The sequence below is a fragment of the Pseudomonas sp. 3B-A001-10F genome (assembly GCF_056313565.1).
This window is the reverse complement of record NZ_JBQYFW010000046.1, coordinates 1-41,266: the sequence shown is the minus strand read 5'-3', so window position 1 is coordinate 41,266 and position 41,266 is coordinate 1. Positions and strand designations below refer to the sequence as shown.

At 59.7% G+C, this 41,266-nt stretch carries 37 protein-coding genes and 1 other RNA gene; 26 read left to right on the top strand and 12 right to left on the bottom strand.

Translation table 11 applies throughout. The features are described from left to right. Positions 1 to 65: 65 nt before the first annotated feature. Positions 66 to 1,106, bottom strand: coding sequence for an NADP(H)-dependent aldo-keto reductase (locus tag AC0ZWN_RS27010; RefSeq protein ID WP_093430694.1), 1,041 nt, complete (start codon positions 1,104 to 1,106; stop codon positions 66 to 68). Between the two features lie 245 nt (positions 1,107 to 1,351). Here AC0ZWN_RS27010 and rplM point away from each other — a divergent pair, with 245 nt between their 5' ends. The 7 genes from rplM to AC0ZWN_RS26975 all read left to right on the top strand — a co-directional run bounded on the left by rplM (position 1,352) and on the right by AC0ZWN_RS26975 (position 6,237). After that, positions 1,352 to 1,780: a 50S ribosomal protein L13 gene (gene rplM / locus AC0ZWN_RS27005; protein WP_007917032.1), complete on the top strand. Its 429-nt coding sequence runs from the start codon at positions 1,352 to 1,354 to the stop codon at positions 1,778 to 1,780. 14 nt (positions 1,781 to 1,794) lie between these two features. Further along, positions 1,795 to 2,187, top strand: a complete 393-nt coding sequence (rpsI, locus tag AC0ZWN_RS27000) for a 30S ribosomal protein S9 (protein WP_008080273.1) — start codon at positions 1,795 to 1,797, stop codon at positions 2,185 to 2,187. A 269-nt stretch (positions 2,188 to 2,456) separates the two neighbouring features. Then, positions 2,457 to 3,050 (top strand): ubiquinol-cytochrome c reductase iron-sulfur subunit, encoded by a 594-nt coding sequence (gene petA / locus AC0ZWN_RS26995; protein WP_003228055.1) that lies wholly within the window; start codon positions 2,457 to 2,459, stop codon positions 3,048 to 3,050. Beyond that, positions 3,050 to 4,261, top strand: coding sequence for a cytochrome b (locus tag AC0ZWN_RS26990; RefSeq protein ID WP_093430693.1), 1,212 nt, complete (start codon positions 3,050 to 3,052; stop codon positions 4,259 to 4,261). Before petA ends, AC0ZWN_RS26990 begins: the two co-directional genes overlap by 1 nt. After that, a complete protein-coding gene (locus tag AC0ZWN_RS26985) occupies positions 4,261 to 5,043 on the top strand; it encodes a cytochrome c1 (protein ID WP_093430692.1) in 783 nt (260 codons plus the stop codon). The genes AC0ZWN_RS26990 and AC0ZWN_RS26985 overlap by 1 nt, the downstream gene beginning before the upstream one ends. Before the next feature lie 146 nt (positions 5,044 to 5,189). Continuing rightward, on the top strand, positions 5,190 to 5,807 hold the full coding sequence (locus AC0ZWN_RS26980; RefSeq protein WP_007917025.1) for a glutathione S-transferase N-terminal domain-containing protein: 618 nt from the start codon (positions 5,190 to 5,192) through the stop codon (positions 5,805 to 5,807). Between the two features lie 16 nt (positions 5,808 to 5,823). Continuing rightward, positions 5,824 to 6,237: a ClpXP protease specificity-enhancing factor gene (locus tag AC0ZWN_RS26975; RefSeq protein WP_007917024.1), complete on the top strand. Its 414-nt coding sequence runs from the start codon at positions 5,824 to 5,826 to the stop codon at positions 6,235 to 6,237. Between the two features lie 51 nt (positions 6,238 to 6,288). On the opposite strand, the gene AC0ZWN_RS26970 is transcribed toward AC0ZWN_RS26975, so the two are convergent. The 4 genes from AC0ZWN_RS26970 to AC0ZWN_RS26955 form a co-directional block, all read right to left on the bottom strand. Continuing rightward, entirely contained in the window at positions 6,289 to 6,867 is a 579-nt protein-coding gene (locus tag AC0ZWN_RS26970) for a BON domain-containing protein (RefSeq protein ID WP_007917023.1), read from the bottom strand. Beyond that, positions 6,864 to 7,457 carry a phosphoheptose isomerase gene (locus AC0ZWN_RS26965; protein ID WP_093430691.1) on the bottom strand — a complete coding sequence of 198 codons (594 nt, stop codon included), beginning with the start codon at positions 7,455 to 7,457 and terminating at the stop codon, positions 6,864 to 6,866. Before AC0ZWN_RS26965 ends, AC0ZWN_RS26970 begins: the two co-directional genes overlap by 4 nt. Positions 7,458 to 7,561: 104 nt before the next feature. Continuing rightward, the gene (locus tag AC0ZWN_RS26960) at positions 7,562 to 7,924 is read right to left on the bottom strand and encodes a YraN family protein (RefSeq protein ID WP_476337406.1); all 363 of its coding nucleotides are present in this window, start codon (positions 7,922 to 7,924) and stop codon (positions 7,562 to 7,564) included. Continuing rightward, complete coding sequence (locus AC0ZWN_RS26955; RefSeq protein ID WP_476337404.1) at positions 7,924 to 9,735, bottom strand: penicillin-binding protein activator; 1,812 nt, start codon at positions 9,733 to 9,735, stop codon at positions 7,924 to 7,926. The genes AC0ZWN_RS26960 and AC0ZWN_RS26955 overlap by 1 nt, the downstream gene beginning before the upstream one ends. Before the next feature lie 177 nt (positions 9,736 to 9,912). Here AC0ZWN_RS26955 and rsmI point away from each other — a divergent pair, with 177 nt between their 5' ends. The 19 genes from rsmI to AC0ZWN_RS26860 all read left to right on the top strand — a co-directional run bounded on the left by rsmI (position 9,913) and on the right by AC0ZWN_RS26860 (position 30,804). After that, positions 9,913 to 10,818, top strand: coding sequence for a 16S rRNA (cytidine(1402)-2'-O)-methyltransferase (gene rsmI, locus AC0ZWN_RS26950; RefSeq protein WP_093430688.1), 906 nt, complete (start codon positions 9,913 to 9,915; stop codon positions 10,816 to 10,818). A 73-nt stretch (positions 10,819 to 10,891) separates the two neighbouring features. After that, positions 10,892 to 11,245: RNase P RNA component class A (rnpB, locus tag AC0ZWN_RS26945), an RNA gene on the top strand. Positions 11,246 to 11,647: 402 nt separating this feature from the next. Then, the gene (gene mraZ, locus AC0ZWN_RS26940; RefSeq protein WP_007917012.1) at positions 11,648 to 12,103 is read left to right on the top strand and encodes a division/cell wall cluster transcriptional repressor MraZ; all 456 of its coding nucleotides are present in this window, start codon (positions 11,648 to 11,650) and stop codon (positions 12,101 to 12,103) included. Further along, a complete protein-coding gene (gene rsmH / locus AC0ZWN_RS26935) occupies positions 12,100 to 13,047 on the top strand; it encodes a 16S rRNA (cytosine(1402)-N(4))-methyltransferase RsmH (protein ID WP_449123688.1) in 948 nt (315 codons plus the stop codon). The genes mraZ and rsmH overlap by 4 nt, the downstream gene beginning before the upstream one ends. Next, positions 13,044 to 13,337: a cell division protein FtsL gene (ftsL, locus tag AC0ZWN_RS26930; protein ID WP_007917008.1), complete on the top strand. Its 294-nt coding sequence runs from the start codon at positions 13,044 to 13,046 to the stop codon at positions 13,335 to 13,337. Before rsmH ends, ftsL begins: the two co-directional genes overlap by 4 nt. Further along, a complete protein-coding gene (locus tag AC0ZWN_RS26925; protein WP_191625156.1) occupies positions 13,337 to 15,076 on the top strand; it encodes a peptidoglycan D,D-transpeptidase FtsI family protein in 1,740 nt (579 codons plus the stop codon). The genes ftsL and AC0ZWN_RS26925 overlap by 1 nt, the downstream gene beginning before the upstream one ends. Then, the gene (locus tag AC0ZWN_RS26920; protein WP_127929712.1) at positions 15,076 to 16,539 is read left to right on the top strand and encodes a UDP-N-acetylmuramoyl-L-alanyl-D-glutamate--2,6-diaminopimelate ligase; all 1,464 of its coding nucleotides are present in this window, start codon (positions 15,076 to 15,078) and stop codon (positions 16,537 to 16,539) included. The genes AC0ZWN_RS26925 and AC0ZWN_RS26920 overlap by 1 nt, the downstream gene beginning before the upstream one ends. Next, entirely contained in the window at positions 16,532 to 17,899 is a 1,368-nt protein-coding gene (locus AC0ZWN_RS26915; RefSeq protein ID WP_476337400.1) for a UDP-N-acetylmuramoyl-tripeptide--D-alanyl-D-alanine ligase, read from the top strand. Before AC0ZWN_RS26920 ends, AC0ZWN_RS26915 begins: the two co-directional genes overlap by 8 nt. Further along, on the top strand, positions 17,899 to 18,981 hold the full coding sequence (gene mraY, locus AC0ZWN_RS26910) for a phospho-N-acetylmuramoyl-pentapeptide-transferase (RefSeq protein WP_007917000.1): 1,083 nt from the start codon (positions 17,899 to 17,901) through the stop codon (positions 18,979 to 18,981). The genes AC0ZWN_RS26915 and mraY overlap by 1 nt, the downstream gene beginning before the upstream one ends. A 5-nt stretch (positions 18,982 to 18,986) precedes the next feature. Next, positions 18,987 to 20,333: a UDP-N-acetylmuramoyl-L-alanine--D-glutamate ligase gene (murD, locus tag AC0ZWN_RS26905; protein ID WP_476337398.1), complete on the top strand. Its 1,347-nt coding sequence runs from the start codon at positions 18,987 to 18,989 to the stop codon at positions 20,331 to 20,333. Then, on the top strand, positions 20,330 to 21,547 hold the full coding sequence (gene ftsW / locus AC0ZWN_RS26900; RefSeq protein ID WP_016987575.1) for a putative lipid II flippase FtsW: 1,218 nt from the start codon (positions 20,330 to 20,332) through the stop codon (positions 21,545 to 21,547). Before murD ends, ftsW begins: the two co-directional genes overlap by 4 nt. After that, positions 21,537 to 22,607, top strand: a complete 1,071-nt coding sequence (murG, locus tag AC0ZWN_RS26895) for an undecaprenyldiphospho-muramoylpentapeptide beta-N-acetylglucosaminyltransferase (protein ID WP_064392864.1) — start codon at positions 21,537 to 21,539, stop codon at positions 22,605 to 22,607. Before ftsW ends, murG begins: the two co-directional genes overlap by 11 nt. Next, a complete protein-coding gene (gene murC / locus AC0ZWN_RS26890) occupies positions 22,600 to 24,060 on the top strand; it encodes a UDP-N-acetylmuramate--L-alanine ligase (RefSeq protein WP_016987574.1) in 1,461 nt (486 codons plus the stop codon). Before murG ends, murC begins: the two co-directional genes overlap by 8 nt. Further along, a complete protein-coding gene (locus AC0ZWN_RS26885; RefSeq protein ID WP_095123205.1) occupies positions 24,057 to 25,016 on the top strand; it encodes a D-alanine--D-alanine ligase in 960 nt (319 codons plus the stop codon). Before murC ends, AC0ZWN_RS26885 begins: the two co-directional genes overlap by 4 nt. Before the next feature lie 4 nt (positions 25,017 to 25,020). After that, positions 25,021 to 25,887, top strand: a complete 867-nt coding sequence (locus AC0ZWN_RS26880; RefSeq protein ID WP_007916989.1) for a cell division protein FtsQ/DivIB — start codon at positions 25,021 to 25,023, stop codon at positions 25,885 to 25,887. Between the two features lie 15 nt (positions 25,888 to 25,902). Next, complete coding sequence (ftsA, locus tag AC0ZWN_RS26875) at positions 25,903 to 27,162, top strand: cell division protein FtsA (protein ID WP_007916987.1); 1,260 nt, start codon at positions 25,903 to 25,905, stop codon at positions 27,160 to 27,162. 67 nt (positions 27,163 to 27,229) lie between these two features. Then, positions 27,230 to 28,426 (top strand): cell division protein FtsZ, encoded by a 1,197-nt coding sequence (gene ftsZ / locus AC0ZWN_RS26870; protein ID WP_007916986.1) that lies wholly within the window; start codon positions 27,230 to 27,232, stop codon positions 28,424 to 28,426. A 112-nt stretch (positions 28,427 to 28,538) separates the two neighbouring features. Continuing rightward, positions 28,539 to 29,450 (top strand): UDP-3-O-acyl-N-acetylglucosamine deacetylase, encoded by a 912-nt coding sequence (lpxC, locus tag AC0ZWN_RS26865; RefSeq protein ID WP_007916984.1) that lies wholly within the window; start codon positions 28,539 to 28,541, stop codon positions 29,448 to 29,450. Positions 29,451 to 29,598: 148 nt separating this feature from the next. Further along, on the top strand, positions 29,599 to 30,804 hold the full coding sequence (locus AC0ZWN_RS26860) for an ISL3 family transposase (protein ID WP_095125809.1): 1,206 nt from the start codon (positions 29,599 to 29,601) through the stop codon (positions 30,802 to 30,804). A gap of 140 nt (positions 30,805 to 30,944) precedes the next feature. On the opposite strand, the gene AC0ZWN_RS26855 is transcribed toward AC0ZWN_RS26860, so the two are convergent. From AC0ZWN_RS26855 to AC0ZWN_RS26825, 7 genes are all read right to left on the bottom strand, one after another. Further along, on the bottom strand, positions 30,945 to 32,453 hold the full coding sequence (locus AC0ZWN_RS26855) for a sensor domain-containing diguanylate cyclase (RefSeq protein WP_476337393.1): 1,509 nt from the start codon (positions 32,451 to 32,453) through the stop codon (positions 30,945 to 30,947). Positions 32,454 to 32,597: 144 nt separating this feature from the next. Beyond that, positions 32,598 to 33,914, bottom strand: coding sequence for an OprD family porin (locus tag AC0ZWN_RS26850; protein WP_476337391.1), 1,317 nt, complete (start codon positions 33,912 to 33,914; stop codon positions 32,598 to 32,600). A 196-nt stretch (positions 33,915 to 34,110) separates the two neighbouring features. Then, positions 34,111 to 34,332, bottom strand: coding sequence for a hypothetical protein (locus AC0ZWN_RS26845; RefSeq protein WP_476337389.1), 222 nt, complete (start codon positions 34,330 to 34,332; stop codon positions 34,111 to 34,113). A 281-nt stretch (positions 34,333 to 34,613) separates the two neighbouring features. Further along, positions 34,614 to 35,978, bottom strand: coding sequence for a heavy metal sensor histidine kinase (locus AC0ZWN_RS26840; RefSeq protein WP_476337387.1), 1,365 nt, complete (start codon positions 35,976 to 35,978; stop codon positions 34,614 to 34,616). Further along, positions 35,968 to 36,645 carry a heavy metal response regulator transcription factor gene (locus tag AC0ZWN_RS26835; RefSeq protein ID WP_007916978.1) on the bottom strand — a complete coding sequence of 226 codons (678 nt, stop codon included), beginning with the start codon at positions 36,643 to 36,645 and terminating at the stop codon, positions 35,968 to 35,970. Before AC0ZWN_RS26835 ends, AC0ZWN_RS26840 begins: the two co-directional genes overlap by 11 nt. Positions 36,646 to 36,653: 8 nt before the next feature. Continuing rightward, complete coding sequence (locus tag AC0ZWN_RS26830; RefSeq protein ID WP_476337385.1) at positions 36,654 to 39,755, bottom strand: multidrug efflux RND transporter permease subunit; 3,102 nt, start codon at positions 39,753 to 39,755, stop codon at positions 36,654 to 36,656. Continuing rightward, a complete protein-coding gene (locus AC0ZWN_RS26825) occupies positions 39,752 to 40,912 on the bottom strand; it encodes an efflux RND transporter periplasmic adaptor subunit (RefSeq protein WP_476337383.1) in 1,161 nt (386 codons plus the stop codon). The genes AC0ZWN_RS26830 and AC0ZWN_RS26825 overlap by 4 nt, the downstream gene beginning before the upstream one ends. Positions 40,913 to 41,266 lie beyond the last annotated feature (354 nt).

Here is a 41,266-nt window from a genome sequence, read left to right as displayed (position 1 = left end):
ACAACTAAGCAGCACATTGATTACCTGTGGGAGCGAGCCTGCTCGCGAAGCTTTTTAGTGGTGGATCAAGGTGCAGGGTTCGGATGATCTTTGTGAATCGCCTCGATCCCTTCCAGCACCTCGTCCGATAGCTTCAGATCGAAGCTGGCAATGTTGCTGTCCAGTTGCTCAAGCGTCGTCGCGCCAATGATGTTACTCGTGACGAATGGTTGCTGAGTGACGAACGCCAAGGCCATCTGCGCCGGGTCCAGACCGTGTTCACGAGCCAGCGCCACGTATCGGCTGCACGCTGCTTCCGACTGTGCATTGAAATAGCGGCTGAAGCGACTGTAGAGGCTCAGGCGACCTTTTGGCGGACGAGCGCCACCTTCGTATTTGCCTGACAGGAAACCAAACGCCAGCGGCGAATAGGCGAGCAGGCCGCACTGTTCGCGGATGGCGATTTCCGCCAGGCCCACTTCAAAACTGCGGTTGAGCAGGTTGTAGGGGTTCTGGATCGACACCGCGCGCGGCCAGCCACGCGCTTCGGCCAAGGCCAGAAAACGCATGGTGCCCCACGGGGTTTCGTTGGACAGGCCGATGTGGCGGATCTTGCCGGCCTTCACTTGCTCGTCGAGTGCTTCGAGAGTGTCTTCGAGCGGGGTCAGGTTGGCTTCGATCTTGTGCTTGTAACCCAGTTGTCCGAAAAAGTTGGTGCTGCGTTCCGGCCAGTGCAATTGATACAGGTCGATGTAATCGGTCTGCAGGCGCTCGAGGCTGGCGTCCACCGCTGCGGTGATGTGCTGGCGGTTATGGCGCAGGTTTTTGTCGCGGATGTAGTCGATGGTGTTGCCGGGGCCGGCGATCTTGCTGGCGAGGATCCAGTCGGCGCGGTCGCCGCGACTTTTGAAGTAATTGCCGATGTAGCGCTCGGTGGTGGCGTAGGTTTCGGCTTTCGGCGGCACCGGGTACATCTCGGCGGTGTCGATGAAATTGATTCCGGCTTCTTTGGCCCGTTCAATCTGCGCGAAGGCTTCAACTTCAGTGTTTTGCTCGCCCCAGGTCATGGTGCCGAGGCAGATTGCACTCACGTTCAGGTCGGTACGGCCTAGCTGGCGATAGTCCATCAGGTGCTCCTTGGGCAAAACAATCATAAAAGCAGGTTGAAATATTTTTCGCAATCTGCATAATTGCCGACCTCTTTCTGCAGTGGAAGTGATGCGCCGCCGCCGAAGAATCTTGCCGTTGAACGGACGCGCCGACCCGAGCCCCCGAAAGCGTCTGTATCCGGCTGCCTTTGACTTGTCAAAGTACGCACTATTCAGTAAGATCCGCCGTCTAATTTACAGGGCGGCCCCTGAGGCTATAAAGAATGAAAACTTTTACTGCTAAACCGGAAACAGTAAAGCGCGACTGGTTTGTCGTCGACGCTGCTGGTCAGACCCTGGGTCGTCTGGCCACCGAAATCGCGAGCCGTCTGCGTGGCAAGCACAAGCCTGAGTACACTCCTCACGTTGACACCGGCGACTACATCGTCGTAATCAACGCCGAGCAGATTCGTGTTACCGGTGCTAAAACCACTGACAAAATGTACTACTCCCACTCCGGTTTCCCGGGCGGCATCAAGTCGATCAACTTTGAAAAGCTGATCGCTAAAGCCCCTGAGCGCGTGATCGAGACCGCGGTTAAAGGCATGCTGCCTAAAAACCCACTGGGTCGCGACATGTACCGTAAGCTGAAAGTCTATGCGGGCGCTGCACACCCACATACTGCTCAGCAGCCCCAAGAACTGAAGTTTTAACGGAATAGTACATTATGTCGGCGACTCAAAATTACGGCACTGGCCGTCGCAAGACCGCAACCGCACGCGTTTTCCTGCGTCCGGGTACTGGTAACATCTCCATCAACAACCGTTCGCTGGAAAACTTCTTCGGCCGTGAAACTGCCCGCATGGTAGTTCGCCAGCCGCTGGAGCTGACTGAGACTGTCGAGAAGTTCGACATCTACGTCACCGTGATCGGCGGTGGTGTAAGTGGTCAAGCTGGCGCAATCCGCCACGGCATCACTCGCGCTCTGATGGACTACGACGAAACCCTGCGTGGCGCTCTGCGCAAAGCTGGCTTCGTTACTCGCGACGCCCGTGAAGTTGAACGTAAGAAAGTTGGTCTGCGTAAAGCGCGTAAGCGTCCGCAGTACTCGAAGCGTTAATTCCGCTTCCGCGTTCAAAAAGAACGCCCGCCTCCTCACGGAAGCGGGCGTTTTTTTATGCCTGTGATTTATCAAAGAATTGCGCTGCGACAACTTGCCACTTCCGTAGACCCCCTATACTGCAAGGCTTGAGGGTAAGAGCTCCGGGTAATTCCCTTGTCAGAATTGGGGCTTTTCATTACCATTCGGCAAAATTTTTATAAGTAACATTGATTTATTTAGTAGATGCCTGATTTAACAGGCCACAAAAGCTGATGGGAGAGGACTGAATGAGCAATGACGGCGTGAATGCAGGCCGGCGTCGCTTCTTGGTAGCAGCCACATCCGTGGTGGGTGCTGCAGGAGCGGTGGGGGCTGCGGTCCCGTTCGTGGGGTCATGGTTTCCCAGTGCCAAGGCGAAAGCCGCCGGTGCACCGGTGAAAGTGAATGTCAGCAAAATCGAGCCAGGACAGCAGATGATTGCTGAATGGCGCGGCCAGCCGGTGTTCATTGTCCGCCGTACTGCGGAAATCCTGGGGAATCTCAAGAAGATCGAGGGCCAGCTCTCCGATCCAACCTCCAAAAACTCCACGCAACCCACCTATGTCGACCCTGAAGTGCGTTCGATCAAGCCGGAAATTCTGCTGCTGATCGGGATCTGCACGCACCTGGGTTGCTCACCAACTTTCCGTCCCGAAGTGGCACCTGCGGATCTCGGCAAAGACTGGGTCGGTGGCTATTTCTGCCCTTGCCACGGCTCCCACTACGATCTGGCTGGCCGCGTCTACAAGTCGCAACCTGCGCCTTTGAACCTGCCAGTTCCCCCGCATTCCTATGAGACCGATGACCTGATTGTCATCGGCGTCGATACGGAGAAAGCGTGATGAGCAAGTTCATGGATTGGGTTGATGCGCGCTTTCCTGCGACCAAAATGTGGGAAGACCATCTCAGCAAGTATTACGCTCCAAAAAACTTCAACTTCTTCTATTTCTTCGGCTCTCTGGCGCTGCTGGTGCTGGTCAACCAGCTCGTCACCGGCGTCTGGCTGACGATGAGCTACACGCCATCGGCAGAAGAGGCTTTTGCGTCTGTCGAAGGCATCATGCGTGACGTCAATCACGGCTCGATTTTGCGTCTGCTGCACGCTGTCGGCGCTTCGATGTTCTTCATCGTGGTGTATCTGCACATGTTCCGCGGCCTGCTTTACGGTTCGTACCAGAAACCGCGCGAGCTGGTCTGGGTCTTCGGCATGCTGATTTATCTGGCGCTGATGGCTGAAGCGTTCATGGGTTACCTGCTGCCATGGGGTCAGATGTCCTACTGGGGTGCCCAGGTGATCATCTCGCTGTTCGGTGCGATTCCGGTGATCGGCAACGACCTGACGCAGTGGATTCGTGGTGACTATCTGATCTCCGGAATCACCCTGAACCGCTTCTTCGCCTTGCATGTCGTGGCTCTGCCGATCGTGATTCTCGGTCTGGTGGTACTGCACATTCTGGCGTTGCACGAAGTCGGTTCGAACAACCCTGACGGCGTCGACATCAAGAAGCACAAAGATGAAAACGGCATCCCGCTGGACGGCATTGCTTTCCACCCGTACTACACCGTGAAAGACATTGTCGGTGTCGTGGTGTTCCTGTTTATCTTCTGCTTTATTGTGTTCTTCTTCCCGGAAATGGGTGGCTATTTCCTCGAAAAACCAAACTTCGAGCCGGCCAACCCGTTCAAGACGCCGGAGCATATCGCGCCGGTCTGGTACTTCACGCCGTTCTACGCGATCCTGCGAGCAATCCCTGACAAGCTCATGGGCGTTATTGCCATGGGCGCTTCAATTGCTTTCCTGTTTGTCCTGCCGTGGCTCGATCGCAGTCCGGTCAAATCCATGCGCTATAAAGGCTGGATGAGCAAAGTCTGGCTCGTCATATTCTGCGTTTGCTTTGTGCTGCTTGGCTGGACTGGCGTGAAAGCTCCGACGCCGTCTCTGACGTTGCTGTCGCAGGTCTGCACCTTCCTGTACTTCGCGTACTTCATCCTGATGCCGTTCTACACCAGGCTCGAGAAGACCAAACCGGTTCCGGAAAGGGTGACTGGCTGATGAAAAAGTTATTTTTTGCTCTGATTTTTGCTGCTCTGCCTGTTCTGTCCTTCGCCGCTGAACACGGTGGTCCGGAGTTGGAAAAGGTCGACATCGACGTTTCCGACAACGCTGCGCTGCAGGATGGCGCACGTACCTTTGCCAACTATTGCATGGGTTGCCACAGTGCCAAGTTCCAGCGTTACGAGCGGGTGGCCGATGATTTGGGCATTCCTCACGAAATGATGCTGGAGAAACTGGTGTTCACTGGCGCCAAGATTGGCGATCACATGAACATCGGCATGCAGCCGGCAGACGCCAAGACCTGGTTTGGTGCTGCACCACCGGATCTGACCCTGGTCGCTCGCGTACGCGGCACCGACTGGCTCTACGGTTACCTGAAGTCGTTCTACGAAGATCCTGCACGTCCATGGGGCGTGAACAACAAGGTTTTCCCGAACGTCGGCATGCCTAACGTGCTGGTCGGCCTGCAAGGTCGTCAGGTCGTGGGTTGCAAACAGGTGCAGATCGTCGAAGACGGCAAGAAGCAATATGATCCGCTGACCGGTACGCCTCTGACTCATGAAGCGTGCGATCAGCTGACCATCGTGCCGAAAACCGGTGCTCTGAACGAAGAGCAGTTCGATGAGAAGGTCAAGAATCTGGTAACCTTCCTGGCTTACTCGGCTAACCCGGTTAAGCTGCAACATCAGCGCATCGGTACTTATGTCTTGCTGTACCTGGCGTTCTTCTTTGTGTTCGCCTACCTGCTCAAGCGTGAATACTGGAAAGACGTGCACTGATACGCTTCAAGCATTGCTGTTAATCGCGCGCGCCCAAGGGCGCCTCCGATAGCGCAACGTCTGGTTTGCCAGGTGTTGCCGGAGGCGCCCTCTGGGCGCGCGCGTTTTTCCGGTTCCGATAATTTCAACAAGCGAGGAGGATCGCCATGGGCGTGACCAATCGGTTGGCCTGTTACTCCGACCCCGCCGACCACTATTCCCACCGAGTGCGCATCGTGCTTGCAGAGAAGGGTGTCAGCGCCGAGATCATTTATGTGGAAGCTGGTCGCCAGCCGCCTAAACTGATCGAGGTAAACCCTTACGGCAGTCTGCCGACGCTGGTCGATCGTGACCTGGCGTTGTGGGAGTCGACCGTGGTGATGGAATATCTGGATGAGCGTTACCCGCACCCGCCATTGATGCCGGTTTATCCGGTGGCGCGTGCCAACAGCCGTTTGCTGATTCATCGAATTCAGCGCGACTGGTGTGGTCTGGTGGATCTGATTCTGGATCCCAAGTCCAAGGAGGCCGCGCGTGTCGTGGCGCGCAAGGAATTGCGTGAAAGCCTGACGGGCGTGTCGCCGCTGTTTGCCGACAAGCCGTTTTTCCTCAGTGAGGAACAAAGTCTGGTGGATTGCTGCCTATTGCCAATACTCTGGCGTTTGCCGATTCTGGGTATTGAACTGCCGCGGCCAGCCAAGCCGCTGCTTGATTATATGGAGCGCTCGTTTGCGCGTGAGGCTTTCCAGGCGAGTCTGTCTGGTGTCGAACGCGATATGCGCTAAGGCTTAAGGAGCCGCTATGAACTCCAGTCGACCTTATCTGGTCCGCGCGCTCTACGAGTGGATTGTTGATAACGATTGCACCCCGCACATGCTGGTCAATTCCGAGTACCCGGCAGTGCAGGTGCCGCAGGGTTTCGCCAGCGACGGGCAGATTGTCCTGAACATCTCGCCGAGTGCTGTGCGTCATCTGCACATGGACAACGACGTGGTGACCTTCGAGGGGCGCTTCGGTGGCGTTCCGCACAGCTTGTACGTGCCGATCAGCGCGATTCTGGGTATCTACGCCCGGGAGAACGGTCAAGGCATGGTGTTTGATCTCGAGTCGCCGATGGATGACGAAGAAGAGATCGAGTCGGATGACGACTTGCCGCCACCGGACAGCGAGCCGCCGCGACCTAGCGGCCGGCCAAGCCTGAAAGTGGTGAAGTAATAAAAAAGGCGATCCGGATGGATCGCCTTTTTTATTACATAGGGTTGTGCGTCAGTCGATGTATTCGAACAGCTTGACGATCTTCTGCACGCCGGAAACGCCCTGAACCAGATTGGTCGCCTGAGTGGCTTCCTGTTTGGTCAGCAGGCCCAGCAGGTAGACGATGCCGTTCTCGGTCACGACCTTGATGCGCGAACCGGGAATGCTGGCGTCGGTGAGCATCTGGGTCTTGATTTTGGACGTCAGCCAAGTGTCATTCTGGCGAGCCAGGAAACCGGACGGCGGTATGACCTGCAGTTCGTTATGAACAGTTTTTACCCTTTGCACGGCGGCTGCCGCTTGCTCGGCTTTGGCTTTCAAGTCTGCGCGAGGCGTTTGACCGGCCAGCAAGACAACGCCGTTGAAACTGGTGACGACGATGTGCGAATCGTTGTCCAGGGCTGGGTCGGCTTTGGCCACGTTTACGCCCACTTTGGTTTCGATCAACGAGTCATCGATCTTGCTGCCGAAGGTGCGGGTACCGCGGTCGTCGTCGATCGGTGCTTCACGGCTGGCGTTCACCACTGAGGTGCAGCCACTGATGCCGAGGCACAGGGTCAAGGCCAGAAGGCCAAGGCGATTAGGGGTCATTCTTCACTCCCGAACAGTTGGCTGTCGATCAGATCGCAGAGGCAATGGATCGCCAGCAAGTGGACTTCTTGAATACGTGCAGTGACATTGGCCGGTACGCGGATCTCGACGTCTTCGGGCAGCAGCAGTGACGCCATGCCGCCACCATCGCGTCCGGTCATAGCTACGACAATCATTTCGCGATCATGTGCGGCCTGGATCGCTTGAATAATGTTCGCCGAGTTACCGCTGGTCGAAATCGCCAGCAGCACATCGCCCGACTGGCCGAGGGCGCGGATCTGCTTGGAGAACACTTCGTTGTAGCTGTAGTCGTTGGCGATCGAGGTGATCGTCGAGGTATCGGTGGTCAGCGCAATCGCTGGCAGGCTCGGACGCTCGCGCTCGAAGCGGTTGAGCAGCTCCGAGGAAAAATGCTGAGCGTCGCCGGCCGACCCACCGTTGCCGCACGAGAGCATTTTGCCTCCGTTGAGCAGGGTGTTGACCATGATCTGGCTGGCTTGCTCGATGTGCGGTGCAAGTACGTCCATCGCCTGTTGCTTGGTGTCGATACTGGCCTGGAAAAGCTGGCGAATTCGGGATTGCATGTCCATCTGTGTGACCTTAAGTAGCGCGGCTGTCCGGCACATGAATGTGCAGCCCGCAAAGCAAAGAGCAAAATTTGTCGGTGGGATTGTCCGGGTCGCAACGCCGACGATCAACTGTCGAAAGCATTCTGCAACCAGTTCAGTTGACTCGGATGGCTGTCGATGGCCACCACGTCGAAGCGGCAAGGGGAATTGGCCCAACGCGATTCGCGCTGAAGAAAATACTGTGCAGCGAAAATCAGTTTCTGCTGCTTGCGCCCATCGATGCTAGCGAGCGCGCCACCCCATTGAGTGTTTTTTCTGTAGCGAACTTCAACGAATACTACTGTATCGCCATCAAGCATGACCAGATCAAGCTCGCCGCGTTTGCATAACCAGTTCTGCGCCAGCAGGCACAGACCTTGTTGTTGCAGATGCTCGAGCGCTTGGCGCTCGGCATCCTTGCCGCTTTGCGAGCGTGACCTGTCGGGCATCAGCGCGGGGTGTCCGGCAGGCGCTGTACCTGCCCGCTGACGAACTGCGCCCAAGGCAACTGGCGCACAACGCGTTGGGTCTGGGTCATGCCGAGGCTGCCCGACTCACCGTCGATGCGGCTGTCCGGCAGGGCCTTGAGTTGACCCAGGCGCGGTGCCAGGCGGTAGGCATCCACACCCATCGCGTACAGGCGGCCGAGGCTGCCGGCGGCTTGCGGCCACTGCGCAACCACTTGCTGACGCAGTGGATCGCTGGAGTCCAGCAGCCATGGGGTTTCGCAGAAGCGAATGCCGTTCATGTCGTTGTACTGATTCACGTCGCCGCTGGCGCTGTAAACGTGCGACGTCGCGTACACCGGAACGTCACCTGCGTACTGGAAGTTCAGGGTTGGCTTGATCTGCTGAGCCTGTTGCGGGGTTGCGGCGAGGAAGATGAATTCGATGTCCTGACGACGCGAAGGCTGCGCGGCGACGTTGGTGCCGGCGGCATTCTGCAGGCTCTTGGCGCGCGCTTCGCTTTGACGCAGCTGGAACATGTCGGCGATCTGCTGGGCCAGTTGCACCGGCTGATCAACGCGCTCGGTCGCTACGATGCTGCCACCATTCGCTTGCCAGTCCTGGCTGAAAGCGCGCAATACGCGATCGCCCCATTCACCTTTCGGCACCATGATCGCGGCGCGGTGCAGGCCATCGGCACGGGCGCGACGCGAGACTTCGCGGGCTTCGTCTTCAGCGGCCAGACCAAACTGGAACAATTGTGCCGGGCCTTGATCACCTTCGCTGTAGTTCAGCGCAAGGGTGGTGATCGGCAGCTGCGGGCGAGTGCTCAACTGTTTGACCAGTGGTTTTTCCAGCGGGCCAACGACCAGTTGCACGCCGTCAGCCTGAGCCTTGCGGTAGAACTCGTCCATCGAAGTCAGTTTCGAGCTGTCGTAGAACTCGATTGCTGGGGGCTTTTGTCCGGCCTGTTGCGCCTGGTAGTGCGCAGCCATGAAGCCTTCACGTAGCGCCTTGCCAACAGCGGCCAGCGGGCCGTCCTGTGGCAGCAGCAGGGCGATCTTGCTCAGTGGCTGGCTGGCCAGTTCCTTGAGTTTGGTCAGCGGCAACGGCAGGTTGATCGCCGCCGGGTGCTTTGGATTCTGCGCGCGCCAGGTGTCGATCGCCGCTTGCTGTTGTTCCAGGGTGCCAGCGGATTTCACTGCCATGGCCAGGCCCATCCAGCCGCCGAGGTCGTCGGTGCTGTTCGGTTGCAGTTGATCAGTTGGCAGCGAGCCGATCAGGGTCCAGATCGCTTCGTGGTTCTTGCTCGCGGCTTCGCCTTGCAGCATCGGCGCGATGAACACGCGCTCGCGGGCAGCGGCCAGGGTCTGGCCATCGGCCTCAAGGGCGCGGGCATGTACGGTGCCGGTGCGCACTTGCTGCTCTTCAGGCATCTCGCCCAAGTGCTGCAGGCTTGGGTGGCTCAGGGCGGTCAGCGCGGCTTTCGGCTGATTGCGCGTCATCGCCAGTTCAGCGTTCAAGGTGCTGGCGAAAATCTGCTGGCCGGGCTTGAGTTGCTCCATCGGCACTTGTTGCAGGATTTGCGCGGACTGTCCGGCATTGCCCTGACGGTAGGCCAGGTCTGCGGCGCTCAGGCGCAACAGGGCGGCTTTTTCCGGGGTTTTCGCCTGGCTAGCCTGTTCGAGCAGTTGCTCGATGCTGGCATCCGGGGTCCGTGGAAGTTCGCCAAGGCTGGAGGAAGGGGAGCTGGCGCAAGCCGCCAACAAGGCAGCGAGGCAGAGGGCAGTGAACAGCCGCAGGCAAGCGATCATGTAAGTGTTCCTGATACTCGATCAAATTAGCGTCGAATTGTACCCAAGCACTGGCCGGGGCGCGATGTTACTGGCGTGAATCGGACGATTTAGCTGAAGTAAATGTTGCAGTGCTGCATAACCACGGACAAAACCGTGATGGCTCGAAGCGCGTCGCAAGCCTCGTGTCGCGCTACAATGGCCGCTTTTACCGATCACGAGGTGTGCGCTTTGACTGCTCCAGGTTCCCTGAATTCCGCTGCTGGCTCGCTTTATGTGGTGGCGACGCCCATCGGCAACCTGGACGACATCAGCGCCCGGGCCCTGAAGATCCTCCGCGAAGTGGCCTTGATCGCTGCCGAAGACACTCGTCACTCGGCGCGCCTGATGCAACACTTCGGGATCGGCACGCCGCTGGCCGCGTGTCATGAACACAATGAACGAGATGAAGGTAGCCGCTTTATTACCCGCTTGCTGGCGGGTGATAACGTCGCGTTGATTTCCGATGCGGGAACGCCGCTGATTTCCGATCCGGGGTATCACCTGGTGCGTCAGGCCCGCGCGGCCGGGATCAATGTCGTGCCAGTGCCGGGCGCCTGTGCGCTTATTGCCGCGCTGTCGGCGGCCGGTCTGCCGTCTGACCGTTTCATCTTCGAAGGGTTTCTGCCGGCCAAGTCGGTCGGACGCAAGGCGCGACTGGAAGCGGTTAAAGAAGAGCCGCGTACGTTGATTTTCTACGAGGCCCCGCACCGCATTCTTGAATGTCTGCAGGATATGGAAGCCGTGTTTGGCGGTGAGCGCCAGGCATTGCTCGCCCGCGAGATCACCAAGACCTTCGAAACGCTCAAAGGTCTGCCATTGGCCGAGTTGCGCGCGTTCGTCGAATCCGACAGCAATCAGCAGCGTGGCGAATGCGTAGTGCTGGTGGCGGGCTGGACGGCACCGGAGTCCGAGGATGCGGTCAGCAGCGAGGCGATGCGTATTCTTGATCTGTTGCTCGAAGAGATGCCGCTCAAGCGTGCCGCCGCGTTGGCAGCACAAATCACTGGCGAGCGCAAAAACGTGCTGTATCAGGTTGCGCTGGAGAAACAGAAAGGCGTGTAGGCCGTCACCCATAGCGGTCTTGAGGCTTTTAGCGCTTGTTCTTCGGGCGCTCTGCCGTTAACCTTCGCGGCGGAGAGTCGATCGGACAGTCGCTGCCCTCTATGAAAATTAGGGGGGGGAGGAAAGTCCGGGCTCCATAGGGCGAAGTGCCAGGTAATGCCTGGGAGGCGTGAGCCTACGGAAAGTGCCACAGAAAATAACCGCCTAAGCGCTCAAGCGCCGGTAAGGGTGAAAAGGTGCGGTAAGAGCGCACCGCACGTCTGGCAACAGTTCGTGGCTAGGTAAACCCCACTTGGAGCAAGACCAAATAGGGTCTCAAGGCGTGGCCCGCGCTGGGACCGGGTAGGTTGCTAAAGATGTCCAGTGATGGCCATCGTAGACGAATGACTGTTCAAGACAGAACCCGGCTTACAGATCGACTCTCCACCTTTTTCTTTCCCTGCTTGAATCATTGGCAACAGGGCTGTGTAATATCAGCAGGCCTGCTCTGAAAGTCCGGCAGCGGCAAACGCAGTAATAGCCATTTCCCACCTTGCTTCAATCAACAGCAGAAGCGCTTTTGTAATACCGAAAAAATCTTACTCTTAACAAATTACTTTAACTTTCGAGCGCAGCTTTCAGTGCTGCATCAAGTTATTGGTCAAAAGTATCCGCCAGATTCTCGTTGCACCTCCTTTTATGCTCCTAAATCTCCGTTCTGTAAGGGTTTTCCTTTAATCCGCGCCTTGACGGTGTGGTGGGCGCATTCCTATAGTGTGCGCAAGTGGCGGAAAGTGGCATGAAGTGGGTTTTTTGAGCTCAAAACGATAAAAATTGGAGAAACGCAGACGTGTTTCGCGGAGCTAACGCTATCAGTCTCGATGCAAAGGGCCGTCTCGCCATGCCGAGCCGGTACCGTGACGAGCTCGATTCGCGTAGTTCTGGCCAATTGATCGTGACCATTGATGCCGTTGATCCGTGTTTGTGTGTCTATCCGCTCGACGAGTGGGAAATTATTGAAACCAAGTTGCGCGCGCTTCCTTCGCTTCGCGAAGAGAACCGTCGCCTGCAACGTTTGCTGATTGGTAATGCCGTCGACCTCGAACTCGATGGCAGCGGTCGTTTTCTGGTTCCACCGCGTCTGCGCGAATACGCCAAGCTCGATAAGCGCGCGATGCTGGTAGGCCAACTGAACAAGTTCCAATTGTGGGACGAGGATGCATGGAATGCGGTATCTGCCGCTGACCTTGCTGCTATTCAACAACCGGGCGCGATGCCTGATGAACTGCGTGATTTGATCCTGTGACTATTGATAGCGGCTTTAACCACATCACCGTACTGCTTGACGAAGCCGTCGAGGCTCTCGCCGTACGTCCTGATGGCTGCTATCTGGACGGCACGTTCGGGCGCGGCGGACACAGCCGGTTGATCCTCAGCCAGCTCGGCACGGACGGCCGGCTCATCGGATTCGACAAAGATCCACAAGCGATTGCCACCGGGCAAACGCTAGCGGCCGAAGACGGCCGCTTTGTCGTTGTGCAGCGCAGCTTTGCCGAACTGGGTTCGGTGGTTGCCGAGCAAGGTCTGGCCGGCAAGGTCAGCGGCATTCTGCTTGACCTCGGCGTGTCTTCGCCGCAGCTCGACGACGCTGAGCGCGGCTTCAGTTTCCTCAATGACGGCCCGCTCGACATGCGCATGGACCCGTCCCGTGGCATCAGCGCTGCCGAATTCGTCAACACCGCGCCGGCTGAGGAAATCGCCCGGGTGTTCAAGGAATACGGCGAAGAACGTTTCTCCGGTCGTATGGCCCGCGCCGTCGCCGAGCGTCGCGATATCAAGCCGTTCGAGCGCACTGCCGATCTGGCCGAAGTATTGAAAGTCGCCAACCCGGCATGGGAAAAGGGCAAGAACCCGGCCACCCGGGCATTCCAGGGTTTGCGCATTCACGTCAACAACGAACTGGGTGATCTGGAAACCGGCCTCGAAGCCGCGCTGGACGCGCTGGAAATCGGCGGCCGTCTGGTCGTGATCAGCTTCCACTCGCTGGAAGACCGTATCGTCAAACTGTTCATGCGCAAGCTGGTGAAAGGCGAAGCCGACAACCTGCCGCGCAACCTGCCGGTTCGCCATGTCGCGTTCGAACCGAAAATCAAAGTCCATGGCAAAGCGCAGACGGCCTCCGACGCCGAACTCAAAGCCAACCCACGTTCCCGTAGCGCCGTCATGCGCGTCGCGGAGAAGCTGCGGTGAGCAAGCTTTTCGCCAAGCCACTGCCCGGCGGCAGCTTTCTGATGCTGCTGCTGTTTATCGGCGTGCTCGTCTCGGCCATCGCCGTGTCGTACAGCGCGCACTGGAACCGGCAGTTGCTCAACACCCTTTATAACGAACTCAGCGTGCGCGACAAGGCGCAGGCCGAGTGGGGTCGTCTGATTCTCGAGCAGAGCACCTGGACCGCGCACAGCCGCATCGAGGTGCTGGCCACCGAACAACTGAAAATGCACATTCCGGGCGCGGCTGACGTGAAGATGGTGGCGCCATGATGAAACTCGAAGGCGCACTCTTCCCATGGCGCTTCCGTCTGATGGTGGCGCTGCTCGGCGTGATGGTCGCGGCGATCTGCTGGCGCATCATCGACTTGCAAGTGGTTGACCGTGACTTCCTCAAAGGTCAGGGCGACGCGCGCAGTCTGCGTCACATTCCGATTCCGGCTCACCGTGGTCTGATCACCGACCGTAACGGCGAGCCGTTGGCCGTGAGTACCCCGGTGACTACGCTGTGGGCCAACGCCAAGGAAATGCAAACGGCCAAAGAGAAGTGGCCGGCACTTGCTGCCGCGCTGGGTCAGGATCCGAAAGCCCTGACCGAACGCCTCGAAGCCCAGGCCAACAAAGAATTCATTTATCTGGTGCGCGGGCTGACCCCCGAGCAAGGCCAGGCTGTGCTCGATCTGAAAGTCCCTGGCGTCTACGGCATCGAAGAATTCCGCCGGTTCTACCCGGCCGGTGAAGTCACCGCGCACATGGTCGGTTTTACCGACATCGATGACCACGGTCGTGAAGGTGTCGAGCTGGCTTATGACGAATGGCTCGCCGGGGTGCCGGGCAAACGACAAGTCATCAAGGATCGGCGCGGTAGGCTGATCAAGGATGTTCAGGTCACCAAAAACGCCAAGGCCGGCAAGCCCTTGGCGTTGTCCATTGACCTGCGTCTGCAATATCTGGCCAACCGCGAACTGCGCAACGCGATCATTGAGAACGGCGCGAAGGCCGGCAGCTTGGTGATCATGGACGTCAAGACCGGCGAGATTCTCGCCATGGTCAACCAGCCGACCTACAACCCGAACAACCGCCGCAATCTGCAGCCGGCAATGATGCGTAACCGCGCGATGATCGACGTGTTCGAACCGGGTTCGACCATGAAAGCCATCTCGATGGCCGCCGCAATCGAAACCGGCCGCTGGAAACCGAGCGACACCGTCGAGGTGTATCCGGGCTCCCTGCAGATCGGCAAGTACACGATCAAGGACGTCTCCAAGAGCGAAGGTCCGGTGCTCGACCTGACCGGCATCCTGATCAATTCCAGTAACGTCGGCATGAGTAAGGTCGCGTTCGATATCGGCGGCGAAACGATTTTCCGCCTCGCGCAGAAAGTCGGTCTCGGCCAGGACACCGGCCTTGGCTTCCCGGGCGAACGTGTCGGCAACCTGCCGAACTACCGCGATTGGCGCAAGGCTGAAACCGCAACGCTTTCTTACGGCTACGGTATTTCCGTGACCGCGATTCAACTCGTCCACGCGTTCTCGGCACTGGCCAACAACGGTCGTCTCGCACCGCTGACCCTGATCAAAACCGACAAGCCGCCGCAGACCACGCAAGTGCTGCCGGAAGCCGTGGCGAAAACCTTGCAAGGCATGCTCACCCAGGTGATCGAAGCGCCGCGCGGCGTGTTCCGTGCTCAGGTGCCGGCGTATCACGTGGCGGGCAAGTCGGGTACTGCGCGTAAGACTTCGGTGGGCACCAAGGGCTACGCGGAAAACTCTTATCGCTCGCTGTTCGCCGGTTTCGGTCCTATGAGCGATCCGCGATACGCGATTGTTGTGGTGATCGATGAGCCGTCCAAGGCCGGTTACTTCGGTGGTCTGGTTTCCGCACCGGTGTTCAGCCGTGTGATGTCCGGCACCCTGCGCCTGATGAACGTAACGCCGGACAACCTGCCGACGACGCAACAAGCCAACGCTACCCCGGTCGTTCCGCTGAAAGCCAATGGAGGGCGCGGCTGATGTCATTAAGTCTGAACAAGATATTCCCCCACGCCGGCCACGATCTGTTGATCCGTGAATTGGCGCTGGACAGCCGCAACGTACGCGCGGGCGATTTGTTCCTCGCCGTGCCCGGCGGCAAATTCGATGGCCGTGCACACATTGCCGATGCCTTGCAACGTGGCGCGGCAGCGGTGGCGTATGAAGTGGAAGGCGCCACCGTGCTGCCGATCACCGACGTGCCGCTGATTCCGGTCAAAGGCCTGGCAGCGCAGCTGTCGGACATCGCTGGGCGTTTTTACGGTGAGCCAAGTCATCACCTGAACCTGATTGGCGTGACCGGCACCAATGGTAAAACCAGCGTGACCCAATTGGTCGCGCAGGCGCTGGATCTGCTCGGCCAGCATTGCGGCATCGTCGGGACCTTGGGTTCCGGCTTCTATGGCGCCCTGGAAAGCGGTCTGCACACCACGCCGAATCCGATCGCCGTGCAAGCGACCCTGGGCGACCTGAAAAAGGCCGGCGCCAAAGCCGTGGCCATGGAAGTCTCGTCCCACGGTCTGGATCAGGGCCGCGTGACGGCGCTGGCGTTCGACGTTGCGGTGATGACCAACCTGTCCCGCGATCATCTGGATTATCACGGCAGCATGGAGGCGTACGCCGAGGCCAAGGCCAAGCTGTTCGCCTGGAATGATCTGAAGTGCCGCGTGGTCAACCTCGACGACGATTTCGGCCGGCAACTGGCCGCTGAAAAACGTGAATCGCGCTTGATCACCTACAGCCTGCTCGACAGCAGCGCTTACCTGTTCTGCCGCGAAGCACAGTTCGACGACCACGGCGTGCGCGCCACGCTGGTTACGCCGCAGGGCGAACATCATCTGCGCAGCACCTTGCTCGGTCGTTTCAACCTGAGCAACGTACTGGCAGCAGTCGGTGCCTTGCTCGGTCTGGATTACGCGCTCGACGAAATTCTCAAAGTACTGCCGAAACTCGAAGGCCCGGCCGGGCGCATGCAGCGTCTTGGTGGTGGCACTCAGCCGTTGGTGGTGGTCGATTACGCGCACACCCCAGACGCGCTGGAAAAAGTCCTGACCGCGTTGCGCCCGCACGTCAAAGGTCAGCTGCTGTGCCTGTTCGGCTGCGGCGGTGACCGTGATCGCGGCAAGCGTCCATTGATGGCCGAAGTGGTCGAGCGTCTGGCCGATCAGGTGCTGGTCACCGACGACAACCCGCGCACTGAAGATCCGGCAGTGATTTTCGATGACATCCGCGCCGGTTTCACGGCTGTGGATAAAGTCACCTTCGTTGCGGGCCGTGGTCAGGCGATTGCGCAACTGGTCGCTGGCGCGTCCGCCGAAGACGTGATTGTCCTGGCCGGTAAAGGTCACGAGGACTATCAGGAAATCAACGGCGTGCGTCATGCCTTCTCTGATCTGGTCGAGGCCGATCACGCCCTGACCGCTTGGGAGGTGGCCCATGCTTAAGGCCCTCAAACTCAGCGAACTGACCAACGCGCTCGACGCCCGTTTGATCGCCGCCGATGCCAGTTTCGACGGCGTCAGCATCGACAGCCGTGCGATCCAGCCCGGCCAACTGTTTATTGCGCTGACCGGCCCGCGTTTCGATGGTCATGACTATCTGAATGATGTCGCTGGCAAAGGCGCCGTTGCCGCGCTGGTCGAGCGTGAAGTCGCCGACAGCACGCTGCCGCAACTGCTGGTCAAAGACACCCGTCAGGCCCTCGGCCAATTGGGTGCCTTGAACCGTGCCGCGTTCACTCAGCCAGTCGCTGCCATCACTGGCTCCAGCGGCAAGACCACGGTCAAGGAAATGCTCGCGAGCATCCTGCGCACGCGCGGTCCGGTGCTGGCGACCCGTGGCAATCTGAACAACGACCTCGGCGCGCCGCTGACCCTGCTCGAATTGGCCCCGGAACACACTTCGGCGGTGATCGAACTGGGCGCCTCGCGTCTGGGTGAGATCGCTTACACCGTTGGCCTGACCAAGCCGCACGTGGCGATCCTCAACAATGCCGGCACCGCGCACGTCGGTGAGTTTGGCGGGCCGGAAAAAATCGTCGAAGCCAAAGGCGAAATCATCGACGGGCTGGCGGCCGACGGCGTCGCCGTGCTCAACCTCGATGACAAGGCCTTCGGTATCTGGAAGACCCGTGCGGGCGCTCGCAAGGTGCTGACTTTCGCCCTGAGCAACACTCAGGCGGACTTCTACGCCAGCGACCTGAGCACCGATGCTCGTGGTTGCCCGGCCTTCAATCTGCACACACCTGAAGGTGTCGAGCGCGTTCAACTGAACCTGCTCGGCACCCACAACGTCGCCAATTCCATGGCCGCCGCCGCTGCCGCTCACGCCTTGGGCGTGTCGCTGTTCGGCATCGCTACCGGGCTTGGCGCCGTGCAACCGGTCAAGGGTCGCACCGTCGCGCAACTGGCGAGAAACGGTATGCGCGTGATCGATGACACTTACAACGCAAACCCCACCTCGATGTGCGCGGCCGTTGATATACTCGCCGGCTTTTCCGGCCGCACCGTCCTGGTGCTCGGAGATATCGGCGAGTTGGGCGATTGGGCGGAGCAGGGGCACCGCGACGTGGGCGAGTACGCCCGGGGCAAGGTTTCCGCGCTTTATGCCGTTGGGCCAAACATGGTTCACGCCGTAAACGCTTTCGGTGAACAGGCGCATCACTTCGGCACGCAAGCCGAACTGATTCAGGCCCTCGACGCCGAGCAGGACACAAACACCACCATTTTGATCAAGGGTTCGCGCAGTGCAGCGATGGAAAACATCGTTGCGGCTCTGTGCGGGTCCAGTCTGGAGAAACATTAATGCTGCTGCTGCTAGCGGAGTATCTGCAACAGTTCTACAAAGGCTTCGCGGTCTTTCAGTACCTGACCCTGCGCGGGATCCTCGGTGTGCTGACCGCGCTGGTTTTGTCGCTGTGCTATGGCCCGTGGATGATCCGCACCCTGCAGAACCGTCAGATCGGTCAATCCGTGCGTAACGACGGTCCGCAATCGCACCTGTCCAAGTCGGGCACCCCGACCATGGGCGGCGCGCTGATTCTGTCTTCGATCGGCGTCAGCACTCTGCTTTGGGCTGACCTGAGCAACCGCTACGTCTGGACTGTTTTGCTGGTGACTCTGCTGTTCGGCGCCATCGGTTGGGTCGACGATTACCGCAAGGTCATCGAGAAGAACTCCCGTGGCTTGCCGAGCCGCTGGAAGTATTTCTGGCAGTCGGTGTTCGGCCTCGGCGCGGCGATTTTCCTTTATATGACCGCCTCCACGCCGGTGGAAACCACGCTGATCCTGCCGATGCTCAAGGACTACAGCATTCCGCTGGGCCTCGGTTTCATCGTGCTGACTTACTTCGTGATCGTCGGTTCGAGCAACGCAGTCAACCTGACTGACGGCCTCGACGGTCTGGCGATCATGCCAACCGTGATGGTCGGCGGTGGCCTCGGCATCTTCTGCTACCTGTCGGGTAACGTGAAATTCGCTGAATACCTGCTGATTCCCTACGTGCCGGGCGCGGGCGAACTGATCGTGTTCTGCGGCGCGCTGATCGGTGCCGGTCTCGGTTTCCTGTGGTTCAACACCTATCCGGCGCAAGTGTTCATGGGCGACGTCGGTGCACTGGCACTCGGCGCGGCACTGGGCACCATCGCGGTGATCGTCCGTCAGGAAATCGTCCTGTTCATCATGGGCGGCGTGTTCGTGATGGAAACCCTGTCAGTCGTCATTCAGGTTGCGTCCTTTAAGCTGACCGGTCGCCGTGTGTTCCGCATGGCACCGATTCACCACCATTTTGAACTCAAGGGCTGGCCCGAGCCGCGCGTGATCGTCCGTTTCTGGATCATCACCGTGATTCTCGTGCTGATCGGCCTTGCCACCCTGAAGCTGAGGTAGAACGAGTGTCTCTGATCGCTTCTGACCACTTCCGCATCGTTGTCGGCCTCGGCAAGAGCGGCATGTCCCTGGTTCGCTTCCTGGCGAACCGGGGCACGTCGTTTGCCGTCGCCGATACGCGGGAAAATCCACCGGAACTGGCCACGCTCAAGCGTGACTATCCGCACGTGGAAGTGCGTTGTGGCGAGCTGGACGTCGAATTCCTCTGCCGTGCCGACGAGCTCTACGTGAGCCCCGGCCTGGCGCTGGCGACCCCGGCCCTGCAAGCCGCTGCGGCCCGTGGCGTGAAACTGTCCGGCGACATCGAGCTGTTCGCGCGTAACGCGCGGGCGCCGATCGTGGCCATCAGCGGTTCCAACGCGAAAAGTACCGTCACCACCCTGGTCGGCGAGATGGCGGCTGCGGCCGGCAAGCGCGTTGCCGTCGGCGGTAACCTTGGCACTCCGGCGCTGGATCTGCTCAGCGACGACGTCGAGCTGTACGTCATGGAACTGTCGAGCTTCCAGCTGGAAACTACCGACCAGCTCAACGCTGAAGTGGCCACTGTGCTGAACATCAGCGAAGACCACATGGATCGCTACAGCGGCCTGCCGGCGTACCACCTGGCCAAGCACCGGATCTTCCGTGGCGCGAAGCAGTTTGTGGTCAACCGTCAGGATGCGCTGACCCGTCCGTTGATGGGCGAGGGCCAGCCGTGCTGGACCTTCGGTCTGACCAAACCGGATTTCAAAGCCTTCGGTATCCGCGAAGAAGATGGCGAGAAGTATCTGGCCTTCGAATTCCAGAACCTGATGCCGGTGCGTGAACTGAAAATTCGCGGCGCGCACAACCAGTCCAATGCCCTCGCGGCGCTGGCGCTCGGTCATGCCGTCGGCCTGCCGTTCGATGCGATGCTCTCGGCCCTGCGCACCTTTGCCGGCCTCGAACATCGCTGCCAATGGGTACGTGATCTCGACGGCGTGGCGTATTACAACGATTCCAAAGCGACCAACGTTGGCGCTGCACTGGCCGCCATCGAAGGCTTGGGCGCGGACATCGACGGCAAGGTCATCCTGATCGCCGGTGGCGATGGCAAGGGTGCCGAATTCAACGATCTGCGTGATCCGGTAGCGGTCAACTGCCGTGCCGTGATCCTGATGGGCCGCGACTCCGACAAGATCGGTGAAGCCATCGGTGATGCCGTGCCACTGATTCGCGCGACCTCGCTGGTTGACGCCGTCGCGCAATGCCGCGCCGCCGCCCAACCGGGTGACGTTGTGCTGTTGTCGCCGGCCTGCGCCAGTTTCGACATGTTCAAGAACTATGAAGACCGTGGTCACCAGTTCGTCCGCGCTGTGGAGGAACTGGCATGAGTCTGTTCAATATCATCAAGCCGTACCCGTCGCCGATTATTACCGGGCGCGGTATCGACCTCGATTTTCCAATGCTCGCCGGTTGCCTGGCTTTGCTCGGTCTCGGTTTGATCATGATTGCCTCGGCGTCCACCGAAGTGGCCGCCGCGCAGTCCGGCAGTCCGCTGTATTACATGATCCGCCACCTTATTTATGTGGTGCTCGGATTGGGCGCGTGCATCGTCACCATGATGATTCCGATCGCCACCTGGCAACGTCTCGGCTGGTTGATGCTGATTGGTGCATTCGGCTTGCTGGTGATGGTGATCATCCCCGGCATCGGTCGCGAAGTGAACGGTTCGATGCGCTGGATCGGTTTCAGCTTCTTCAACGTGCAGCCGTCGGAAATCGCCAAAGTGTTCGTGGTGATCTACCTCGCCGGTTATCTGGTGCGGCGTCAGAAGGAAGTGCGCGAAAGCTGGATGGGCTTCTTCAAGCCATTCATCGTGTTGCTGCCGATGGCCGGCCTGCTGCTGATGGAACCGGACTTCGGTGCCACCGTGGTAATGATGGGCGCAGCGGCAGCGATGCTATTCCTCGGCGGGGTCGGGCTGTTCCGCTTCTCGCTGATGGTGGTGTTGGCGGTCGGGGCCGTGGTCTTGCTGATTCAAATGCAGCCGTATCGTATGGCGCGTCTGACCAACTTCGCCGACCCGTGGGCTGACCAGTTCGGCGCCGGCTATCAGTTGTCGCAAGCCTTGATCGCCTTCGGTCGCGGTGAATGGCTGGGCGTCGGTCTGGGCAACAGCGTGCAGAAGCAGTTCTACCTGCCGGAAGCGCACACCGACTTCGTGTTCTCGGTATTGGCTGAAGAACTCGGCGCGGTGGGTTCGCTGTGCACCGTCGCGCTGTTCGTGTTCGTGTGTATTCGCGGCATGTACATCGGCTTGTGGGCCGAGAAAGCCAAGCAGTTCTTTGCCGCTTATGTGGCCTACGGCCTGTCGTTCCTGTGGATTGGTCAGTTCCTGATCAACATCGGGGTGAACGTCGGCCTGCTGCCAACCAAAGGTCTGACCTTGCCGTTCCTCAGTTATGGCGGCAGCTCGTTGGTGATCTGCTGTGCCTGCCTCGGTTTGTTATTGAGGATTGAGTGGGAGAGTCGAACCCACCTGGGTAGTGAAGAGATGGAATTCCATGAGAGCGACTTCGCCGAGGAGCCGAATCATGGGCGCTAACGTATTGATCATGGCCGGCGGAACCGGCGGCCACGTGTTCCCGGCGCTGGCCTGTGCTCGCGAGTTTCAGGCGCGCGGCTACACCGTGCACTGGCTCGGCACGCCACGCGGAATTGAAAACGAACTGGTCCCGGCCGCAGGGCTGGAACTGCACCGCATCAACGCCACCGGCCTGCGCGGCAAGGGCAAGCTGTCGCTGCTCAAGGCGCCGTTCATGCTGCTGAAATCGGTATGGCAGGCGCGGGCAATCATTCGTCGCTTGAAGCCAGTGTGTGTGGTCGGCTTCGGTGGTTATGTGACTGGCCCCGGTGGTCTTGCCGCGAAACTGGCCGGTGTGCCGGTGATCGTTCACGAGCAGAACGCTGTGGCCGGCACCGCCAATCGGTTGCTGGTGCCGTTCGCCGCCCGGGTGTGTGAAGCATTCCCCGACACCTTTACTCTGTCGGACACCCGCCGTACCACCGGAAACCCGGTGCGCAGCGAGCTGTTCCTCGACACATCGCGACCTGCTCTGGCCGGCCGCAAAGCGCGTTTGCTGATCCTTGGCGGAAGTCTGGGCGCAGAACCGTTGAACAAATTGCTGCCTGAAGCCCTGGCCCAAGTCGCTGCCGATTTGCGCCCGGAAGTGTTTCATCAGGCCGGCAAAAACCACGATGAAGTGACTGCAGAGCGCTACCGCGCCGCCGGCGTGGATGCGCAGGTGCAGCCGTTCATCAAAGACATGGCCCAAGCCTATGGCTGGGCTGACCTGGTGGTGTGCCGCGCAGGCGCGTTGACCATCAGTGAGCTGGCCGCCGCCGGTCTGCCCTCGATGCTGGTGCCTTTGCCCCACGCGATCGACGATCACCAGACCCGCAACGCCGATTATTTGGCCCGTGAAGGCGCTGCCTTCCTGATGCCACAAAGAACGACTGGTGCCGCGGACCTTGCCGCGCGCCTGACAGAGGTCTTGATGCAACCGCAACGACTCGAAGATATGGCCCAAGCGGCCCGCCGTCTGGCGAAACCCGATGCCACCCGTAGCGTGGTCGATACCTGTCTGGAGGTGGCACATGGTTGAGAATCAGAAAGCCATGCCACAACCGGAAATGCGCCGCATCCGTCGCATCCACTTCGTCGGCATCGGCGGTGTGGGCATGTGCGGCATCGCCGAAGTGTTGTTGAACCTCGGCTATGAAGTCTCCGGTTCCGACCTGAAAGCGTCGCCGGTGACCGAGCGTCTGGAATCTTTCGGCGCGCACATCTTCATTGGTCACCGTGCCGAGAACGCCGCTGCTGCCGATGTGCTGGTGGTGTCGAGCGCTGTGAACACCTCTAACCCGGAAGTGGCGAACGCGCTTGAGCGTCGTATCCCGGTGGTGCCGCGTGCCGAGATGCTCGCCGAGCTGATGCGCTATCGCCACGGCATCGCCGTTGCCGGTACGCACGGCAAAACCACCACCACCAGCCTGATCGCCTCGGTGTTCGCCGCCGGTGGCCTGGACCCGACGTTCGTCATCGGTGGTCGTCTGAATGCGGCGGGCACCAATGCCCAGCTCGGCACCAGCCGGTACCTGATCGCCGAAGCCGATGAAAGCGATGCGAGTTTTCTGCACCTGCAGCCGCTGGTGGCCGTGGTTACCAACATCGACGCCGACCACATGGCGACCTACGACGGTGACTTCAACAAGCTGAAGAAAACCTTCGTTGAGTTCCTGCACAACCTGCCGTTCTACGGTTTGGCAGTGATGTGCCTGGACGATCCGGTGGTGCGTGAAATCCTGCCGCTGGTGAAACGTCCGACCGTGACCTACGGCTTCAGCGAAGACGCTGACGTGCGCGCGATCAATATTCGCCAGCAAGGCATGCAGACGTTCTTCACCGTGCTGCGTCCGGATCGCGAGCCGCTGGACGTGTCGGTGAACATGCCCGGCAACCACAACGTACTCAATTCGCTGGCGACCATTTGCATCGCCACTGACGAAGGCGTCAGCGATGAAGCCATCGTCCAGGGCCTGTCGGGCTTCCAGGGCGTCGGTCGGCGCTTCCAGGTCTACGGCGAACTGCCGGTGGATGGCGGCAACGTGATGCTGGTCGACGATTACGGTCACCACCCGACCGAAGTCGCCGCAGTGATCAAAGCCGTGCGCGGTGGCTGGCCGGAGCGCCGTCTGGTGATGGTTTACCAGCCGCACCGTTATAGCCGCACCCGTGACCTGTACGACGACTTCGTCAATGTACTGGCCGACGCCAACGTCCTGCTGCTGATGGAAGTCTATCCGGCCGGCGAAGAGCCGATCCCGGGTGCCGACAGCCGCAAGCTGTGCAACAGCATCCGCCAGCGCGGTCAGCTCGACCCGATCTACATCGAGCGTGGCGTCGATCTGGCGCCGCTGGTCAAGCCGCTGCTGCGTGCCGGCGACATCCTGCTGTGCCAGGGCGCCGGTGATATCGGTGGTCTCGCGCCCAAGCTGTTGAAAAGTGAATTGTTCGCTGGCGCCGTGGCGGCGTCGGTCGAGGGGAAGTTGAAATGACTGCTGCCTACGCCAACCTGTTCTCCACCATCGCGCCGAAAGACTTCGGCCGGGTCGCCGTGCTCTTCGGTGGCCTGAGTGCCGAGCGTGAGGTGTCGCTGAAATCCGGTAACGCCGTGCTCGACGCGCTGCAAAGTGCTGGCGTGGACGCGTTCGGCATCGACGTTGGCGACGATATTCTGCAACGTCTGCTCAGCGAGAAGATCGACCGCGCCTTCATCATTCTTCACGGTCGTGGCGGTGAAGACGGCAGCATGCAGGGCCTGCTCGAAGTGGCGGGCATTCCGTACACCGGCAGCGGCATTCTGGCTTCGGCACTGGCGATGGACAAACTGCGCACCAAGCAGGTCTGGCACAGCCTCGGGATTCCGACGCCGCGTCACGCCGTGCTGTGCAGCGAAGCTGATTGTATTTCGGCAGCGACGGAACTGGGCTTCCCTTTGATCGTCAAACCGGCGCATGAAGGTTCAAGTATCGGGATGGCCAAAGTGAGTTCTGCGTCCGAGTTGATCGACGCATGGAAAGCGGCCAGTACCTACGATTCGCAAGTCTTGGTTGAGCAATGGATTCAAGGTCCGGAGTTCACCATCGCCACCCTGCGTGACCAGGTGTTGCCTCCTATCGCCCTGGGTACACCGCACACGTTCTACGACTACGACGCCAAGTACATCGCCAACGATACCCAGTACCGCATTCCGTGCGGGCTGGATGCCGCCAAGGAACAGGAACTCATGGATCTCACGGCCAAGGCCTGTGAGGCGCTGGGTATTGCCGGTTGGGGCAGGGCGGACGTGATGCAGGACGCCGACGGGCAGTTCTGGTTCCTGGAAGTGAACACCGCACCGGGCATGACCGATCACAGTCTGGTACCGATGGCGGCCCGTGCGGCTGGCCTGGATTTCCAGCAACTGGTTCTGGCCATTCTGGCCGCCAGTGTTGAAGACGCTAGAGGTTAAGACGATGCAAGGCGCTCAGCTCCGACATCAGCCTCCCGCACCCGGCCGCAAGCCGGTGCCTCGGGGTGCCAGCCGAATGGTGGCGAAAGAGCCGATGTCCGCGCGCCTGCCGAAAGCCAATTTCAGCTTTCTGAAAAGTCTGTTCTGGCCAGTGCTGTTGGTGGTGCTGGGCTTTGGCACTTACGAAGGCGCGACGCGTTTGCTGCCGTACGCCGACCGGCCGATCACCAAGATCGCCGTGCAGGGCGACCTGAGCTACATCAGCCAGCAAGCGGTGCAGCAGCGGATCGCCCCGTACGTGGCGTCGAGCTTCTTCACCATCGACCTGGCCGGTATGCGTACCGAGCTTGAGCAGATGCCGTGGATCGCCCACGCCGAAGTACGTCGGGTGTGGCCGGACCAGGTGGTGATCCGCCTCGAAGAGCAACTGCCGGTGGCGCGTTGGGGTGATGAGTCGTTGCTGAACAACCAGGGCCAGGCGTTTACGCCCAAGGAACTGGCGAACTACGAACATCTGCCACAGCTGTTCGGTCCACAACGGGCCCAGCAGCAAGTGATGCAGCAGTATCAGGTGCTGAGCCAGATGCTGCGGCCGTTGGGCTTCTCGATTGCACGCCTGGAACTGCGTGAACGCGGGAGTTGGTTTCTGACCACCGGTGCCGGCAGTTCCGGCCCCGGCATCGAGTTGCTGCTGGGACGCGGCAACCTGGTGGAAAAGATGCGCCGCTTTATCGCCATCTATGACAAGACGCTTAAAGACCAGATTACGAACATTGCGCGCATCGATCTGCGCTACGCCAACGGCCTCGCTGTTGGCTGGCGGGAACCTGTAGCGCCGACGACAGCCCAACCCGCTGTCGCGAAGAATTAAGAAGAGGCAGGACCCATGGCAAACGTGCAAAGCGGCAAAATGATCGTCGGTCTCGATATCGGCACCTCCAAGGTGGTGGCGCTGGTCGGCGAGGTTTCCGACGACGGCTCGCTGGAAATCGTCGGGATCGGTACCCATCCGTCCCGTGGCCTGAAGAAGGGCGTGGTGGTCAACATCGAGTCCACCGTGCAATCGATCCAGCGCGCGATCGAAGAAGCCCAACTGATGGCGGGCTGCCGCATTCACTCGGCGTTCGTCGGCGTGGCGGGCAATCACATCCGCAGCCTGAACTCCCACGGCATCGTCGCGATCCGCGATCGTGAAGTCAGCTCGGCTGACCTTGAGCGTGTCCTTGACGCCGCTCAGGCCGTGGCGATCCCGGCTGACCAGCGCGTGCTGCACACCCTGCCGCAGGATTACGTGATCGATAACCAGGAAGGCGTTCGCGAACCACTGGGCATGTCCGGCGTACGTCTGGAAGCCAAGGTTCACGTGGTCACCTGCGCCGTCAACGCCGCACAGAACATTGAAAAATGCGTGCGTCGCTGCGGTCTGGAAATCGACGACATTATTCTCGAGCAACTGGCCTCGGCCTACTCGGTGCTGACCGACGACGAGAAAGAACTCGGCGTGTGCCTGGTCGACATCGGCGGCGGCACCACTGACATCGCGATCTTTACTGAAGGCGCGATCCGCCACACCGCAGTGATCCCGATTGCCGGTGATCAGGTGACCAACGACATCGCCATGGCGTTGCGCACCCCGACCCAGTACGCCGAAGAGATCAAGATCCGCTACGCCTGCGCTCTGGCCAAACTGGCCGGTGCCGGTGAAACCATCAAGGTGCCGAGTGTTGGCGATCGTCCACCGCGCGAACTGTCGCGTCAGGCCCTGGCCGAAGTGGTCGAGCCGCGTTACGACGAACTGTTCACCCTGATCCAGGCCGAGCTGCGTCGCAGCGGCTACGAAGACCTGATCCCGGCCGGCATCGTCCTCACCGGCGGTACGTCGAAGATGGAAGGCGCCACTGAACTGGCCGAAGAAATCTTCCACATGCCGGTCCGCCTCGGCGTACCGCATGGCGTGAAAGGTCTGGATGACGTGGTGCGCAACCCGATTTATTCCACTGGCGTTGGTTTGTTGATGTACGGCCTGCAAAAGCAGTCCGACGGGGTTTCGTTCTCCGGCATCGGCAGCCGCGACAGCTACAGCAACGAAGAGCCACAGGCGCCGTTGCTGGACCGATTGAAGAAGTGGGTTCAAGGCAACTTCTAAAGCTTTACCGCAACACCGCAACAAACAGCAGTAGGCGAAAAAACTAGAGAATGTAAGGAGAGGGAAAATGTTCGAACTCGTAGACAACATCCCCGCAAGCCCGGTAATCAAAGTTATCGGTGTTGGCGGTGGCGGCGGCAACGCTGTCAATCACATGGTCAAGAGCAACATCGAAGGCGTTGAGTTCATCTGCGCCAACACTGATGCTCAAGCGCTGAAAAACATCGGCGCGCGCACCATTCTGCAACTGGGCACCGGCGTGACCAAAGGTCTGGGCGCCGGCGCCAACCCTGAAGTAGGTCGTCAGGCCGCTCTCGAAGACCGTGAGCGCATTGCCGAAGTCCTGCAGGGCACCAACATGGTGTTCATCACCACTGGCATGGGCGGCGGTACCGGTACCGGTGCTGCGCCGATCATCGCCGAAGTGGCCAAGGAAATGGGCATTCTGACCGTTGCGGTAGTAACGCGTCCGTTCCCGTTCGAAGGCCGCAAGCGTATGCAGATCGCCGATGAAGGCATCCGCATGCTTTCGGAAAGCGTCGACTCGTTGATCACCATCCCTAACGAGAAGTTGCTGACCATCCTCGGTAAAGACGCAAGCCTCTTGTCGGCTTTCGCCAAGGCTGACGATGTACTGGCCGGTGCCGTTCGCGGTATCTCCGACATCATCAAGCGTCCGGGCATGATCAACGTCGACTTCGCCGACGTGCGTACCGTGATGAGCGAAATGGGCATGGCGATGATGGGCACTGGCTGCGCCAGCGGTCCGAACCGTGCACGTGAAGCCACCGAAGCGGCGATCCGCAACCCGCTGCTGGAAGACGTGAACCTGCAAGGCGCACGCGGCATCCTGGTGAACATCACCGCCGGTCCTGACCTGTCCCTGGGTGAGTACTCCGACGTGGGTAGCATCATCGAAGCCTTCGCTTCCGAGCACGCGATGGTCAAGGTCGGTACCGTTATCGATCCGGACATGCGCGACGAACTGCACGTGACTGTGGTTGCCACCGGTCTGGGCGCGAAAATCGAGAAGCCTGTAAAGGTCATCGACAACACCGTTCACACCTCTATGGCTTCTGCCCAGGTGCAACAACCGGCTGCGGCCCGTCAGGAAGCGCCAGCGGTGAACTACCGTGATCTGGACCGTCCGACCGTCATGCGCAACCAGGCTCAGGCCGGTGCTGCGGCTGCCGCGAAGATGAATCCGCAAGATGATCTGGACTACCTGGACATCCCGGCTTTCCTGCGTCGTCAGGCCGATTGATGGAATGTATCAGGGCTATGAAGGTGATTGGTGTTCAGCAAAGGCATGGTCTGCTATCATCGCCAGCCTTTGTTGATACCAGTTCGCAATTTGCGCTGAAGCGGCCCAAGCCATGATTAAACAACGCACACTGAAAAATATTATCCGTGCCACAGGTGTAGGCCTGCACTCCGGTGAGAAGGTCTATCTGACCCTCAAGCCTGCGCCTGTCGACACTGGCATTGTGTTTTGTCGCGCTGACCTCGACCCTGTGGTGCAGATTCCTGCCCGCGCGGAAAACGTCGGTGAAACCACTATGTCGACGACGCTGATTAACGGCGACGTGAAAGTGGACACGGTAGAGCACTTGCTCTCGGCCATGGCTGGCCTGGGCATCGATAACGCCTACGTCGAGCTCTCCGCGTCCGAAGTCCCGATCATGGATGGCAGCGCTGGACCCTTCGTATTCCTGATTCAATCGGCAGGCCTGGAAGAACAGGACGCCGCCAAGAAATTCATCCGCATCCTGCGTGAAGTGACAGTGGAAGACGGCGACAAGCGCGCCACTTTCGTCCCTTTCGAAGGGTTCAAGGTGAGCTTCGAGATCGATTTCGATCACCCGGTATTCCGGGACCGCACCCAAAGTGCAAGCGTGGATTTTTCCAGCACTTCGTTCGTAAAAGAAGTCAGCCGCGCCCGTACCTTTGGTTTCATGAGTGATATCGAGTACCTGCGCAAGCACAACCTCGCACTCGGCGGCAGCGTTGAAAACGCAATCGTGGTCGATGCCGATGGCGTACTGAACGAAGACGGCCTTCGCTATGAAGACGAATTCGTGAAGCACAAGATCCTCGATGCCATTGGCGACCTGTATCTGCTGGGTAACAGCCTGATTGGTGAGTTCAAGGGCTTCAAGTCCGGCCACGCACTGAACAACCAGCTGCTGCGCAAGTTGATTGAGCAGACAGACGCTTGGGAAGTGGTGACGTTCGAAGACGCCAGCACCGCACCAATCTCTTACATGCGCCCGGTTGCGGCGGTGTAAGTAAAAAACCTCTCTAGTTTTTTGAAGGCCATCCTCGGATGGCCTTTTTTTTGGTTCTTCACGGAATCCCGGGAAACACAGAAACAAGAACGCCGATTTGATTGATGATGTTCGTGCGAGCAAACACATCTAACAAACCGGCGTTCTTATGCGCGATATTAATACTTTCCTTCCTTTTTGGGAGGGCTTTTCTGTCGTCACGATCAAGCCTGATGGTGACGCGCTTCAGATCGACCTGATTCCCCACGCCACCCGATTCCCTTCCTGTAGCGGCTGCCAAAAGACCTGTTCAACCACGCATGAGTATTGCGAGCGAACCGTCCGCGATTTACCGATTCTCGGCCGTGCGGTGCGCCTCAGCGTGTTGCTCAGGCGTGTTGGCTGTCGTGATTGCGGTAAACGTATGGAGGCCGTCAGTTGGCTGGACCGCTATGCCCGCATGACGCGGCGTCTGGCCGAGGCGGTTATTCAAGCCTGCGAGCGCCTTCCCACACTGCACGTGGCTCAACTGTTTGGCCTGCACTGGGACACCGTTCGGTTGCTGGAGCGTCGAGCCTTGCAAGCGGCGTTAAGCGTTTTGCCAAAGGCGCAACCGCGACGTCTGGTGATGGACGAGTTCGCCCTGTTCAAAGGTCATCGTTACGCCAGCGTTGTCCTAGATGCGGATACACGGCGAGTGCTGTGGATCGGTGAAGGTCGCAGCCGAGCAGCGGTCAGGCCTTTCTTCAAAGAACTGGGGCCAGAGGGTTGTGCTCGAATCGAAGCGGTGGCGATGGACATGAACACCGCTTTTGACCTGGAGGTTCGTCAGCACTGTCCCAACGCGCGAGTGGTCTACGACCTCTTCCATGTGGTGGCCAAATATGGCCGAGAGGTGATTGATCGGGTCCGCGTCGACGAGGCTAACCGGTTGCGTCACGACAAGCCTGCCCGCAAGGTTATCAAGCAGGCGCGATGGCTGTTGCTGCGCAATCCGCAGAACTTGAAAACGCCGGAACAACAGGTCCGCCTGGAGGATCTGCTGGCGGCCAACCAAGCGTTGATGACGGTCTACTTGATGAAGGCTGAACTCAAAACACTCTGGACCCCCAGCACTGCCTGGGGTTGGCGATCGGCCTGGAAGCAATGGCTGCGCCATGCGCATGAAAGCGAAATACCAGCTCTGATCCAGTTCGCCAAACGGCTAAAGGGTTACTGGCGGGGCATCGTGAGCCGGGTTCGCTGGCCGATGCACACCGGTCAGTTGGAAGGAATAAACAATCGAATAAAGGTCATCAAGCGGATGGCGTACGGTTACCGAGATAGCGAATTCTTTTTCATGAAGATCAAGAGCGTCTTTCCCGGTAATCCGTGAAGAACCTTTTTTTATGCCTGCAATTGCTCTAGTGCCTGATCTGGCCTCTTCGCGAGCAGGCTCGCTCCCACAGGGGAATGCATTTCAAATGTGGGAGCGAGCCTGCTCGCGAAGGCGTCGGTGCGATCGCCTCAGAACGTTCAGGCAGCCACCACCACCCGATTGCGCCCACCTTCCTTGGCCTGATACAGCGCCTTGTCCGCCGCAAACAACAACTGCTCCAGCGTCATCTCACTCGCCGCCGTCCAGCTCGCAATGCCGATACTCACGGTCATCGGCCGCTCGGCCCCGTCGACCAACGGCAACTGCTCCACCGCCTGACGAATATGCTCGGCTATCTGCTGTGCGCCATGGCCATTGGTCTCGGCGAGAATCACCGAAAACTCTTCACCTCCGTAGCGCGCCACCAGATCCGTCGGTCGCCGCACATTTTCCGTGATGACCCTGGCCAGCGTCTTCAGAGCCAGGTCGCCGGCCTGATGCCCATGTCGATCATTGAAAGCCTTGAAGTGATCGGCATCGATCATCATCACCGACATCGGTTTGCCCGAGCGCTGGGCGCGGAACCACTCGTGACGCAGGGCCTGATCGAGCATGCGCCGATTGGCCACGCCCGTCAGCGCATCGGTGGCGGCCAGTTGCGCCAGCTCGCGCTCGGCCCGTTGGCGCAGGCGCAACTCGCGGGCCAGCAACCAGGTCAGCCACAGCAAACCCATACACAACACGCCCGTGGCACCACTGATCAGCATCGCGGTGCGCCGCCAGGTGCCAAATACTTCATCGCTGGACAGCGCGACCATCACCGTCAGTGGCAGATTGCCGACCCGCGAATAGGTATAGAGGCGTTGTTGATGGTCCATGCTCGAGGTGCTGGTAAAACTGCCATTGCCATCCTTGTCTCCCAGAATACGCACGACATTCGGTCGGTTGCCGTAGCTCTTGCCGATGGAATCGCTTTGCAGATACGGCTTCTGCGCCAGCAGGACGCCGTCGTTGTTGATGATGTTCAACGTGCTGTCTTTGCCAATGTCGAGGCTGTTGAACAACTGATCGAAGTAATCGAGTTTCATCGACGCCACGGCTACCCCGGCGAACTCGCCGGTTTGCGAGGAAATCCGTCGACTGAAGCTGATTCGCCACTGATTGGCCTCCTCACAGTCGCAACGGGTCTTGAACGGGCGGCTGATGAACATGCCGACGTCGTGATTGAAAGCGTGGGCAAGGAAGTATTCGCGGTCGGCAAAGTTGCCCGGTTTTGGCTCGATCCGCGAGGAGTCGGCAATCACATCTCCGTGCTTGTCGAGGAGCAGTATGTCGCCCTTGAAGCGCGCGGTGGTCGAGCGGTCGAACAGCGCCAGATGGCGGATCTGCGGTGAGACATCTTGCAGGTCGTCGCGCTGGGCGGCGGCGATCAGGCCTTGCAGGGTCAAGTCGTACAACTCGACGGTGCGCAGGACATCGGCGTCGATCAGTTGCGCGATGGTGGTGGCACTGCGGGTAGCCGACTCCTGAGCGTTGGCGTGCTCGCGGATCAGCAGGAACGTGACGATGCACAGAATCGCGATCACGGTCAGCGAACTGCCGCAGATCAGCAGCAACTCGGGGCGTCCGGTCTTGCCCGCAACGGGTGGGGTACGGCTCGCGATCATGATTGGGCTGTCGGTTGGGGGGAAGTCTTATAAGCGTAGTAGGCCAAAAACCACAGCCGAAGCCAGAAACCATTTCCAATGTGGGAGCAGGCTCGCTCCCACAGGGTGCATCACTGAATTCAAGACGGTGTTATGGCGCCGATCTTAGAAGACGTTGATCGGGTAGTCGATGACAACACGGTATTCATCTGTATCCGAATCAATCACGCCGTAGCCGTTGCCGCCTCGGTTGGTCGCCCATTGCAGGTGGACCGCCAGATCCTTGGCCTGACCGCTCTGCACCACGTACTTCAAGTCGAGATCGCGTTCCCAATGCTTGGCGTTGCGGCCATCGGCGCTGTACCAGTTGGAATAGCCTGTGCTGTCAGGGTCGACCTTGGTCAGATCCACAGTGCCGCGCGAGTAGGACACCGACGAGGTCAGCCCCGGCACGCCGACACCGGCGAAGTCATAGGCGTACTTGAGCTTCCACGAGCGCTCGTTCGGGCCGTTGAAGTCGGAATACTGCTGTGAGTTATCCAGATAAACGCTGTCGCCCTGGCTGATGTAGTCGAACGGCGTGTTGCCGTTGACCCGCTGATACGCGGCGGTAAAGCTGTGATTACCGACGCCAACGGTGAAATGCAGGCTATAGGTGTTGTTGTCGATGTTGCCCAGCAGCGCATCACCGGTGTCTTGCGTGTGATAGAAGTGCAAGCCCGGGTTGAGGCTGACCAGATCGTTCAACTGCCAGGTGTAGTCGAGGTCGTAGTAGTACTGGTTCCAGATGTCCTTGAGCTCGGACGCATAAAGACTGCTGGTCAGGCCTTCGACACCGCTCCACGCCACGCCGGCCCAGTTCAGGTGCTGGCTCTCATCGCCGTCGGCAAGAGTGCCGTAGGAAGTACCGATGCGCGTGTGCCCACTCTGGTTGTAAGGCTTGGTGAAACTGGCTTGGCCGCCTTCGATCAACCAGCCGTCGAAGCTGTGGTTGGTCAGGCTCACACCACGGAAAGTCTGCGGCAGCATGCGCGTATCACCGCCGGCGATGACCGGGTTGGTGAGGAACAGGTCACCGGCCTTCAACTCGGTATCGAACGCGCGCATTTTCAACGTGCTGCCCGCCGTGGAGAACGCCCCCGGCGCTTTGCCGCCATTCTCTCTGACCGGCAGGATGCTCGAGCCGTCGGTGCCGCCACCGCCATCGAGCTTCAATCCGAGCATGGCGTGGGCATCGATGCCGAAACCGACCGTACCTTCGGTGTAGCCCGACTTGAAGACCCCGAGAAAGCCCTGGCCCCACTCGATGTTGTCGTCCGCTTTCTGCAAGCGGTTGCGATTCATGTAGTAGTTGCGGGCGTTGAGGTTGAGGCTCGAACCCTCGACAAAGCCATCTTTGGCAGGCTCGTCAGCGTGAGCGGCAGGGGCAATCGTTGCGGCAATTGCAAAGAACAGCGGGGTGCAGCGAACTGGGTAACGCACGTGCGATGGAGCTCCTTGGGTCAACTGGCCCTTCAATGGCTTGAGGGCTTGATGTTTCTTGTTGTTACAGACGAACCAAACGGCTTTCAGACCACAACGAAAAAAGGCCGCTGAAAGGCAGCGGCCTGGAATGACGACGGTTGAACGGGAAGAGCCAAACAACCGCGTCGAGGGAAACGTTGGCGCGGAGCGCGACTCAGCTGTCTGTCTCGCTTGCTTGAGTCTGGGAAGTGGCTGCCTGCGGGGCTTGCGTGGCGTCCTGAGCCTTGGCCATCACTTCGGCCTGATGCTGATCGAAGGCCTGAGCGCGAGCGATATTTTGCGCTACGAACGACTGCGATTCTTCAGCCATCGCCATCGGCGACAGGATCAATGAGGACAAAACGAAAGCGCTGGCAATACCCATACTGTTGGACATCTTGAAAACCTTCTCGCTTGGCGAGTGCTGTTTGGTGCGGGCAAAGATAAGGTCGCCGGGCGTTGGGAAACAGCGTGATTTTCATAAATGACTGTTACAGCAGAAGCAAAAGTCACCCCCTCACCCCAACCCTCTCCCCCAGGGGGGCGAGGGGGAAAGGGAGCAGATCTTCATGCTTTTCAAAGCCTGAGTTCGACGGGATATTTCAGGTCGGCGTACTTCGAAAGAGCACCACGGTAAGTCCCCTCTCCCTCGGGGAGAGGGTTAGGGTGAGGGGCTTTTCAGACCGGCAAATAAATCCCGAAGGTATTCATCCCCCGATCACTGCGCACAAACACATCGCCGCCATGCATCAGCGCAATCGCCTTGACGATCGCCAGCCCCAAGCCATGGTTATTGCCACTGTTGCTACGCGAGGCATCGACCCGATAAAAGCGCTCGAACAACCGTGGCAAATGCTCACTGGCAATCGGCGATCCGGGGTTGGCCACACCGATACTCACCTGATGCGCTTCCACCTCGATCCGCACCTCGATCACCTGACCCGCGCCGGTGTGCTGCACCGCATTGCTCAACAAATTGATCAACGCCCGGCGCAAATGCGCGACCTCGATCTGCACCTGCGCATCGCCGCTGACCTGCACCTCAACCTGCGCGTCTTCGAGAATGAAATCCAGATATTCCAAGGTCGTCGCCACCTCATCCGCCAGCGACGTCGAGGTCAGTTTGGTCGCCTTGTTACCCTGATCGGCACTGGCCAGAAACAACATGTCGTTGATTATCGAGCGCAGCCGTTCCAGCTCTTCCAGATTGGATTGCAGCACTTCGAAATAATGTTCGGCAGAACGCCCACGGGTCAGCGCCACCTGAGTCTGACCAATCAGATTGGTCAGCGGCGAACGCAGCTCATGAGCGACGTCGGCGTTGAACGATTCCAACCGCGAGTAGGCCTGTTCAACCCGTTCCAGCGTCGAGTTGAAGGAGTCGACAAACTGCTCAAGTTCCGGTGGCAGCGGCGACAGACGCAAGCGCCCGGCCCGTAGCGGAGGCGCCAGTCGTTGAGCTTCATGGGACAGTTTGATCAGCGGTTTGAGACCAATCCGCGCGACCCAATAGCCCAGCGCCGAAGCCATCAGCACACCGACAATCGCCAGCCCGATCAAGGCAATCAGCAGGTTGTGCTGCGTCTCATGAAAGGTCTCGGTATCGATGCCGATCATGAACCGTAGCGGCGGACGCTGATCCTTGGCCGGCAACTCGGTCAGCAGCACTTTCAGTGGATAAGGCTGGCCGGGCAACTGCAAGTCATGCATGCCCAGCGGGCCTTTGGCAAAAGTACGGATCGCCGCATCGGGCTGACCGTATTCGTAACCCGGATCACCGCTCACCACCCAGAAACGAATGCGTTTGTCCTCTTCACCCAGCAGCTTCAACTTGGCGTTGATCTTCACCCAGTGCTCGGGGGTGCCGAAGCGATTGAGCGCCGATTCGAGCACGCTGTAACGCGCATCCAGCTCCGCTTCCGGGAGCAATCCCAAGCCTTTGTCGACCTGCTGATACAGCGCGCCGCCGATCAACAGAAACACCAGCAGCGCCACCAGCGTGAACATGCCGCTCAGGCGCAGCGCGATGGAATTACTGGACACCACGGCTCTCCAGCACATAACCCATGCCACGAATGGTGTGCAGCAGTTTCTCGTCGAACGGCCCGTCGAGCTTGGCACGCAGGCGTTTGATCGCGACTTCGACGACGTTGGCATCGCTGTCGAAATTGATGTCCCAGACCATTTCGGCGATGGCGGTTTTCGAAAGGATTTCACCTTGGCGACGGGCGAGGACGCTCAACAACGAAAACTCCTTGGCGGTCAGATCCAGTCGGGTTCCGGCGCGAGTCGCCTTGCGGCTGATCAAATCTATCCACAGGTCGGCGATGCTCACTTGCACCGGTTCATGCCCGCCGCTGCGGCGGGTCAGCGCTTGCAGGCGCGCGACCAGTTCAAGGAAGGAAAACGGTTTGCCGAGGTAATCGTCGGCACCGTCGCGCAGGCCTTTGATGCGGTCTTCGACGCGCTCGCGGGCGGTGAGCATGATCACCGGGGTTTGCTTGCGCGCACGCAACGCGCGCAGCACGCCGAAGCCATCGAGGCCCGGCAACATGACGTCGAGGACGATCACCGCGTAGTCGCTTTCCAGCGCCAGATGCAGACCCTCGACGCCGTCACGGGCCAGATCCACGGTGTAACCCTGTTCCGTCAGACCGCGGTGCAGATAGTCCGCGGTTTTTTCCTCGTCTTCGATAATCAGAACGCGCATGACCCGCCTCAGTCTGTGGTCGCCAGCGCCGCTACGGGCGCAGGTTTGGGCCTGTGGAACAGCCGCTCAAGCCACAAGTATATGACCGGAGTGGTAAACAACGTCAGCATCTGGCTGACCAGCAAGCCACCCACCACCGCGATCCCCAGCGGCTGACGCAGTTCGGCGCCAGTGCCGTAACCGAGCATCAGCGGCAGGGCGCCGAGCAGGGCGGCGAGGGTGGTCATGATGATCGGCCGGAACCGCGTGATGCATGCTTCGAAAATCGCATCCTGCGGCGACAGGCCTCGGTGGCGCTGCGCTTCGAGCGCGAAGTCGATCATCAGGATGCCGTTCTTTTTGACGATACCGATCAGCAACACCAGGCCGATCAAGGCCATGATCGAAAAGTCCTGGCCGCAGATCCACAGCATGATCACCGCACCCAAACCTGCCGCCGGCAGCGTCGAAATAATCGTCAGCGGGTGCACGAAGCTTTCATAAAGCACACCGAGAATGATGTACACCGCCACCAGCGCCGCAAGAATCAGCCACGGCTGACTGGCCAGCGAACTCTGGAACGCCTGCGCCGCGCCCTGGAAATTGCCGCTGATCGCCGTCGGCATGCCGATCTCGGCCTTGGCCTGATTGAGCAGAATCACCGCATCACCCAGCGCAACGCCGGGCGCCAGGTTGAACGACAAGTTGGCGGCCGGGAACATGCCGTCGTGGGCAATCGACAACGGGCCAATGGTCGGCGCATCGAACTTGGCCAGCGCCGACAGCGGCACCATCTCGCCACTCAGCGGCGAACGCAGGTAGAAATAGTTGAGGCTTTCGGCCTTGCCGCGTTGCTTGGTGTCCAGCTCCAGAATCACGTTGTACTGGTTGACCTGGGTCTGGAATTCATTGATCTGCCGTTGCCCGAAAGCATCGTACAGCGCCTCGTCGACATCGCTGGCGGTCAGGCCGAAACGGGCGGCGGCGCTGCGGTCGATGCTGATGTGAGTGATGCTGCCGCCCAGTTGCAGGTCGTTGGAAATATCGCGGAACGCCGGGTTGCTGCGAAGTTTTTCGGTCAGGCGTTGCGTCCATGTCGCGAGGGTTGCGCCGTCGTTGCTCTTGAGTACGTATTGATACTGCGCACGGCTCGGGCCGGAGCTGAGGTTGATGTCTTGGCCGGCGCGCAGATAGAGGACGATGCCGGGGACTTTCATCAGTTGCGGACGGATGCGGTCGATAAACTGGCTGGCTGAAACATCACGGTCGCCACGTTTTTTCAGGGCGATCCAGAAGCGGCCGTTGGCGATGGTCTGGTTACTGCCGGAGACACCCACCGAGTGGGAAAACGCCTGCACGGCCGGATCGGCGGCGACGATTTCGGCCATCGCCAGGTGTTTTTTCACCATGTCGCCGTAGGAAATATCCGCAGCCGCTTCGGTGGTGCCGAGGACGAAACCGGTGTCCTGTACCGGGAAGAAACCTTTCGGGATAAAGATGTAACCGCCGATGGCCAGCGCCAGCGACAGACCGAACACGCCGATCATCAATTTCTGATGGGCGAGGGCGCGGCGCAGGCCTTTCTCGTACCAGCCGAGCAAGCGTTCGCTGAAGCCCGGTTTGGCGTGGGCGTGATGCACCGGTTTGCGCATAAACAGCGCCGCTAGTGTTGGCGCCAGAGTCAGCGACACCACCACGGAAATCATGATGGTCGAGGTCGCTGTCAGGGCGAATTCCTTGAACAGTCGCCCGACCACACCGCCCATGAACAGCAGCGGAATAAACGCCGCCACCAGCGAGAAACTGATCGAGACCACGGTGAAGCCGATCTCGCCCGCACCCTTGATCGCGGCCTCGCGCATGTCGTCGCCGGCCTCCAGATGCCGGTGGATGTTTTCCACCACCACGATCGCATCGTCGACGACGAAGCCGACCGCGACGACGATCGCCACCAGCGTCAGGTTGTTCAGGCTGAAACCGAGGATGTACATCAAAGCGAAACTGGCGATCAGCGAAACACCCAGTACCGCCGAGACAATCAGGGTTGCCGACAACTGACGCAGGAACAGCGCCATCACCGCGACCACCAGCAGAATCGCGATCAACAGGGTGATTTCGACTTCATGCAGCGAGGCGCGAATGGTCTGGGTGCGGTCGATCAGGGTTTTTACTTGCACCGAGGCCGGCAGCATGGCTTCGAGGCCGGGCAGGGCGGCTTGAATGCGGTCGACGGTTTCGACGATGTTGGCGCCGGGCTGGCGCGAGATCACCAGGTTCACACCGGGTTGATCGCCGGCCCACGCTTGCACGTAGGCATCTTCCGAACCATTGACGACTTTGGCGACATCGCGCAGGTGAACCGGGGCGCCATCCTTGTAGGAAACGATGAGCTGGCTGTAGTCCTCAGGGTGGAACAACTGGTCGTTGGTCGACAACGTCGAGATGCTTGATTCGCCGTACAGCGCCCCTTTGGCCAGGTTGAGGCTGGTCTGCTGAATCGCCAGTCGGATGTCGGCGAGGGTCAGGCCGATCGCCGCCAGTTTGTCCGCCGAGGCTTGTACGCGAATCGCCGGACGTTGCTGACCGGTGATGTTGATTTGGCCTACGCCGTCGATCTGACTGATCTGACGCGAGAGCAGGGTTTCCACCAGGTCGCTGAGTTCGGTGCCGGGCATTTGTGTCGAGCTGACGCTGAGGATCAGCACCGGGCTGTCGGCCGGGTTGACCTTCTTCCAGGTCGGCAGGGTCGGCATGTCCTTGGGCAGTTTGCCGGCGGCAGTGTTGATCGCCGCTTGGACTTCCTGGGCGGCGGTGTCGATGCTTTTATCGAGGGTGAATTGCAGAGTCAAAAGGCTGGAGCCGAGCGCACTGCTGGAGGTCATCTGGGTCATGCCGGGGATGGCGCTGAATTGCACCTCCAGCGGCGTGGCCACGGATGAGGCCATGGTGTCGGGGCTGGCGCCGGGCAACTGCGCGGAAACCTGAATCGTAGGAAATTCCGCTTCCGGCAGTGGGGCGATTGGCAAGCGCGGGAAGGCAATCAAACCGACCAGCACCAAAGCGATGGTCAGCAGGATTGTGGCGACCGGGTGATCGATGCACCACGTCGAAACACCTTTATGCGCCTTCATGGCTTCGGCTCCGCCTGCACCACTTGCGGCGGCTCGCTCATGACTTGCACGGTCGAACCGGGTTTAAGCCGCGACTGGCCGTCGGTGACCAGCACGTCACCGGCCTTCACGCCTTTGATGATGTCCTGGCCGCTGCCTTGATAAACCATCTGCACTTGCACGGCTTCGACCTTGTCACCGTTGACCCGATAAACGAAGTGTTGATCGAGGCCACGTTGTACGACGGTGGGCGGGACCACCAGCGCATCTTTGTCGAGGGCTGTCTGAATTTTTACCGTGACCAGCAGGCCAGGCCAGAGCTTCTGGCTGGCGTTGGCGAATTCGGCCTTGGCGCGGATGGTGCCGGTGTTGGCGTTGATCTGGTTGTCGATGAGGGTCAGGTGACCTTCGCCGAGCAGGTTGCCGGTTTCGCCGTCCGTGTCGGCGCCGATGTAGGCCTTGACTTGCGCGCGTTGCGGGTCGTTGATCAAGCCTTGCAGGGTCGGCAGCATTTGCTGGGGCAGGGAGAATTCGACGGCGATCGGGTCGATCTGGGTGACGGTGAACAGGCCGGCGGTGTCGGTCATGCGCAGGAAGTTGCCTTCGTCGACGGTGCGAATACCGACGCGGCCGGTAACGGGGGAGCGGATTTGCGTGTAGGAAAGTTGTACTTGCGCAGCATCAATCGAAGCCTGGTTGCCTTGGGCGGTGGCTTTGAGCTGGTTGACCAGGGCTTGTTGCTGGTCGTATGTCTGTTTCGAGATGCCGTCGTCGACGGTGAGCAGTTTGTAGCGCTTGAGGTTGACCAGGGCGACTTGCAGTTGCGCCTGGCTTTCGCCCAGTTGGGCGCGGGCCTGGTCGAGGCTGGCGCGGATGGAGCGGTCGTCGATGGTGGCCAGCAGGTCGCCTGCTTTGACGAGTTGGCCTTCTTTGACGAGGATTTTGGTGAGGATGCCGTCGATCTGGGGGCGCACTACGACGCTGTGTAATGAGAGTACAGAGCCGATGCCGCTGGTGTAGCGGGGGACGTCTTTTTCGCTGACCGCTATGACTCGCACTGGGATGGCGGTGGGGGTGGCGAGTTTGGTGGGGGCGGGTTTCAGGGTGTACCACAGACCTGCGCCTGCGAGGACGATCAATAGGGTGGCGAGCAGGGCTTTGTTCTTTTGGATTCGCATGCGGGGTGGGCGCCGGACGGAGTTTGGGCAGGGTTGTTGTCTTTATAAACCTGTCTGCGGGTCAGGAGGGTGACGGCTAGCTGTCGGCGCTGTCAGTTTTCTTTGCGGTGGATCCGTTGCTGCGGTAACGGCGGCTTAGGGTTTCGCCCTTACGGCGACTCACTTTTTTACAAGCGCCTAAAAAAGTAAGCAAAAAACGCTTGCTCCTACGTACGGCCCGCTCGCTCGGGCTCGGGGTTCCTTCGCTCCGGGATCGATCCGGGCGCAGCGCCTACGGTTTGCTTCGCTGCACCTCCTCTCGCTGTGTTTGGCTGCGCCAAACGGTCGCTGCGCTCCCACGCCCGGATCAATCCC

Excerpts from the sequence above, each read along its gene's own strand:
- AC0ZWN_RS26960 (WP_476337406.1), bottom strand. The coding sequence starts at position 7,924 with ATGCCCGACAGGTCACGCTCGCAAAGCGGCAAGGATGCCGAGCGCCAA.
- AC0ZWN_RS27010 (WP_093430694.1), bottom strand. The coding sequence starts at position 1,106 with ATGGACTATCGCCAGCTAGGCCGTACCGACCTGAACGTGAGTGCAATC.
- AC0ZWN_RS26835 (WP_007916978.1), bottom strand. The coding sequence starts at position 36,645 with ATGCGCGTTCTGATTATCGAAGACGAGGAAAAAACCGCGGACTATCTG.
- AC0ZWN_RS26925 (WP_191625156.1), top strand. The coding sequence starts at position 13,337 with ATGAAACTCGAAGGCGCACTCTTCCCATGGCGCTTCCGTCTGATGGTG.
- petA (WP_003228055.1), top strand. The coding sequence starts at position 2,457 with ATGAGCAATGACGGCGTGAATGCAGGCCGGCGTCGCTTCTTGGTAGCA.
- AC0ZWN_RS26860 (WP_095125809.1), top strand. The coding sequence starts at position 29,599 with ATGCGCGATATTAATACTTTCCTTCCTTTTTGGGAGGGCTTTTCTGTC.
- AC0ZWN_RS26985 (WP_093430692.1), top strand. The coding sequence starts at position 4,261 with ATGAAAAAGTTATTTTTTGCTCTGATTTTTGCTGCTCTGCCTGTTCTG.
- ftsZ (WP_007916986.1), top strand. The coding sequence starts at position 27,230 with ATGTTCGAACTCGTAGACAACATCCCCGCAAGCCCGGTAATCAAAGTT.
- AC0ZWN_RS26980 (WP_007917025.1), top strand. The coding sequence starts at position 5,190 with ATGGGCGTGACCAATCGGTTGGCCTGTTACTCCGACCCCGCCGACCAC.
- AC0ZWN_RS26965 (WP_093430691.1), bottom strand. The coding sequence starts at position 7,457 with ATGGACATGCAATCCCGAATTCGCCAGCTTTTCCAGGCCAGTATCGAC.
- ftsA (WP_007916987.1), top strand. The coding sequence starts at position 25,903 with ATGGCAAACGTGCAAAGCGGCAAAATGATCGTCGGTCTCGATATCGGC.
- AC0ZWN_RS26830 (WP_476337385.1), bottom strand. The coding sequence starts at position 39,755 with ATGAAGGCGCATAAAGGTGTTTCGACGTGGTGCATCGATCACCCGGTC.
- rpsI (WP_008080273.1), top strand. The coding sequence starts at position 1,795 with ATGTCGGCGACTCAAAATTACGGCACTGGCCGTCGCAAGACCGCAACC.
- rplM (WP_007917032.1), top strand. The coding sequence starts at position 1,352 with ATGAAAACTTTTACTGCTAAACCGGAAACAGTAAAGCGCGACTGGTTT.
- mraY (WP_007917000.1), top strand. The coding sequence starts at position 17,899 with ATGCTGCTGCTGCTAGCGGAGTATCTGCAACAGTTCTACAAAGGCTTC.
- AC0ZWN_RS26845 (WP_476337389.1), bottom strand. The coding sequence starts at position 34,332 with ATGTCCAACAGTATGGGTATTGCCAGCGCTTTCGTTTTGTCCTCATTG.
- murC (WP_016987574.1), top strand. The coding sequence starts at position 22,600 with ATGGTTGAGAATCAGAAAGCCATGCCACAACCGGAAATGCGCCGCATC.
- AC0ZWN_RS26975 (WP_007917024.1), top strand. The coding sequence starts at position 5,824 with ATGAACTCCAGTCGACCTTATCTGGTCCGCGCGCTCTACGAGTGGATT.
- AC0ZWN_RS26885 (WP_095123205.1), top strand. The coding sequence starts at position 24,057 with ATGACTGCTGCCTACGCCAACCTGTTCTCCACCATCGCGCCGAAAGAC.
- AC0ZWN_RS26970 (WP_007917023.1), bottom strand. The coding sequence starts at position 6,867 with ATGACCCCTAATCGCCTTGGCCTTCTGGCCTTGACCCTGTGCCTCGGC.
- ftsW (WP_016987575.1), top strand. The coding sequence starts at position 20,330 with ATGAGTCTGTTCAATATCATCAAGCCGTACCCGTCGCCGATTATTACC.
- AC0ZWN_RS26855 (WP_476337393.1), bottom strand. The coding sequence starts at position 32,453 with ATGATCGCGAGCCGTACCCCACCCGTTGCGGGCAAGACCGGACGCCCC.
- rsmI (WP_093430688.1), top strand. The coding sequence starts at position 9,913 with ATGGCCGCTTTTACCGATCACGAGGTGTGCGCTTTGACTGCTCCAGGT.
- AC0ZWN_RS26955 (WP_476337404.1), bottom strand. The coding sequence starts at position 9,735 with ATGATCGCTTGCCTGCGGCTGTTCACTGCCCTCTGCCTCGCTGCCTTG.
- AC0ZWN_RS26915 (WP_476337400.1), top strand. The coding sequence starts at position 16,532 with ATGCTTAAGGCCCTCAAACTCAGCGAACTGACCAACGCGCTCGACGCC.
- murG (WP_064392864.1), top strand. The coding sequence starts at position 21,537 with ATGGGCGCTAACGTATTGATCATGGCCGGCGGAACCGGCGGCCACGTG.
- AC0ZWN_RS26880 (WP_007916989.1), top strand. The coding sequence starts at position 25,021 with ATGCAAGGCGCTCAGCTCCGACATCAGCCTCCCGCACCCGGCCGCAAG.
- AC0ZWN_RS26825 (WP_476337383.1), bottom strand. The coding sequence starts at position 40,912 with ATGCGAATCCAAAAGAACAAAGCCCTGCTCGCCACCCTATTGATCGTC.
- lpxC (WP_007916984.1), top strand. The coding sequence starts at position 28,539 with ATGATTAAACAACGCACACTGAAAAATATTATCCGTGCCACAGGTGTA.
- AC0ZWN_RS26990 (WP_093430693.1), top strand. The coding sequence starts at position 3,050 with ATGAGCAAGTTCATGGATTGGGTTGATGCGCGCTTTCCTGCGACCAAA.
- AC0ZWN_RS26920 (WP_127929712.1), top strand. The coding sequence starts at position 15,076 with ATGTCATTAAGTCTGAACAAGATATTCCCCCACGCCGGCCACGATCTG.